General features: G+C 63.4%; 58 protein-coding genes (1 of these 58 running past the window's edge). 36 read left to right on the top strand and 22 right to left on the bottom strand.

What is annotated here, in order from left to right; all coding sequences use genetic code 11:
* From G9463_RS06635 to G9463_RS06655, 5 genes are all read right to left on the bottom strand, one after another.
* Window positions 1-305, bottom strand: a 305-nt coding sequence (locus G9463_RS06635; RefSeq protein ID WP_165896297.1) for a twin-arginine translocation signal domain-containing protein, incomplete at its 3' end; no start/stop codon positions are given.
* A complete protein-coding gene (locus G9463_RS06640) occupies window positions 298-480 on the bottom strand; it encodes a hypothetical protein (protein WP_165896298.1) in 183 nt (60 codons plus the stop codon). The genes G9463_RS06640 and G9463_RS06635, both read right to left, overlap by 8 nt.
* Window positions 477-1,871 (bottom strand): cytochrome bc complex cytochrome b subunit, encoded by a 1,395-nt coding sequence (locus G9463_RS06645; RefSeq protein WP_165896299.1) that lies wholly within the window; start codon window positions 1,869-1,871, stop codon window positions 477-479. The genes G9463_RS06640 and G9463_RS06645 overlap by 4 nt, the downstream gene beginning before the upstream one ends.
* Window positions 1,871-2,527 carry a ubiquinol-cytochrome c reductase iron-sulfur subunit gene (locus G9463_RS06650; RefSeq protein ID WP_165896300.1) on the bottom strand — a complete coding sequence of 219 codons (657 nt, stop codon included), beginning with the start codon at window positions 2,525-2,527 and terminating at the stop codon, window positions 1,871-1,873. The genes G9463_RS06645 and G9463_RS06650 overlap by 1 nt, the downstream gene beginning before the upstream one ends.
* On the bottom strand, window positions 2,524-3,099 hold the full coding sequence (locus tag G9463_RS06655; RefSeq protein WP_011223490.1) for a hypothetical protein: 576 nt from the start codon (window positions 3,097-3,099) through the stop codon (window positions 2,524-2,526). The genes G9463_RS06650 and G9463_RS06655 overlap by 4 nt, the downstream gene beginning before the upstream one ends.
* A gap of 179 nt (window positions 3,100-3,278) precedes the next feature.
* On the opposite strand from G9463_RS06655, the gene G9463_RS06660 reads away from it, so the two are divergent.
* The 7 genes from G9463_RS06660 to G9463_RS06690 all read left to right on the top strand — a co-directional run bounded on the left by G9463_RS06660 (window position 3,279) and on the right by G9463_RS06690 (window position 7,876).
* Complete coding sequence (locus tag G9463_RS06660; protein WP_007190102.1) at window positions 3,279-3,938, top strand: helix-turn-helix domain-containing protein; 660 nt, start codon at window positions 3,279-3,281, stop codon at window positions 3,936-3,938.
* Window positions 3,939-4,023: 85 nt separating this feature from the next.
* Window positions 4,024-4,689 carry an HD domain-containing protein gene (locus G9463_RS06665; RefSeq protein ID WP_165896301.1) on the top strand — a complete coding sequence of 222 codons (666 nt, stop codon included), beginning with the start codon at window positions 4,024-4,026 and terminating at the stop codon, window positions 4,687-4,689.
* Window positions 4,690-4,744: 55 nt separating this feature from the next.
* Window positions 4,745-5,062 carry a DUF5783 family protein gene (locus tag G9463_RS06670; RefSeq protein WP_004960775.1) on the top strand — a complete coding sequence of 106 codons (318 nt, stop codon included), beginning with the start codon at window positions 4,745-4,747 and terminating at the stop codon, window positions 5,060-5,062.
* A gap of 139 nt (window positions 5,063-5,201) precedes the next feature.
* Window positions 5,202-5,714, top strand: coding sequence for a TRAM domain-containing protein (locus G9463_RS06675; RefSeq protein ID WP_165896302.1), 513 nt, complete (start codon window positions 5,202-5,204; stop codon window positions 5,712-5,714).
* 107 nt (window positions 5,715-5,821) lie between these two features.
* Window positions 5,822-6,457: a molybdenum cofactor biosynthesis protein B gene (locus tag G9463_RS06680; protein ID WP_165896303.1), complete on the top strand. Its 636-nt coding sequence runs from the start codon at window positions 5,822-5,824 to the stop codon at window positions 6,455-6,457.
* Between the two features lie 44 nt (window positions 6,458-6,501).
* Entirely contained in the window at window positions 6,502-6,975 is a 474-nt protein-coding gene (gene moaC / locus G9463_RS06685) for a cyclic pyranopterin monophosphate synthase MoaC (protein ID WP_004960783.1), read from the top strand.
* A 73-nt stretch (window positions 6,976-7,048) separates the two neighbouring features.
* The gene (locus G9463_RS06690) at window positions 7,049-7,876 is read left to right on the top strand and encodes a molybdopterin synthase (protein WP_127013067.1); all 828 of its coding nucleotides are present in this window, start codon (window positions 7,049-7,051) and stop codon (window positions 7,874-7,876) included.
* 31 nt (window positions 7,877-7,907) lie between these two features.
* Here the strand turns inward: G9463_RS06690 and G9463_RS06695 are convergent, their stop codons facing one another.
* Together G9463_RS06695 and G9463_RS06700 are read right to left on the bottom strand one after the other, a co-directional pair.
* Window positions 7,908-8,708 (bottom strand): ABC transporter permease, encoded by an 801-nt coding sequence (locus tag G9463_RS06695; protein WP_004960789.1) that lies wholly within the window; start codon window positions 8,706-8,708, stop codon window positions 7,908-7,910.
* Window positions 8,683-9,564, bottom strand: coding sequence for an extracellular solute-binding protein (locus tag G9463_RS06700; protein ID WP_004960792.1), 882 nt, complete (start codon window positions 9,562-9,564; stop codon window positions 8,683-8,685). Before G9463_RS06700 ends, G9463_RS06695 begins: the two co-directional genes overlap by 26 nt.
* A gap of 117 nt (window positions 9,565-9,681) precedes the next feature.
* On the opposite strand from G9463_RS06700, the gene thiC reads away from it, so the two are divergent.
* Both thiC and G9463_RS06710 read left to right on the top strand, forming a co-directional pair.
* Window positions 9,682-11,124 (top strand): phosphomethylpyrimidine synthase ThiC, encoded by a 1,443-nt coding sequence (gene thiC, locus G9463_RS06705; RefSeq protein WP_165896304.1) that lies wholly within the window; start codon window positions 9,682-9,684, stop codon window positions 11,122-11,124.
* A gap of 297 nt (window positions 11,125-11,421) precedes the next feature.
* Window positions 11,422-12,246 (top strand): hypothetical protein, encoded by an 825-nt coding sequence (locus tag G9463_RS06710; protein ID WP_165896305.1) that lies wholly within the window; start codon window positions 11,422-11,424, stop codon window positions 12,244-12,246.
* 19 nt (window positions 12,247-12,265) lie between these two features.
* On the opposite strand, the gene G9463_RS06715 is transcribed toward G9463_RS06710, so the two are convergent.
* Complete coding sequence (locus G9463_RS06715; protein WP_004960806.1) at window positions 12,266-12,835, bottom strand: NUDIX hydrolase; 570 nt, start codon at window positions 12,833-12,835, stop codon at window positions 12,266-12,268.
* Window positions 12,836-13,472: 637 nt separating this feature from the next.
* Between G9463_RS06715 and G9463_RS06720 the strand changes: the two genes are divergently transcribed.
* The 7 genes from G9463_RS06720 (at window position 13,473) to G9463_RS06750 (ending at window position 17,563) form a co-directional block, all read left to right on the top strand.
* Window positions 13,473-13,658, top strand: a complete 186-nt coding sequence (locus tag G9463_RS06720) for a hypothetical protein (protein WP_004515500.1) — start codon at window positions 13,473-13,475, stop codon at window positions 13,656-13,658.
* Window positions 13,659-13,665: 7 nt separating this feature from the next.
* On the top strand, window positions 13,666-14,091 hold the full coding sequence (locus tag G9463_RS06725; protein WP_004960808.1) for an RNA-binding protein: 426 nt from the start codon (window positions 13,666-13,668) through the stop codon (window positions 14,089-14,091).
* Window positions 14,091-14,798: an RNase P subunit p30 family protein gene (locus G9463_RS06730; RefSeq protein WP_165896306.1), complete on the top strand. Its 708-nt coding sequence runs from the start codon at window positions 14,091-14,093 to the stop codon at window positions 14,796-14,798. Before G9463_RS06725 ends, G9463_RS06730 begins: the two co-directional genes overlap by 1 nt.
* A gap of 145 nt (window positions 14,799-14,943) precedes the next feature.
* On the top strand, window positions 14,944-15,366 hold the full coding sequence (locus tag G9463_RS06735) for a DUF2391 domain-containing protein (protein WP_127013072.1): 423 nt from the start codon (window positions 14,944-14,946) through the stop codon (window positions 15,364-15,366).
* Window positions 15,367-15,476: 110 nt separating this feature from the next.
* Window positions 15,477-15,962 carry an Rpp14/Pop5 family protein gene (locus G9463_RS06740; RefSeq protein ID WP_165896307.1) on the top strand — a complete coding sequence of 162 codons (486 nt, stop codon included), beginning with the start codon at window positions 15,477-15,479 and terminating at the stop codon, window positions 15,960-15,962.
* A gap of 2 nt (window positions 15,963-15,964) precedes the next feature.
* Window positions 15,965-16,747, top strand: coding sequence for an archaeal proteasome endopeptidase complex subunit alpha (gene psmA, locus G9463_RS06745; RefSeq protein WP_004960819.1), 783 nt, complete (start codon window positions 15,965-15,967; stop codon window positions 16,745-16,747).
* Between the two features lie 87 nt (window positions 16,748-16,834).
* Window positions 16,835-17,563: a ribosome assembly factor SBDS gene (locus G9463_RS06750; protein WP_004960822.1), complete on the top strand. Its 729-nt coding sequence runs from the start codon at window positions 16,835-16,837 to the stop codon at window positions 17,561-17,563.
* A 15-nt stretch (window positions 17,564-17,578) separates the two neighbouring features.
* Here G9463_RS06750 and G9463_RS06755 read toward each other — a convergent pair whose 3' ends face one another.
* Window positions 17,579-17,926, bottom strand: a complete 348-nt coding sequence (locus G9463_RS06755; protein WP_004960824.1) for an FUN14 domain-containing protein — start codon at window positions 17,924-17,926, stop codon at window positions 17,579-17,581.
* A gap of 204 nt (window positions 17,927-18,130) precedes the next feature.
* On the opposite strand from G9463_RS06755, the gene katG reads away from it, so the two are divergent.
* Together katG and hflX are read left to right on the top strand one after the other, a co-directional pair.
* Entirely contained in the window at window positions 18,131-20,326 is a 2,196-nt protein-coding gene (gene katG, locus G9463_RS06760; protein ID WP_165896308.1) for a catalase/peroxidase HPI, read from the top strand.
* 184 nt (window positions 20,327-20,510) lie between these two features.
* On the top strand, window positions 20,511-21,821 hold the full coding sequence (gene hflX / locus G9463_RS06765; RefSeq protein ID WP_165896309.1) for a GTPase HflX: 1,311 nt from the start codon (window positions 20,511-20,513) through the stop codon (window positions 21,819-21,821).
* Between the two features lie 7 nt (window positions 21,822-21,828).
* Here hflX and G9463_RS06770 read toward each other — a convergent pair whose 3' ends face one another.
* Genes G9463_RS06770 through G9463_RS06780 form a run of 3 tightly spaced genes read right to left on the bottom strand, consistent with a single transcriptional unit; the run spans window position 21,829 to window position 24,555 of the window.
* Complete coding sequence (locus tag G9463_RS06770) at window positions 21,829-23,271, bottom strand: NAD(P)H-hydrate dehydratase (RefSeq protein ID WP_165896310.1); 1,443 nt, start codon at window positions 23,269-23,271, stop codon at window positions 21,829-21,831.
* Between the two features lie 46 nt (window positions 23,272-23,317).
* The gene (locus G9463_RS06775) at window positions 23,318-23,641 is read right to left on the bottom strand and encodes an acylphosphatase (RefSeq protein ID WP_165896311.1); all 324 of its coding nucleotides are present in this window, start codon (window positions 23,639-23,641) and stop codon (window positions 23,318-23,320) included.
* A 5-nt stretch (window positions 23,642-23,646) separates the two neighbouring features.
* Window positions 23,647-24,555: a DNA-3-methyladenine glycosylase gene (locus G9463_RS06780; RefSeq protein WP_004960836.1), complete on the bottom strand. Its 909-nt coding sequence runs from the start codon at window positions 24,553-24,555 to the stop codon at window positions 23,647-23,649.
* Between the two features lie 250 nt (window positions 24,556-24,805).
* On the opposite strand from G9463_RS06780, the gene G9463_RS06785 reads away from it, so the two are divergent.
* A complete protein-coding gene (locus G9463_RS06785) occupies window positions 24,806-25,279 on the top strand; it encodes a DUF555 domain-containing protein (RefSeq protein ID WP_004960839.1) in 474 nt (157 codons plus the stop codon).
* Between the two features lie 136 nt (window positions 25,280-25,415).
* Here the strand turns inward: G9463_RS06785 and G9463_RS06790 are convergent, their stop codons facing one another.
* Window positions 25,416-25,652: a UPF0058 family protein gene (locus G9463_RS06790; RefSeq protein ID WP_004592453.1), complete on the bottom strand. Its 237-nt coding sequence runs from the start codon at window positions 25,650-25,652 to the stop codon at window positions 25,416-25,418.
* Between the two features lie 555 nt (window positions 25,653-26,207).
* Between G9463_RS06790 and G9463_RS06795 the strand changes: the two genes are divergently transcribed.
* The 8 genes from G9463_RS06795 (at window position 26,208) to G9463_RS06830 (ending at window position 34,974) form a co-directional block, all read left to right on the top strand.
* Window positions 26,208-26,846 carry an alpha/beta hydrolase gene (locus tag G9463_RS06795; RefSeq protein WP_007190118.1) on the top strand — a complete coding sequence of 213 codons (639 nt, stop codon included), beginning with the start codon at window positions 26,208-26,210 and terminating at the stop codon, window positions 26,844-26,846.
* A 96-nt stretch (window positions 26,847-26,942) separates the two neighbouring features.
* The gene (locus tag G9463_RS06800; protein WP_193569553.1) at window positions 26,943-28,058 is read left to right on the top strand and encodes a DUF3179 domain-containing protein; all 1,116 of its coding nucleotides are present in this window, start codon (window positions 26,943-26,945) and stop codon (window positions 28,056-28,058) included.
* Window positions 28,048-28,662 (top strand): hypothetical protein, encoded by a 615-nt coding sequence (locus tag G9463_RS06805; protein WP_165896312.1) that lies wholly within the window; start codon window positions 28,048-28,050, stop codon window positions 28,660-28,662. The genes G9463_RS06800 and G9463_RS06805 overlap by 11 nt, the downstream gene beginning before the upstream one ends.
* A gap of 121 nt (window positions 28,663-28,783) precedes the next feature.
* Window positions 28,784-29,968, top strand: coding sequence for a VWA domain-containing protein (locus G9463_RS06810; RefSeq protein WP_007190121.1), 1,185 nt, complete (start codon window positions 28,784-28,786; stop codon window positions 29,966-29,968).
* 56 nt (window positions 29,969-30,024) lie between these two features.
* A complete protein-coding gene (locus G9463_RS06815; protein WP_165896313.1) occupies window positions 30,025-31,263 on the top strand; it encodes an FHA domain-containing serine/threonine-protein kinase in 1,239 nt (412 codons plus the stop codon).
* Window positions 31,260-32,468, top strand: a complete 1,209-nt coding sequence (locus tag G9463_RS06820) for a PP2C family serine/threonine-protein phosphatase (RefSeq protein WP_165896314.1) — start codon at window positions 31,260-31,262, stop codon at window positions 32,466-32,468. Before G9463_RS06815 ends, G9463_RS06820 begins: the two co-directional genes overlap by 4 nt.
* Window positions 32,469-32,528: 60 nt before the next feature.
* The gene (locus G9463_RS06825; RefSeq protein ID WP_165896315.1) at window positions 32,529-33,662 is read left to right on the top strand and encodes a zinc ribbon domain-containing protein; all 1,134 of its coding nucleotides are present in this window, start codon (window positions 32,529-32,531) and stop codon (window positions 33,660-33,662) included.
* Between the two features lie 40 nt (window positions 33,663-33,702).
* Window positions 33,703-34,974, top strand: a complete 1,272-nt coding sequence (locus G9463_RS06830) for a zinc-ribbon domain-containing protein (protein WP_165896316.1) — start codon at window positions 33,703-33,705, stop codon at window positions 34,972-34,974.
* Window positions 34,975-34,979: 5 nt separating this feature from the next.
* Here G9463_RS06830 and G9463_RS06835 read toward each other — a convergent pair whose 3' ends face one another.
* From G9463_RS06835 to G9463_RS06850, 4 genes are read right to left on the bottom strand one after another with little or no spacing between them, the layout of a single operon-like run.
* Window positions 34,980-35,528 (bottom strand): hypothetical protein, encoded by a 549-nt coding sequence (locus G9463_RS06835; RefSeq protein ID WP_004960860.1) that lies wholly within the window; start codon window positions 35,526-35,528, stop codon window positions 34,980-34,982.
* 23 nt (window positions 35,529-35,551) lie between these two features.
* Window positions 35,552-37,240, bottom strand: a complete 1,689-nt coding sequence (locus G9463_RS06840) for a b(o/a)3-type cytochrome-c oxidase subunit 1 (RefSeq protein ID WP_007190126.1) — start codon at window positions 37,238-37,240, stop codon at window positions 35,552-35,554.
* Window positions 37,240-37,812: a cytochrome c oxidase subunit II gene (locus tag G9463_RS06845; RefSeq protein ID WP_004960864.1), complete on the bottom strand. Its 573-nt coding sequence runs from the start codon at window positions 37,810-37,812 to the stop codon at window positions 37,240-37,242. The genes G9463_RS06840 and G9463_RS06845 overlap by 1 nt, the downstream gene beginning before the upstream one ends.
* 4 nt (window positions 37,813-37,816) lie before the next feature.
* Entirely contained in the window at window positions 37,817-39,046 is a 1,230-nt protein-coding gene (locus G9463_RS06850; RefSeq protein ID WP_165896317.1) for a halocyanin domain-containing protein, read from the bottom strand.
* Window positions 39,047-39,213: 167 nt separating this feature from the next.
* Here G9463_RS06850 and G9463_RS06855 point away from each other — a divergent pair, with 167 nt between their 5' ends.
* The 6 genes from G9463_RS06855 (at window position 39,214) to G9463_RS06880 (ending at window position 44,253) form a co-directional block, all read left to right on the top strand.
* Window positions 39,214-39,390 carry a hypothetical protein gene (locus G9463_RS06855; protein ID WP_004960872.1) on the top strand — a complete coding sequence of 59 codons (177 nt, stop codon included), beginning with the start codon at window positions 39,214-39,216 and terminating at the stop codon, window positions 39,388-39,390.
* Between the two features lies 1 nt (window position 39,391).
* Entirely contained in the window at window positions 39,392-40,165 is a 774-nt protein-coding gene (locus G9463_RS06860; protein ID WP_165896318.1) for a sulfite exporter TauE/SafE family protein, read from the top strand.
* Complete coding sequence (locus tag G9463_RS06865) at window positions 40,162-42,543, top strand: heavy metal translocating P-type ATPase (RefSeq protein WP_165896319.1); 2,382 nt, start codon at window positions 40,162-40,164, stop codon at window positions 42,541-42,543. The genes G9463_RS06860 and G9463_RS06865 overlap by 4 nt, the downstream gene beginning before the upstream one ends.
* Before the next feature lie 128 nt (window positions 42,544-42,671).
* A complete protein-coding gene (locus G9463_RS06870) occupies window positions 42,672-42,842 on the top strand; it encodes a hypothetical protein (protein WP_004960881.1) in 171 nt (56 codons plus the stop codon).
* 355 nt (window positions 42,843-43,197) lie between these two features.
* Complete coding sequence (locus G9463_RS06875; RefSeq protein WP_165896320.1) at window positions 43,198-43,509, top strand: hypothetical protein; 312 nt, start codon at window positions 43,198-43,200, stop codon at window positions 43,507-43,509.
* A gap of 279 nt (window positions 43,510-43,788) precedes the next feature.
* Window positions 43,789-44,253, top strand: coding sequence for an SRPBCC family protein (locus tag G9463_RS06880; protein WP_165896321.1), 465 nt, complete (start codon window positions 43,789-43,791; stop codon window positions 44,251-44,253).
* A gap of 5 nt (window positions 44,254-44,258) precedes the next feature.
* Here the strand turns inward: G9463_RS06880 and G9463_RS06885 are convergent, their stop codons facing one another.
* Together G9463_RS06885 and G9463_RS06890 are read right to left on the bottom strand one after the other, a co-directional pair.
* The gene (locus G9463_RS06885) at window positions 44,259-46,016 is read right to left on the bottom strand and encodes a DNA mismatch repair protein (RefSeq protein WP_165896322.1); all 1,758 of its coding nucleotides are present in this window, start codon (window positions 46,014-46,016) and stop codon (window positions 44,259-44,261) included.
* Between the two features lie 35 nt (window positions 46,017-46,051).
* Window positions 46,052-46,660 (bottom strand): zinc ribbon domain-containing protein, encoded by a 609-nt coding sequence (locus tag G9463_RS06890; protein WP_165896323.1) that lies wholly within the window; start codon window positions 46,658-46,660, stop codon window positions 46,052-46,054.
* Window positions 46,661-46,860: 200 nt separating this feature from the next.
* Between G9463_RS06890 and G9463_RS06895 the strand changes: the two genes are divergently transcribed.
* The gene (locus tag G9463_RS06895; protein WP_165896324.1) at window positions 46,861-47,997 is read left to right on the top strand and encodes a PAS domain-containing protein; all 1,137 of its coding nucleotides are present in this window, start codon (window positions 46,861-46,863) and stop codon (window positions 47,995-47,997) included.
* A gap of 152 nt (window positions 47,998-48,149) precedes the next feature.
* On the top strand, window positions 48,150-48,887 hold the full coding sequence (locus G9463_RS06900; RefSeq protein WP_165896337.1) for a sporulation protein: 738 nt from the start codon (window positions 48,150-48,152) through the stop codon (window positions 48,885-48,887).
* Window positions 48,888-48,910: 23 nt separating this feature from the next.
* Here the strand turns inward: G9463_RS06900 and G9463_RS06905 are convergent, their stop codons facing one another.
* Window positions 48,911-51,745, bottom strand: coding sequence for a DEAD/DEAH box helicase (locus G9463_RS06905; protein WP_165896325.1), 2,835 nt, complete (start codon window positions 51,743-51,745; stop codon window positions 48,911-48,913).
* A 176-nt stretch (window positions 51,746-51,921) separates the two neighbouring features.
* Between G9463_RS06905 and G9463_RS24475 the strand changes: the two genes are divergently transcribed.
* Window positions 51,922-52,770, top strand: a complete 849-nt coding sequence (locus G9463_RS24475) for a class 1 fructose-bisphosphatase (protein WP_004960905.1) — start codon at window positions 51,922-51,924, stop codon at window positions 52,768-52,770.
* 19 nt (window positions 52,771-52,789) lie between these two features.
* Here the strand turns inward: G9463_RS24475 and G9463_RS06915 are convergent, their stop codons facing one another.
* Together G9463_RS06915 and G9463_RS06920 are read right to left on the bottom strand one after the other, a co-directional pair.
* Window positions 52,790-53,539 (bottom strand): metallophosphoesterase, encoded by a 750-nt coding sequence (locus tag G9463_RS06915; protein WP_011223459.1) that lies wholly within the window; start codon window positions 53,537-53,539, stop codon window positions 52,790-52,792.
* Window positions 53,540-53,587: 48 nt separating this feature from the next.
* Window positions 53,588-55,157 carry the 3' portion of a hypothetical protein gene (locus G9463_RS06920; RefSeq protein WP_165896326.1) on the bottom strand. Its footprint extends 152 nt past the window's final position, so the window shows 1,570 of its 1,722 coding nt (coding positions 153-1,722); its start codon lies off the right edge, out of view — the gene reads right to left on this strand; it ends in the stop codon at window positions 53,588-53,590.

The following is a 55,157-nucleotide window of genomic DNA, read 5'->3' on the forward strand; positions in this document are numbered from 1 at the left end:
TCCTCGCGCCAGACCTGGCCGTCCTTGACGTAGACGTTCCACGAACAGGAGCCGGTGCAGTTGACGCTGTGGGTCGAGCGGGCGACGGAGTCCCAGTCCCACTCGTCGCGGTACAGGTCCTCCCAGTCCCGATACGGATACGACCCGATGGGGTCGTCGACCGCTTCGAGGCCGTCCATGCCGTCGTCGGCGAAGGACAGCCCCGTCGCGCCAAGCAGCGATGCGGCTCCGAGGCCACGAACGAAGTCGCGGCGACTGATTCCAGCACTGTCCCCCTCGTCGTCGGTCAGGTCGTTTCTACTCATTGGTGATGAACACTGTCGCAGTCGCGCAGGCAGCCCCGACGATAGCCAGTGCGATGCCGGCGAGCGTGCCGCCGCCGACTTCGAGGCCGGCGGCGACCAGCGCGAGGCCGACCAGCTTGCTCGTCGTATCCAGCAGGCGATACTGCCGCTCTGTGAACTCGACGCTCGCAGTCATCCGTCTCCCTCCGGTTCGGTGTTATCTGGTTCATCCCCGACGGAGCCGCCGTCCGCGGCCACGTCGCTCTCCTGTGCCGGCGTGGGCTCGCCGTCGCGCAACAGCAGGTACGTGATGCCGCCGAAGATGGGTGGGACGACCAGCAGCGCGGCCGTCAGGATGGGGTTGACCACGTTCGTCGTCGTTCCGAGCACCTGGTCCGCGAGGATGTTGTTCATCCCCGCAATCGAGGCGATCATGATGAACGCGACGGCGGCCACGCCAACACCGGTCTGCCAGGCCCGGTCCAGCGGGTCCGCGGTGAAGTGGGTCGGTTCCGTCCGATCGATGAATGGCCAGATTGCGACCGCGGCAAACACCAGCCCCGGGAGGACGATGCCGCCGACGAACTCCCCGTTGATGTGGGCCGGGCCGATGTTGAAGCTGATCTGTGGCAGGAGCTTCAGGAAGCCGTACACCCACATCAGGAACCAGTCCGGCATGATGAGCTCTGGCGTGGATGCGGGGTTGTTCGGGCCGTACTCGGCGACGTTGTGGACAGGGAGCAGGCCCGCAAGCGCCGATAGCGTCGCCGCGGTGACGAAGAACACCACCGCGGAGACGGCGGCCTGGTTCGGGAACGCCGGCAGGCCGATGATGATGTCGTCGTCCTCCTCGTCGACGGACTGACGGCCGCCGGTCACGTCGCCGTCCCGCGGGGCCTCGGTGTGTTTCTGCCGGATGAGGATGGCCATGTGGACGGCCAGGCCCACGGCGATGGCCGCCGGTATCACGAGGACGTGCAGGAAGTACAGGCGCGGGATGGTGGCGCTTGAGGGGAACTCACCCCCGAACACCACCTGGCCGAGGAAATCACCTGCCAATGGTATTGATATCGTGAGGTTGTAGCCGATGCTCGTGGCTGTGGCGGCGAACTCGTCGAACGGCAGGGCGTAGCCGGTGTAGGCTGCGCCCATCGAGAGCGCCGCCAGGCCGGTGCCGACGACCCAGTTTGGCTCCCGCGGGTTGCGGTACGCGCCCGTGAAGAACACCCGCAACATGTGCAACCCTATTGAGGCGACAAAGAGGTGAGCCGCCCAGTGGTGGAGCCGGCGGATGAACATCCCGAAGGGCACGTCGTAGGTGATGTGCAACACCGAGACGAACGCTTCGGGCATCTCCTCGCCCTGGAACTTCTGGACGCTGCCGTCGTACTCCACGTCGGAGGTCGAGGGTTCGAAAAAAAACCCGAGGAAGACCCCCGACAGAATCAGGAGGAGGAAACAGAACAGCGCCACCTCCCCCAGCAGGAACGAGTCCTCGGCCGGGAACGCCTTCCCGAGGAACGTCTGGCCGTTCTCCAGATCGAGGCGGGTGTCGAACCAGTCGTAGACGGCTTTGGCGCGGGACATTATCCACCTCCTGGGCCGACTGGCCCCTCGAAGTCACCGGTGGCGACGAGGAATCCGTCGCTGGTCACCGTAATCGGAAGCTGTGGGAGCGGTCGTCCCGGCGGGCCGCCACTGACTGCCGCCCCCTCCAGAACGTTGAATTTCCCGAAGTGACAGGGGCAGACGACGAGGTCGTCCTCCCGGTCCGACACCATACAGCCGGCGTGGGTACACACCTTCGAGAAGGCGGCGTAGCCGTTGACTGTGAACCCCTCCGAGATGTCGCTGCCGTAGTCGGACTCGGCGTAGCGCACCAGCAGTGTGGGCGCGTCCTCGATGCCGGGTCGTGGCTCCGGGAACACAGTCATGTGTTCGCCCTCGGAGAGCCGGCCCTCGGTGATACGCTCGCCTTCGCCGTCGACGAGGTGGATGCCGTCGGAGTACACCGGTCCCTTGTACCCCCGCTCGAACACCTGCGTGGTGCTGGCGAGGGGCGCGGTGAGGCTGGCGACGGCAGTCAGGCCGCCGACGGTCGCGAGGAACTTCGCGAAGTCACGCCGGCGGAGTTCCGCACGGGCGTCCCCGTACAGCGTTGGAGATGTACCGGTGGCCCCGTCACACGAGCAGTCGTCGCCCTGTTCCTCGTCGTCGTCATCGGGTTTCGGATAGTCTATCATTCGTGCCCCCTGATTTCGGCGACTTCGACGTGTGGCATGAACCAGGCGTAGTACGCGACCGTCGAGAGCGCGAGCGAGAGGAACATCCCGGTCGCGTACAGCCCGAAGTACTGGGTGCGGGCGAGCGTGAGGTACTCGCCGGTGAACAGCGCCGCGAAGACGATAGAGAGGACCGTCAGCCCGCTCATGGCGACGAGTCCCTCTATGGCGTCCGAGGCGTCGTGGTACTCGACGACCCAGCGGTGGTCCGTGTTGAGCCACGGCAACGAAACGGTCCCGCCGTCAGTGACAGGCTCGGCCTCGTCGGGCGGCCGGACCGCCCTGTTCATAAACTGGTGGGCGGCCGTCAGCACGCCCACGAGACCGAACAGGGCGACCCAGACGACGACACCGACCTGGCTCGGTGACAGCTTGTTCGGCGTCTCTACTGGGCTTTCGAGCGGCCGGATGTCGCTGACGCTCTCGTCGATAGCGATTTCCTCCGACGGTGGTTCGCCGTGCAAGGCGACGTACCACATCGGCAGCAACACCGCTGTTATCAACAGACCGATGAGTATCGTGTTGCGTCTCATAATCTTGTGTTATCTCGGTTCGCCAGCGATTCGAACGGCTATCTGTGTCGCTGTATTCGGGGTTTATGCCAGCACCCCGATGAACTGCCAGCCCGACATCTTAGGCCCATTATATGGCGGTTTTTTATACGAACATGTTCGCGTGACCTTTCTTATGTGAGCCGAGTCATCTATCGAACATGTCGGGCCGAATACTCGCCGAGGTCGAAGTGTTCGGTCCTCGGTCCTGTCACGTACAGCCCCACGCTGATGAGGAGTGGTCAGTGTCGTCGGTCTCCCGAAGCGTAACGAGTGCCGCTGCTGACCCCGTCATCGAAGAGTTTACCCTCAAAGGTGGTGACGGGCCGCCGTCAGTGCTACAGACCGATGGTCTGAACGTTGACCACGTGTTCGCCTACGAGCAGCGACACGTTTTCCAACTGTCCAGAGCGGCCGGGCAGGGCTGCGTGTGTGAACGTATCGAAGCAGCCGGCTGCGTCGTTCATGAGTTCACGGCGGACACCGAATCCCTCGTCGTCACCTTCCTCGTTAACGATGTTCCGACCCTGCGAGAGATTGTCGCTGACCTCCAGTCGGAAGGCGAGGCCGTCAAACTCCGGCGGCTACTGGAAGACACCCCCACCGAGGCGGACCGGCCGGTCGTGCTTGACCGCGCAAAACTGACTAGCCGCCAGCGCGAGGTGCTGGCTCGGGCCCACGAGATGGGCTATTTCGAACATCCGCGCGATGCGACCGCCGGTGACGTGGCCGACGCGCTGGATATCTCCACTTCGACGTTTACCGAGCACCTCGCTGCGGCCCAGCGAAAACTCCTTGATGACCTGCTTGACTCCTGCTGAGTGGCTCCACTCTGTGTCATGTCAGTGAGGCTGGCACATTCCATAGCAATTATTCCAGCCGGCACGCGAGGTGCCACTGCCGCTAATGACACAGGAACTGGGTCCCCTCGCTCGAACACTGTCGATGCCGTACTACGAAGACTCCCTCCCAGCGCACGACCAGTTTCACGCCAAGCGAGTTCGAGACATCGCGCTTCGGCTCGCGGGCGACTGCAATGGATCGGTCGACCGGGATGTCCTTGCCGCATCAGCGTGGCTCCACGATATCGGTCGGCCCCGGGAGCGGGCCGGTGAAATTGATGACCACGACGACTGGGCCACGGCGGAAGCCGCACAGCTACTCGCGGCCGAAGGCGTGAAACCCGACCGAATCGGCCGTATCAAACACTGCATTCAAGCACATAGTATCCGCACGAGTTCGCCGGAGCCAAGAACGCTGGAGGCGAAACTCCTCTTCGATGCGGACAAGCTGGACGCTGCCGGGGCACGCGGACTCGTCCGACTGGCCTGTATCGTCGGCGAGCGGTCTGGGCGGACGGGTGAGAAATACGCGGTCATCGATGACACGTCAGCTACCGACCTCGGAACGTCGAATTCTCCGGATATCGAACTGCTTCGAGACTGGGCGCAGGAACGATTAGATACGCTGTACACCCAACCCGGCCGGCGTCTCGGTCAGACACGCCGGGAATTCATGGACGAGTTTTTCACGCACTTTGCCGGTGAAATCGGGGTTTCGGGGGAGTGGTAAACGACGTCCACGGAGTCACAGAACCTTTTCCCCTCGCCCCGGCGACACTGCATCTATGACCGAGTTCGACGCCGAGAAGTTCGACGAGAAATACGTCCACTACTTCGAAGAACTCGAAACGGCGTACTCGAACGCGTATCAGGAACTGCACGGGCAGTACGACTCCGAGGTCCTTCGTGGGATCGACCGGCAGATTCTCAGCGAGAGTGAGCCGGTGTACGAGGGCAACGGGACGTTTAGCATCCGGCTTCCCGACGACACTGCAGCGCGTGCGCAGTCGTTGCCGGGCGACGAAGCGACGTTCGACACAGTGCTATCGGCGTTCACTGACGCTATCGAGCGCGAACTCCGTCGGCTGTTCGAATTCGAGTAATCACCCCACGCTGCTCGACGGCTCGCTCGATAGCAGGCGTGCACAGCCTGTTTGCCACTCCTTCTAGCAGCGTCCGGCCCGGCGGATCGAAAACACCAGAATCAATGCAGTTCCGGTGCTAGTCCAACCAATTATACTAATGGCGACCGATTCAGATCTTCACTGTCTCTTTACCGCACCCGTTGAGGAGCAGCACGACTCGTACGTGATCGAGATTCCAAAACAGGAGGTCGAGCTGGGAACGCTGGCCCCCGAGACGCTGTACCGGATCGCACTGTTCCAGTCGGCGGCTGAGGCACCCGCGTCCCAGTCAGAGTCCCACTCCAAGCAAGAGCCGCAGTCTGGTTCCGACTCCAGGCAGGAGCCGAAATCCAGTTCTCAATCCGGACTGCAGTCCGATTCACAGTCCGACGAGCGGAGCAGGGAACCGGAGTTTGGACCGTCGTCCCCGCCCGTTGCCGAGGGTGAGACGCGTGTGGTCGAAATCGAGAACATCGGGGACAAAGGCGACGGCGTCGCGCGCATTGACGGCGGGTACGTCGTCATCGTCTCCAATGCGGATGTCGGGGAGCGCCTCCGCGTCGAGATGGATCAGGTCCGCGAGAACGTGGCCTTCGCGGAGATCGTCGAACGGCTCCCCTACTACGAGTAAGCCACCGGCTCTCTCGGCTGGTTCCTACTTTCGCACTCTGTCCGAGTTGGCCCGACCACTGGCCACGCAACCGAGGGTATATTTCGCCGCCGCCTATCATCTCCGGTATGGGGCACGACCACGACGAAGCGACCGGCCACGACGAGGCAGGTCACAGCCACAGCGAGGATGAACACGGAGAGCAGAGTCACGACCACGGAGAGCACGAACACGACAGTGACCACGACCATAGCCACGAGGAACACACCCATGACGACCATCACGCCCACGACGCCGAAGGGGTTGACATAGGGGTTCTCACAGTTTCTACCTCCAGAACACTCGATGATGACCCGGCGGGGGACATCATCGCCACGGCCTGCGAAGACGCGGGCCACAAAATCGCCGAGCGCCGCCTCGTCGCGGACGAGATGGACGCTATCGAGGACGCTGTCGCTTCCCTGCTAGATGACGGCGTCGACGTGGTTCTGACGACCGGCGGGACTGGGCTCACGCCCGACGACGTGACTGTCGACGCCATCGAACCGCTGTTCGACCGGCCGGTTCCCGGCTTCGGTGAACTGTTCCGCTGGCTCTCCTACGAGGAAGTCGGGCCGATGGCGATGGCCTCGCGCGCGACCGCCGGCGTCGTCGACGACCGTCTAGTGTTCTGCCTCCCCGGCAGTGAGAACGCCGCCCGGACGGGCGCGGAGAAACTCGTCGCGCCAGCCGTGGGCCACCTGCTTGGGCTCGTCCGCCGGTAACGCGGACCCGCACGGTTTTGGGCCGGCGTCGGCTACGGATAGCTATGTCCGAGGAGTTCACGCACGTCGATGAGGAGGGGGACGCACAGATGGTCGATGTGGGCGACAAGGCCGAGAGCCAGCGCCGCGCAGTCGCACGCGGACAGATTCGACTCACCGAGTCCACGCTGGCGGCCATCGACGCCGACGAGGTGGAGAAAGGCGATGTGCTGGCGACAGCCCGTATCGGCGCGATTCAGGCGGTAAAACACACTTGGGAGACGGTGCCAATGTGCCACCAGATCCCCATCACGAACGTCGACATCGAGTTCACCGTTGGCGATGAGGCCGTCGAAATCGTCGTGGCCGTCGAGACGGTCGGCAAGACTGGCTGCGAGATGGAGGCGCTGGAGGGCGTGACGACCGGCCTCAACGTCGTCTGGGATATGGTGAAAGCAAACGAGAAAGACGATGACGGCGAGTATCCCACGACAGCTATCGAAGATATCCGTGTGGTCGAGAAAACTGTCGACCGCTGAGGAAGGGCTACTGACGACAGCCGCGACGCCGCTATGAAAAAGGTCTATCTACGTCGCCCTGCTACTGGCGCGTATGCAAGTCCTCGGTATCGTCGGCCACTCCGACTCGGGGAAGACCACGCTGGTCGAGCGGTTGACACAGCGGCTCTCCGGGACCGGCCGTGTCGCGACGGTGAAACACTGCACCCACGCGCCGGATGTTGACACGGACGGAAAAGACACGGTTCGCCACCGCGACGCTGGAGCGGCCGAGACCGTCGCGCTCACCGACGACGGCGAGTGGTACGCGACGGGGCAGTCGCGGACGCTCGACGAGACGCTGGGCGACCTTTCGCCCGACTACGACTACGTACTCGTAGAGGGGTATTCGGACGCGAACATCCCGAAAGTTGTCCTCGGCGACCGCGAGGCCGCCGACCCCGTCATCCATCGCACGCCCCACGGTGCAGACGCTGACCTTGACGACATCCTCACCGCGGTGGAGGAGCGAGACCCCTACATCACGCTGGAAACACTTGTCGCGGACGTAAAGCGGGACCCGGACGAGGTGTACTCGGGTGCAATAGCGACGTTTACCGGGCGCGTTCGTGCACAGGAGGGGCCGGAGGACCCGCCAACGGAGCTGCTGGAGTTCGAACGCTACGACGAGGTTGCCGCCGAGAAGATGGCCGCGCTCCGGCGGGACCTCGAAGCGCGGGACGGCGTCTACGCGGTCCGCCTGCACCACAAAACCGGTGTGGTCGATGCTGGCGAGGACATCGTTTTCGTCGTCATTCTGGCCGGCCACCGAACTGAGGCGTTCCGCGCCGTTGAAGACGGTATCAACCGGCTGAAAGAGGAGGTGCCGCTGTTCAAGAAGGAAGTCACCGTCGACGAGGAGTTCTGGGCACACGAGCGGTAAGCTGGTGGTGCGACTTTTCCTGCAGTAACCGCTACCGCCACGGCGTCGCCCGCAGTGCATGGACCACCAGCAGCGTCCCGAGCGCGACGCCGAGCAGCACTACTGCCACGGGCAGCGCCGCATCCAGTCCGTCAGAGATGAACGAGGCCCAGATCTGGACAGGGAGCGTCCGCGGATAGTACGCCAGCATCATCGTCGCGCCGAACTCGCCCATCGCGCGGGCGAAGGTCAGTACGAGTCCGGCGAGCAGCCCGGGCTTTGCGAGCGGGACCGTCACCGAACGCATCGTCCCGACCCAGTCGCGTCCGAGCGACCGTGAGGCTTCTTCGAGCCGGTCGTCAATGCCATCGAAGGCGGCCTTGGCAGTGACGACGAAAAACGGCGACGCGACGAACGTCTGGGCGGCGATGACGCCAAGCAGCGACCGTGTCAGCGTCAGGTCGGTAAGACCGCCGAGTCCGTTCGGGCCGACGACGGTCAACAACAACATCCCGCTGACAACCGGTGGGAGGACGAGCGGGAGGACGACGGCACCCATCGCTGCAGTCGCCAGCACGCTGGTGTTTCGCGAGAGCCAGTAGGCAAGCGGGAGGCCAAATACGACAGCGATGGTCGTACTGCCGAGTGCGGCAACGAGAGATGTGACTGCGGCGTTGATGACGTACGTCTCTGTCAGACTCGTCAGCAGCGCCGCCGGGGAGTACGTGATAACGAGCACCAGCACCGGAACGACAAAATACAGGAGTAGCACCGCTCCCAGCGCGGGAACGAGCTCGCGCACGCCGACCGTGTGGCCGGCACTGGTCTCACCGCGTGACAGTGTTCGGGACATCTCCCACTAGTCGAGGATAGGCCTGACGGAGGGTAAATCCGTGTGATGCGAGCCAGTCTCCGGACAGGACTGCCTCGAAGGCTGTACGTGTCGCTTCCTGGGTATTGCGGCGGATAGCCCCGTACTCGATAGGGCTGCCAGTGATTGTCGAGCCGTTCGGCAGCTCGTAGCTGGTGGTCTGATACTGCTCGGCGTATGCGGGGTCGCCAAGATGTATCTCCGGCGGGAACTCCCGGAAGGGGTAGTCCCGTTCGACCGCCATACTCCGGTAGACGAAGGCGGCGTCGACGGCTCCCGTCTCGAACTGCGCGAGCAGTTGTGTCTCGGGGTACGTCTGGTCCGGCGAGAGGATAGCATCTGGTAGGCCGGGTTCGTCGTAGTAGTCCGCCGCGAGGGCCAGCACGAACAGCGTTCGATAGCCAAGCGGGTCAAGCGCCGGGTCAGTACGGCCGAGCGAGACGCTGTCACGTCTGAGCGGCACGTACCACGGCTCTGCGTCCGTGATACGGGTCCCGGCGCTTGTCTCTGGGTTGTACGCAAGTACCATCTCGTTGCTGGCGATCACGGCGTGCCAGGCGGTGTCCATGACCCGGTTGAACAGGGTGGGGTCCGCCAGCGCGACAATAGCCGGGTCGCGCTTCCCGTCAGCGACCAGGCGGGCGGCCTGCACTGAACCGCGGGCTTCGACGGCGATTTCGACGTCTGTCTGGGTCTGGAGCGTCTCGCTGGCTGCCTTCTGTAAACTCCCTGCCACCAGCACGTCTACCCGTTCCTGCCCGAATGCCCCACAGCCAGCGGTTGCGGCGATACCACTCCCCAGTGCCGCAAGTACTGCACGCCGGGTTTGTCGGGCCATTATTCGCTCATTTCTCGTTCGGGTACATCGGTGTTGGGGTTGTTCCCAGTATTGACGGGGTGTCTTTCACGCGTTCGACCATAGTGTTTTATAACTTGGTAGTATAACCTAGTGATTATGACGCAGATGGCAGCAGCGCGGAACGGAACCGTCACCGAGGAGATGGAGCGAGTCGCAGAGCGCGAAGGTGTCGACCCGGCGTTCGTTCGACAGCAAGTCGCTGACGGACAGGCGGTGATTCCCGCGAACGTCGGCCACGACTCGCTGGACCCGATGATTATCGGCCGGGAGTTTGCGACGAAGGTCAACGCAAACATCGGCAACAGCGAGGAGACAAGCGACATCGAGGGCGAACTGGAGAAGCTTCACACCGCTGTCCATTACGGTGCGGACACGGTGATGGACCTCTCGACTGGGCGCAACCTCGACGAGATACGGTCGGCCAACGTCACGCACTCACCAGTGCCGGTCGGGACAGTTCCCATCTACGAGGCGGTCAAGCGCGCCAGCGACCCGAGCGAGATCACCCACGAACTGCTGCTTGACGTTATCGAGAAGCAGGCAAAGCAGGGGGTCGACTACATGACTATCCACGCCGGTGTCCGGATGGAACACCTGCCGCTGACTGACGGCCGTAAAACGGGGATTGTCTCTCGCGGCGGGTCCATCCTCGCCAAGTGGATCGAGGAGAACGGCATGGAGAACCCGCTATACACGAAATTCGAAGCCATCTGCGAGATATTCCGCGAGTACGACGTGACTTTCAGCCTCGGCGATGGCCTCCGGCCGGGCTGTCTCGCCGATGCCGGCGACGACGCACAGTTCGCCGAACTGGACACGCTCGGGGAACTCACGCGGACCGCCTGGAAACACGACGTGCAGGTGATGGTCGAGGGACCGGGGCACGTCCCGATGGATCAGGTCGCTGAGCAAGTCGAACGTCAGCAGGAGGTCTGTGACGGCGCACCGTTCTACGTTCTCGGCCCGCTCGTGACCGACGTTGCGCCGGGCTACGACCACATCACGAGCGCCATCGGTGCGACGGAGGCAGGCCGTGCCGGTGCGGCGATGCTCTGTTACGTCACTCCAAAGGAACACCTGGGCCTCCCGGAAAAATCCGATGTGCGGGACGGACTCGCGGCCTATCGCATCGCGGCTCACGCCGCCGACGTGGCCAACGGCCGCGAGGGGGCACGGGACTGGGACGACGCCCTCTCGGAAGCCCGGTACGACTTCGACTGGCGCGAGCAGTTCGACCTGGCGCTTGACCCCGACCGCGCCCGCGAGTACCACGACCAGACGCTCCCCGGTGACAACTACAAGGAGGCACGTTTTTGCTCGATGTGTGGCGTGGAGTTCTGTTCGATGCGCATCGATCAGGATGCACGGTCTGACGGCGACATGGAATCGATCGAGGCCGACGCTGACGACCGGACTCCCCTCGAAGACTCGTCAGCGGCAGCGGTAAACCGACCGCCGGTCGGTACCCACGACGGGGCCGATATCCCCGGCCCTGACGCCGATATGCCCGCTGATACAGAGGGGAGTGCTGACGATTAGCACGGCGGTAGTTCTTTATAATCGGTGTTCGTTTATTGAAACGATGTCAAAGAAAGTCATCGCCCTCGTCGCGGTCATGGCACTTGCCCTCGTGTACGTCGTCAAGCGGTAACGCTGCGCGAATCGGCTGTATCACCCTCTGAACCTACTGCCGGCCGCCCTGCCTACTGGTCCTCAACGGCGTTGTATTGGGTCGGGTACTATGACGGCCGGCAGTATTCTCTCGGCTTCTGCGCTGTCAGCGGCAGCGCCGTCGCTTTCCGAACCCTTACCCGGCGAACCGCCGTACCAGCGTGTATGTACGGCGTCGTCACCCGTAACGAGGAGGAGACGGAGTGGTCCGAGTTCGACCGGGCGTTCTACGAGGTCAAGGACGTGACCGGCCGCGCTGTCGAACCGATTGCGGGCGCGGTAAACATGGTATCCTGTTTCGGCGACAACGCGGTCGAAAGCGAGGAGGACCTGCTCGCGTTCGACGACGAGGGGACGCCGGCAACGCGGAACCAGCCGTACTTCGACTGGACGTACGTCTGCCCGACCCACGACCGCTACCGCGAGGGCCTGCTCGACATCATCGAGGAGGCCGCCGCCGTCAACGAGGACGTCCGCCTCGATGACGTGGGCTTTCCACGGGACGAGTACTGCCACTGTGACCGCTGCGAGCAGCGCTTCGCCGACAGCGAGTTCGAGGACTGGTCGGCCTGGCGCAGCAACGTCATCACGGAGTTTGTCGCCGAGGCTCGCGAGCGCGTGCCCGGGAAGATGTACCTCACGCTGTATCCAGACCCCTACCCCGGCCACCTCGAGGCCCGCTCGGGCGTCGCGGTTGACGACATCGCCGAGTACGTCGACGAGTTCGTCGTCCCGATCTACGACATGGCGTACTCGACAACCTACTGGCTGGAGATTCTCGCAAAAGGCTGGCAGGACCGACTCTCGACACCCTTTAGCATCGAACTGTATGGCGTCGACGTGGACGTTGACGATCTCTCAAAGGCCGTCGAGGTGGCCGATGAGTACGCCGAAACCGTGCTGTTCGGCTACGACGCGAGTAACGCCCGCGCGACCATCCGCCGGATGAACGCCGACGCCCGCGACGGGCAGTCGTTCGGGCCGGAGTAATCGACCCGACTTCGGCGGCTCACGCTCTGCCGCTGAACCGCTGTCCGCGCCACTGCAGGATCTCTTCGCGGTCGCGCGTATCGGCCGGTAGTTTGTCAAACCACTGGGCCTCGCTGATTTCGTGGTCCGGGTCGTCGACGGCGATGTCGGTCGTCTCTGCTTGCGCCTCGTACACTGGCAGCACGCCCCAGGCCATATTACCGTCGCAGTAAAACTCGACCCGTCCGAGCATCCCCAGTCCCTCGATGGTTGCTTCGATGCCGCTCTCCTCGCCTAATTCCCGCAGTGCGGCCTCTTGGAAGGACTCGCCTCTGTCGAGCTCGCCGCCGGGTAGAACCCACATGTCGACGCCTTCGTGGCGGACGAGCAGGAGTTCACCGCTGGGTCGGTAGGCGAGCGTGTGCGCGCCGTAGGGTGCGCCGTGATCCCGGGCGCCGGTTGCCACATCTCGGAACCGACTCCGCGGGACGTTGCGGTGGCGCGTGAACTCGACGAAATCCGTGTAGCGCTTCCGGAGGTCGTGATACGTCTGTTCGGCCGTCTGACAGGCCTTATCAGAGAGGAACCACAGGTCGTCGACGCTCGTCATCTGTGTCCTATCTGTGTCTGACACCTCGACGAAACAGCCGTCTCGATGGGGGAAAGCGGTGGATTGATCATGTCGATGGTTAGTTTAGAGAGTCCCATAACAGTTGTTGTGACAGATCGGCTGTCGTGGCGAATCTCGGGCGGCTTCGCTATCGAACCCATTGCGTTGCTGACACTGGTGGGGAAGTGTGGATGGGGATACACGCTGGGCTGGCTCATTCGAAACGAAACACGGGAAGGTGTCCGAACAAGGAAAGCCACGCTCCCGTGTAGCAGGAACTCTTTGGTTTTGTGACGACCTGACGTTCGTTCTACCCACTCGATCTATACGCCTTTGCGTTCCGTGGTTGACAGAACGCACGTGACTGTGGAGCTCCCCGGCACTTAATTCTATTTGTCTAAGCAAATATTTAGATAGGTCTAATTAGTGTCGGACCTTCCACAACCGAAGTGATAGAGAACATGGGAACGGTCATCGCTGGCCGGCGCACCGCTCGGTCTACGTTGATCGGGGTTTATCGCTGTCCCGATTGGTCAATACAGGACGTGTCACCGCTCCATTTACTGACCACGTCCACGGTTAGGCCGAGCAAACCCGAATCAGTCCCTTTTTGACGAGCCACCGAGTACCGCCGGGTATGGCATTCGAAGAGGACGACAGCGTTATTCTCCACGACGAGCACAGCGACTACGACGGCGAAGAAGGCACCATCACGCAGGTCGTTGAGACGATGTTCGGCGACGCCAACTACACGGTTTCCTTCGAGGACGGCCAAGAACAGGGCGTCCCCGAGGACAACCTCGAAGCCGCTGAGGACGAGTAGGGCCGCAATGTCGTCGGTTCCGTTCCACTACGTTGACCTCCGGACTTTCTGCTACGCAACAGAGGACGACAAGCGCGTTGAGGACGCGCTCCGGACGTTCCTCCCTGAGGACTACCCTGTCGAGCGCGCACAGAGCGAGGGGCACTACGGCGACCGGATCATCGTCCTTTCGGCTCGCGTCGAAAACGCCGACGACATCCGGCACGTGCTCACGCAAGTAGCGTCAGCGCCGGAGATCGACGCGGTGCGTGCGGAACTTGACGACCGGGTTGACGACAACTGCTCGTTTTTCCTCACGTTCGGCAAACAGGCCGCGTTCGGCGGGAACGTGGAACGCGGCGACGGCATCACGCTCCGGGCAAAAGTCGAGGCCTACCCTGCAAAGCGGGAGAAGGCCGTCGAGAACGCCCGCGAACTCCTAGAGGAGTTGTGATGTACGAGGCCGTCTATGCTCATCCTGACGGCGACAGCACCGTTGCCCGACACGCGCTGACGGCCGCTGATTCAGAGTACGACGGTATCGTCGTCAGGAACCACGGCGACGAACAGGCGGACTACGACGCCGATGCCATCAGCGACGCCTATGGGGTTGATGTCGCGGCCGGCATCGAGGTCCGAGCGGACGACCCCTCACGGGCGAGTGGCTTCGTCGGGAACTACCGAAGTGACCGGACGGTCGTCGTCGTCCACGGCGGCGACCGCCGCATCAATCGGTTCGCGGTCGAGCAACCGACTGTCGACGTGCTCGCCCATCCGATGCGTGGTGACGGTGATTTCAACCACGTGCTGGCGAACGCGGCGGCTGACAACGGCGTCCGCATCGAGTTCGACTTCGGCCCGGTGCTCCGGGCCTCCGGCGGCAGTCGCGTCCGGGCCATCAAGGAACTCCGGAAGCTCCGGGAACTGGTCGAGAACGCTGGCGCGCCCTTCGTCGTCTCGGCGTCGCCGAGCACTCATCTCCAGATTCGGGCACCGCGAGATATCATCGCGGTCGGGGAGACCATCGGCTTCGACGCTGACACCGTCCGCGAGGGCCTGACGGAGTGGGGTCAGATCGTGGAACGCAACCGTGAGCGCCAGAGCGGTGCCGTCATCGAACCCGGCGTCCGGCTGGAAGACGACGCAGACGATGCCGAGTAACTAGCGCTGATACCACTCTCACTGGACGGTATCGGTTCTGTGCAGGATGTAGTGCGTTGCAGCCCAATTCCGCTTTTTTCTACGGCACGTCAGCCGACTGACTTGACCCGAATGCGTTTGCATCCGACCGGAGTACACGAGACGTATGAAAGAACGACAGAAACACAAACTCGCGGACACGGCTCAACAGATCGTCGGCGGATTCCTGTTGTCCGGACCGTTCGTCGTGACCCAAGAGGTGTGGGCGCTCGCGCTGAACATGACCGTCTTCCACAACGTATTCCTCGTCTGTATTGTCGCAGCCATCGGATACGGCGGGCTGTACGGCGCTGACAACAACCGCGACCCCAGACGCGAAGCCGCGGTCGCCGGTGTCCCAGTCAGGTTCATTTCTGTCCTGCTTGTCGCGTTTGGCTCCGTCGGAACGCTCGCAATCGCGGTCACCGCTCCTGACCAGTTCCTGAGTGAGCTTCCCTTGGCTGACCAGATGATCGTCACTTTCCGCGCCATCAGCGTCGGGGCTGTGTTCAGTGTCGTCGGCGCGGTGACGACCGACAGCCTGTTCTGACCCGACGCCGGACCGCTCTACTTCTCGGGGCACTGTGCTGTGTGACTGAGACAGACTACCGCCGACTCCCACACCACACCGCTCATTGTCCTCCGTTCCAACGCTTGTGTATGAAACACCTCCCGAAGCATCTCCGGCCCCGGTGGCGTTATCTTGCCGTCGGCATCGAGACGTGGCCGAACGCCTCCTTTGGCCGCCGGGCGTTCCAGCGCGAGGTGTGGTACGCCGCGCAGAACCTGCTGGGCGACACCGGCAGCGCCGAGACGGATATGACCGTCCTCCAGTTCCACGACTACGACGGCACGGCCGAGGCTATCATCCGGACAAGACGCGGCCAGACAGACCCAGCACGGGCCGCGCTGACCTGTCTGGAGAGCGTCGACGGCGACGAGGTTCGGGTCCGAATCCGGGGGATTAGCGGCACCGTGCGTGCCTGTGAAGAAAAGTATATACGCGGGCCGCCGGAATCCACTGAACAGAGACACGTCGTGTTCGAGAACGCAGACCGGGGCGCTACTGTTCGGCCTCCGCGCTACGATGTCGAAGCGGCCTCCGGCGGTGCGTTCGTCGGCGCGACAGCACTCGATTTCCGATAACTATGCAGGGACAAAACCAACAGCAGGCCTACGACCGCGGGATCACTATCTTCTCGCCGGACGGACGCCTCTACCAGGTCGAGTACGCCCGCGAAGCGGTCAAACGCGGCACAGCAAGCATCGGCGTCAGAACGAGCGACGGCGTCGTTCTGGCCGTGGACAAGCGCATCCGGTCGCCGCTGATGGAGCGCTCCTCGGTCGAGAAGATCCACAAGGCCGACGACCACATCGGTATCGCCTCGGCCGGCCACGTCGCTGACGCCCGACAGCTCATCGACTTCGCCCGCCGACAGGCGCAGGTGAACCAGCTGCGCTACGGCGAGCCGGTCGGCGTCGAGACCCTCACCAAGGAAATCACCGACTACATCCAGCAGTACACCCAGGTCGGCGGCGCGCGCCCCTTCGGCGTCGCGCTCATCATCGGCGGCATCGTCAACGGCGAGCCGCGCCTGTTCGAGACCGACCCCTCCGGGACGCCCTACGAGTGGAAGGCCCTCGCTGTCGGGGCCGACCGCGGCGACATCCGAGACTACCTCGAAGAGCACTACGACGAGGGGATGGACCTTGACGAGGGTGTCGACCTCGCGCTGGCCGCTCTCGCGTCAGTCAACGACGACGAACTTTCGCCGGAAGGCATCGGCGTCGCTACGGTCGACGTCGAAACGGAGACCTTCGGCCAGCTGACCGACGAGGAGAAGGAGGCCCACCTCGCGGAGGCCGACCTGCTTGACACCGGCGAAGACGCGGACGACGAAGCTGAAGACGAAGACGCCACCGAAGAGTAACCCTTCCGACAGCCCTCGCGGGCGACTGGACTTTTTCTGTTCGACCACGCAGTAAGGCCTTTAACTGGCCCACTGCTACCGACGGGTATGATATCGCTTGACGAGGCGGTGACGGCGCGCCTCGAATCCCACGGCCAGCGGTTCGAGGTACTGGTGGATCCGGACGCTGCGCTGGCGATAAAACGTGATGACTTCGACGACGACCTCGAGGACGTTATCGCAGCGGAGGACGTGTTCGAGGACGCCTCGCGGGGGGACCGGCCGCCCGAGAATATGCTCGAAGAGGTGTTTGACACGACTGAGCCGATGGCTATCATCCCCGAAGTCATCAAACGGGGTGAGATCCAGATCACGGCCGACCAGCGCCGCGAGATGCAGGAACAAAAGCACAAACAGCTCATCCAGCGGATCACGCGCAACGCGGTCAACCCGCAGATGGATGATGCGCCACACCCGCCGGAGCGAATCGAATCTGCCCTCGAAGAAACGGATTTCAGAGTTGACCCGATGGAGCCCGTTGAGGCGCAGGTCGACGACGCCCTCGATGCGCTCCGGCCAGTCATCCCAATCCGGTTTGATGAGGTCACTGTTGCCGTGCAGGTCCCTGCGGACTACGCCGGGAGCGCCCAGGCACAGATCCGGCAGTTCGGAGACCTCGAACGCGAGGAATGGCAGTCTGATGGCTCGTGGGTCGGCGTCATGACGTTCCCAGCCGGTCTGCAGAACGACTTCTATGACGTGGTGAACGAACACACAAGCGGCGAGGCGGAAACCCAGATAATCAAAGACGAAGACGACATCAGTACACGCGGCTGACGCCGCGGCGTCGCGTTATCCCTTCTTGAATCCGACGAGGAAGCCGGCCGTGAAACCAGCGCTGACCGGCAGGGCCGAAAGCAGCGACGTGACCCAGGACGGCGGTTGCGTCGCCGCCGCGTTCCCGGCGGTGCCAGTCGCGTTTTGTGCGGCCCCGCCTATCGCGTTCCAGTTCACCTCGAGAATCCCGCGCGTCTCAAGGAACTTGAACAGCGCCAGCTCGATGCCGACGATGACGGCGATGAGCTTTGCGACCTTCTTTGCGGCGAACCCGATGATACCGCCGATAAGGCCGCCGCCACCGAATTCGAGGCCCATCTGCTGGAGGCCCAACCCATCTAGTTGGAGTACGAACTCACCCATACCGCGTACCTGACCGCCTGTTTTTAAATCCTTTGTGCTCCCCCTAGGGCGCTCCTTTTATACACAGCTTCTGCTACAGAGGTCTGACATCGCTGCTCCCCGGACGTCCCACAGAATTCAGGGAGAATGTTTTTCACACGATGCTATTTCTTTACTCATATCCAAAGATTTGTATGCTGCCGACGAATCTTACTTACTGTTAAGATGGCAGAAACACCGAACTCTGATATGAGCGGCGCCACAGGCGGACGGTCGAAGCGACCAAAATCTAACCAGGACTGGTGGCCAAGTAAGCTGAACCTCGAGATTCTCGACCAGAACGCTCGGGATGTCGGCCCGGTGGAGGCTGACTTTGATTATGCGGAGGAGTTCCAGAAACTCGACCTCGAAGCGGTGAAGTCGGACCTTGAAGAGCTGATGACGTCCTCGCAGGACTGGTGGCCGGCCGACTACGGCCACTACGGCCCGCTGTTCATCCGGATGGCCTGGCACAGCGCCGGGACGTACCGAACCGCCGACGGCCGCGGCGGCGCGGCGGGCGGTCGACAGCGTTTTGCACCGATCAACAGCTGGCCTGATAACGCGAACCTCGACAAGGCGCGACGGCTGCTCCTGCCGATCAAGCAGAAGTACGGCCGCAAGATCTCCTGGGCCGACCTGATGATTCTCGCAGGGAACGTCGCCATCGAGTCGATGGGATTCAAAACGTTCGGCTACGCCGGCGGCCGCGAGGACGCCTTCGAGGAAGATAAGGCTGTCAACTGGGGGCCGGAAGACGAGTTCGAGACACAGGAGCGGTTCGACGAGCCGGGCGAGATACAGGAGGGCCTCGGTGCCTCCGTGATGGGCCTCATCTACGTGAATCCGGAAGGACCGGACGGCAACCCGGACCCGGAAGCGTCGGCGAAGAACATCCGGCAGACGTTCGACCGCATGGCGATGAACGACAAGGAGACGGCTGCACTCATCGCTGGCGGACACACGTTCGGGAAAGTCCACGGCGCTGACGACCCCGAAGAGAACCTCGGTCCCGAGCCGGAAGCGGCCCCAATCGAGCAGCAGGGCCTCGGGTGGCAGAACAAGAACGGGAACAGCAAGGGCGGCGAGATGATCACAAGCGGTATCGAAGGGCCGTGGACCCAGTCGCCGACCGAGTGGGACATGGGGTATATCAACAACCTGCTCGACTACGAGTGGGAACCGGAGAAGGGTCCCGGCGGCGCGTGGCAGTGGGCACCCAAGAGCGAAGAGCTGAAAAACAGCGTGCCGGACGCACACGACCCGTCGGAGACGCAGACGCCGATGATGCTCACGACGGACATCGCCCTGAAGCGAGACCCGGACTACCGAGAGGTCATGGAGACCTTCCAGGAGAACCCGATGGAGTTCGGGATGAACTTCGCAAAGGCCTGGTACAAGCTGACCCACCGCGACATGGGGCCGCCCGAGCGGTTCCTTGGTCCGGAGGTTCCTGACGAGGAGATGATCTGGCAGGACCCGCTCCCAGACGCTGACTACAGCCTCATCGGGGACGCCGAAATCGCCGAGCTCAAGGAAGAAATCCTCGACTCGGACCTCTCTATCACCCAGCTCGTCAAGACTGCGTGGGCGTCGGCATCGACCTACCGCGACAGCGACAAGCGCGGCGGCGCTAATGGCGCTCGTCTCCGACTCGAACCCCAGAAAAACTGGGAAGTCAACGAGCCGGAGCAACTGGAGACGGTTCTGGGGACGCTCGAAAACATCCAGACGGAGTTCAACGACTCGCGCTCCGACGGGACGCAGGTCTCGCTTGCTGACCTGATCGTGCTGGGCGGCAACGCGGCCGTCGAGCAGGCGGCAGCGAACGCCGGCTACGACGTCGAGATCCCGTTCGAACCCGGCCGCGTCGATGCGGGACCGGAACACACCGACGCCCCTTCCTTCGACGCTCTCAAGCCGAAGGTCGACGGGGTCCGGAACTACATTCAGGACGACATCACGCGACCGGCGGAGGAAGTGCTGGTCGACAACGCGGACCTGCTGAACCTGACGGCCTCGGAACTGACGGCCCTGATCGGTGGGATGCGCTCGATCGGTGCGAACTATCAGGACACCGACCTCGGCGTCTTCACCGACGAGCCGGAGACGCTGACCAACGACTTCTTCGTGAACCTGCTCGACATGGGCACGAAGTGGGAGCCGGCAGCGGACTCAGAACACCGGTATAAGGGTCTCGACCGCGACACCGGCGAGGTCAAGTGGGAAGCCACACGCATCGACCTCATCTTCGGCTCGAACGACCGGCTCCGGGCCATCTCGGAAGTCTACGGCTCTGCCGACGCGGAAAAGAAGCTCGTCCACGACTTCGTGGATACGTGGAGCAAGGTCATGAAGCTCGACCGCTTCGACCTCGAATAAGCCGGAGCGAACGCCACTGCCGTGGTGGCTGTCTCAGACATCGCGAGACAGAACGGGCAACGGTTAGCAATCGACCGCCGCTACCCGCGGCATCTGCCATTTTACCGCCTTTCTGCCAGCGCACTGGGCGACGCTGTGAGCCGCCCGGGGGGTTAAATAATCGGACGCCGTATTTCCATAACGAGTGACGGCGACACACACCACGAAACGAGCGGTTATCGCGAAGCGCGTCGACAGTGGCACCGCCGACACGACGGAAATCCGGGACCTTGCCCGGGCGGCCGGGTACGACGTTGTCGGCGAAGTGACACAGACCAGAACGGAGGACCCGGCGTACCACCTCGGCGAGGGGAAGGTAACGCGACTGAGCAACGCGGTCGCCCGCGAAGGGGCCGCTGTCGTCATCTTCGACAATCAGCTCGGCCCGTACCAGACGTACAACACCGGGAACGAACTCCCAGAGCGGGTGCGCGTCATCGACCGCTTCCGGCTCATCCTCGAAATCTTCGGCCAGCGAGCCCGGACGCGGAAAGCCCAGCTTCAGGTCGAACTCGCGGAGCTTCGCTACGAACTCCCGCGTGCCGAAGCCAAGGCCAGCCTGGCCAAACGCGACGAGCGGCCGGGGTTCATGGGGCTCGGCGAGTACGACGAGTCCCGCGAAGAGGACATCAAAAAGCAGATCTCCAACATCCGGGACGAACTGGAATCCATCGAGGAGACCGAGCGCCATCGGCGGGAACAGCGCCGGGAATCCGGCTTCGACCTCGTTGCACTTGCCGGCTACACTAACGCCGGAAAGTCGACGCTCCTGCGCCGCCTCGCCGACGACCTCGACGTCGACGAGAACGACGACCTCCACCCCGACCTCGACACGACGGCCGAGAGCGAGGACCGTCTGTTCACAACGCTCGGGACAACCACTCGCCGCGCCGAGGTCGGCAAACGCGAGGTACTGGTCACCGATACGGTAGGGTTCATTCAAGACCTCCCACACTGGCTCGTCGAATCGTTCAAGTCGACGCTGGGGTCGGTGTACCACGCCGACCTCGTCTTGCTCGTCGTCGATGTCTCCGAGTCGGTCGAGGAAATCCGGGAGAAACTGGTGACGAGCCACGACACGCTGTACGAGCGCAACGAAGCCCCCATCGTCACGGTCCTCAACAAGACCGACATGGTCGACGACGAGGAGGTCCGTCGCAAGCGAGACGCGCTCTCGTCGCTAGCCCCGAACCCTGTCGCCGTCAGCGCCGAGCAGGGGCTCAACATCGACGACCTGGCTGAGCGAATCGACCACGAACTGCCGGACTACGAACGGGAGCGGCTCGTGCTCCCGATGACCGACGACACGATGAGTCTCGTCTCGTGGATTCACGACCACGCCAGCGTCGAGACGGTCGATTATGGCGACCAAGTTGTCATCGAGTTCGAAGCGCGGCCGGCCATCATCGAGCAGTCCCGGGCGAAAGCGGGGGACTTGGTCGGTGCGTCGGCCTGACTACGGCCTACGGCTCTGCGTCTCGCTGCCACAGAACGCTCGGTATCTCGTCTAGCAGGTCCGTCGCGACCAGCCCGTAGCCGCGGTCGTCGACGACGCGGTCGCCGACGCTGCCGACAGTGTAGGCGGCAATAGCGGCCGCGTCAAGTGGGTCCTGCACGGAGGCGAGTGCGCCCGTCACGCCCGCGAGCACGTCACCGGTTCCGCCGACTGTCATCCCCGGATTGCCCGTCCGACCGATGCGGGTCCGCTCACCGTTGGAGACGATGTCGTACGGGCCTTTGACAAGCAGTGTCTGGCCGACCTCCGCTGCGAAGGACTCCACGAGGTCCGCTCGCTCCCGCCAGTCTTCGGCTGTCTCCCCACCCATACCGAGCAGTTCGCCTTGGTGGGGCGTGCAGACGAGGTCCGCGTCCGTTTCGATGTCCGGGACCACTGACAGGGCGTCAGCGTCGACGACGGCCGTCCCCGCAAATCCGGACAGCAGGTCCGCGACAGCATCCAGCGTCGCGTCGGCGTTCCCGAGCCCCGGCCCGACAATCAAGGTATCGTGGTCCGCCGCCAGCTCGGCGAGGCGGTCGACGTGGTGCGGCGCGAGGTGGTCCCCGTCGAACGGCCGCATGATGAGGTTCTCGCTGTAGGACTGGATTTCGCGAGCAACGATACCTGGGCAGGCGACCCTGACGAGGTCGGCCCCGCTTCTGAGGGCGGCCTGGGCCGTGAGCGCCGGCGCGCCGGTGTACGGGCCGCCACCGACGACCAGCACCTCGCCGTTGTCGCCCTTGTGGCTCGCTGGGTCCCGTTCGAGGCGGGTGAGGTCGCCCCGCTCGATGAACAACTCCGCAGCGTCGGGGATGCCGATGTCGGCGACGGTAACCGGTACGTCGAGGTCCGGAAGGCCGGGCTTGGTGTCGTGAAACGTGACGACGTGGTCGGCGTCGACGGCGTTGTCGGCCAGCCGCCCCGTTTCGGCGTCAAGGCCGGACGGGACGTCTACAGAGAGGACGGTCGCATCGCTCTCGTTCATCGTTGTGGCAGCCGTCGCCGCTGGTTCCCGGAGGTCGCCGGTGATACCCGTGCCCAGCATCGCGTCGATGACGACACCAGGGGTCCCGAGGTCCAGTGCCGAGGAACCCCTGACCGTCTCTGTCGGATACTCGGCGTGCTGGAGGGCATCCCAGTTCTCTCTGGCAATCGTCGTCGAGATGGCACCCGGGCGGCCCAGCAGCAGGACGCGAAGGTCGTACTCGTCGAGGAAACGGGCGGCGACGAGCGCGTCCCCACCGTTGTTTCCCCGTCCGGCGACGATAGTGACCTGTTCGCCGGGGTCAGCGATGGGACGGACTGCCCGTGCGACGGCGTGGCCGGACGACTCCATCAACTGCTTGCGCGGGACACCGAGCGCGGCAGCGTTCTCATCGACGACACCCATTTCGGAGCCGGTGAGCATATCCGCGGGTTCGCCCGCCAGTGAAGTAACTCTACGGGACGGCGCCTTACCAGCGGACTTCGAAGCCGTCGACACCCTCCGGGTCCTCGTACTCGACTTCGACGTCGGTCACGTTCGCGCGTTCGCTCCCCTCGTGGCAGAACTCGACCATCGCTTCTACGTCGGCGTCGGGGCCTTCGAACACCGCTTCGACGCGGCCATCGTCGAGGTTACGGACCCATCCGTTGACTCCCTGATCCTGTGCGCGCTCCCGCGTGGTCGCTCTGTAATAGACGCCCTGAACACGACCGGAGACGAACACGTGTGCTCGCGTGCGAGCCATATCCGAGGATTTGCCGGCGGCCTTCGTTATACTGTCGCCTTCCGCCACGCGTGTCAGTCCTCGTTGCTGCCCGTTCGGAGGTAATGAAACAGATACGTTTGCGTGTAGCCGGCGTACTCACCACCCAGTGCGCCCCGGATGGCCCGCGACGTGTCGGCGTAGTTCCCCCGCTCACATTCTGGATAATACTCCTCGATTGTCGTCCGGATCCAGGTGTCTAGCGGGACCGCTTCGAGGTAGTCAAGCGAGAACAGCAACACGCAATCTGCGACCTTATCGCCGACGCCGACAAAGCGGGTGAGCGATTCTCTGGCGTCCTCGTAGTCGAGGCCGACGGCTTCTTCGGGGTCGGCCTCGCCGCCTGCGACCATCTCCGCAGTGCGCTGGACGTACGGCGCACGATAGCCCAGCCCGAGGTCCCGGAGTCGTTCTTCTGTCGTTTCGGCCAGCGCCGATGGCGTCGGATAGGCACTGTACGTTCGCCCGCCGAACTCGACCTCCTCGCCGAATGCGTCACGGAGTGCCTGCTGCATACTGTGGATTCTGGCGACACGCATCTGGGCCGAACAAATGAACGAGATGAGGGACCCAAACGGAGGGTCCTGAACCAGTCGCATCCCCCAGAACGTCTCATAGGCCGACTGGACCACGTCGTCGTCCGGTGCTGTCGAGCGAATTGCAGCGAGGTCGTCGTCAAGCCGAAGGAGTCGCCTGAGGTCCGCTTCGGCGTCGACTGTCGATTCCCATTCGAGCATTCCATCTTGCTGTCGGACGCGGATGACCTCCGGTGACCCATCGCGGCGGACTGTTGTCCAGTACCATGCGTTCCCACCAGTTGCCCCATCGCGCTGATACATTTTGCCGTCATCGCGGTCCCAGAGGTAGGACTGCCCGCTCTCGACAGTTGCCTGCAAATCGATACCGCCTGCCAGCGACCCGACATCGATGACGCCCTGTTCCATTGTCTACGTGTACGGACCCGGAGGTAATGGCGTTACGAGTTCCACTCGCACTGGCGTTGCACGTGTACCAGCAGTTCAGGAACTGCAGTTGTCTTACCTGTCACTGGTTTTGTCGTCGTGACGTTTTGGCGTGCTCATGTGTGTCCCGCTCGATTGGGCGCTCCGTCTCTCTGATACCCGATATCCGTCGCGTGTGGTACACTCTGGTTCAGGGCTAACCTTCATTATATTGGGAAACAAACATACTGGCATGAATTGCCGAGTTGTTGTCGAGGCCGCAGTCCCAGTGTACGACGTGGCATCTGCGGACGAGGCAGTTCGTATCGCCATCTCGAAAACGGGGGAGATGCTGAACCCTGACCTCAACTACGTCGAGATCAACATGGGGGATCGGCACTGTCCACACTGCGGTGAGACACTGGAACCTGCGTTTCTCGCAGCTGATGAGAGTCTCGTCGCACTCGAACTGGAGATGACCGTGTTCAACGTCGAACGAGACGAACATGCCGCCCGAATTGCACGCAAGGAGATCGGGCAACGGCTCGAGAATATCCCGCTCGACGTGCTCGAAATCGAGGAGATTCCAGAGGAGTCCGACGAGACGACAGAAGACGAGTCCTCGTCCGCAGAGTCGGAAGCTGACGCCGATGACCCGCCGTCGGACCAATCCGCGGACGAATCGGACGACGTGTTACCCGAGTTCGAGGAATTAATCGACGAGTAGCCAGGCTACCGAGCAGCAAGGGCATATCTAACTATACGCTCGACGTATAGAATTTCTAATATAAGTCTAAGAGCTGTTATACGGTCACTAATGGCATTGCTTGGCGGGAGAACTGCGTAGAAACTACTGAGAACCGTTAGTCCGCGGCGGCAGAAACAGGCTCTTTAGTCTCGTCGGCCATCTCGGAGGCAATACCGTCAGCAATCGCAAAGACAGCGGCTTTGTGGTCTGTTTTCGACTTGTGAATCGATGTCGGCTTGACGCCCAGTTCCTCGTATTCGTCGTGGTCCACTTCTGTCCCGGATTCGGCTTCGTAGTGGTTCTGTACCTGTGCAAGCAGGCCGTGAAGGTGGATGAGCTCCTGCTTTTTCATAGTCAACCCAAGGTAACAACTCGAAGGTTATAGTACTACTCTGATGAAGGTTAACACACGTCTCTGCTAGTACTACGTAATAGTTTATGAATAATTCTCGCCACGAAGTATATTTTGAGTATTTTACACTAAATTTTACCATTTCTCCAAAGTTGTAGGCGTGTGCTAGCAAAGCACGCTTTTCGGCGATGGACCACAACGAGCCGAACACTGCCGTCGCAAACTCACCGCGGGTGTCTGCGACTGGCACTCAGGGTTATGGACTGTCTACGCCTACTATCGGTATGGATTAGGCGGCGCTTCCATCGGACACCGAGATTGGCCGGGTAGGCCTAACTGTTGCTGACTTACTATCGCCCGTCGATTTTGAACTCCGCCTGCGAACCCGTACACGGGACATTTCGACCGATTGACTGATGTGCCAAGTCAAGTGTCTTCGCGCGCTATCTGGGATATGCACACGATACGACGGCTGGCTTCGGCAGGTGGACGAACGGAAGCAGAGACTGACTGTGTGGGCGTGATAGGACCCAGCCGACGACCGGGAGGGGAGCAATGAGCGACCCGCATCAGAGCCAGCAGCTCGTGACTGCGGGAACCGCGCTGTCGGAGGCGAGCGCGGCAGCGGTGCTGGTCCACGGTCGGGGCGCGACGGCTCGGAGCATCGTCCAGATGGGGGCGGAATTCCAGCAGGACGGGCTGGCTCTTCTTGCACCTCAGGCCGCGCGAAACACCTGGTATCCCAACTCGTTCCTCTCGCCGGTCGAGCAGAATGAACCCGGACGGTCATCGGGGCTGCAGGCTATCGAAGACGCCGTCACGAAGGCAGCAGAAGCCGGGATTCCGACTGATCACGTGCTCATCTTGGGCTTTTCACAGGGAGCCTGTCTTGCGAGCGAGTTCGTGGCTCGCAACCCACAGCGCTACGGCGGTCTCGTGGCCCTCAGCGGCGGTCTCATCGGTGAGTCTATCGACGAAAGCGAGTACGAGGGCGACATCGAGGAGACGCCGGTGTTTCTGGGCTGTAGCAATGTCGACCCACACATTCCCGAAGAACGCGTACACGTCACAGCCTCGGTCTTCGAGCGTCTGAACGGGGACGTGGAGGAACGCATCTACGAGGGGATGGGCCACGGCGTGAACGAAGATGAACTGGCGTACGTCTCGTCGCTGACCGCTGGCCTCGTCAATTAGGTGGTCCGGTCACCGGGATCCGCTCGATGAGCGGCCGAACAGGAAGTTACCGGCACCTCACCGCGAGGTTTAGTGGTTGGAAAACTCACACATAACATGAGGATTTCCCGCCGACGATTTCTTGCGACAGTTGGGGCCGGTGTGACGCTCGGCGGCGCAGGCTGTGTTGGGGATGAGGGTGCTACCGCTGGAGGTGGTTCGGAACCCGACTCCAGCACTGGAACCAGCACGGCGTCGATTGCAACTGATCGGAACGACGGCTCAGAACCACCCACAACTGATAGCCGCCTGCATCTGGACTACGAGATCGGGACACTCGAAGAGAATATCGTCAGCGGCGGTGTTCCCAAAGACGGGATTCCAGCCATCGACGACCCGACGTTTGCGGATACGCCCCCGGACGGATTAGCCCCGGACGACCCGGTGTTCGGCGTGGTCCGCAACGGGGAGGCGAAAGCCTACCCGCAGTACATTCTCGTTCACCACGAGATCGTGAACGACACCATCGCCGGCGACCCCGTCGCCGTGACGTACTGTCCGCTGACGGGCACCGCACAGGGGTTCGAGCGTGGTCCAGTGGAGTTCGGCGTCTCAGGGCGGCTTGTGAACTCGAATTTGACGATGTACGACCGGGGCACCGATAGCTGGTGGCCACAGATGCTGGCGACAGCGATTACGGGCCCATTAACTGGCGAGTCGCTGCGGGAGTTCCGGGTCATCTGGACGACATGGAGCCGCTGGTCCAGCGCGTACCCGGAGACACGCATCCTCACCGAAGACACCGGCTTCTCGCGGCGCTACGGTGTCGACCCGTACGGCCAGTACAACGAGAAGCGCGGCTATTATTCGAGCACCCGGACACTGTTTGAACCCCTGCACAGCGACAGTCGCGCTCACCCGAAGGCTGTCGTCATCGGGACCCGGACTGAAACCGGGGGACTCGCGTTCGACAAGGAAACACTGCTGCGTCAGCGCGTGCTGACCGGCCGTATCGACGACACACCGTACGTCGCGGTCGCCGATACCGACCTCGCCAGCGGGTACGTGTACGCGAACCCAGAATCGATGTCAGTTGCAGCGTCGGACGACGGCTACATGATCGACGGGACGGCATATGATGCCGATTCGCTCCCGCTGGACCGCACGCTGTCTTTCGACGCGATGTGGTTCGCCTGGGCCGGCTTCTATCCGGAGAGTGGGTATGTCAACTGACAGCCCAGCCGACGGGGCAGGTGCAGCTGCCAGCGTCCAACGCTTGTTTCGGAACACTGTCGTTGCGGTCAGCGGGGCGCTCAGCCGCCGTGACGGACGGGTGTCTCTGAGTGTGTCCGGACTGGCGTACTTCCTGCTGTATCTCGCTGGCCTCAGACATCTCGGCTTCGGCCCATCCGGATACGAGGTGTCTGTCGTCAGTAACCCGCTTGTCCGTGCGTTCCGGCAGGTTGGCCCGTTCCAGTGGGAACCGATCGCACTGGTGGTCGTCGGCCCGGTCGAACTGCTCGTCGCGCCGCTGAATATGCTTCTCGGGGCAGTTCTGGCAGCGCTGGTCGGACTCAACCTCGCTGTCTCCATCGTCGCGTGGCGCGGCCCAGCAGCCTGCCGTCTCGGCCCGGGTGCAGGGGCTATGTCGGGACTACCAGGACTGCTTTCCGGGTTTGCCTGCTGTGGCCCCACTATCCTGCTCGTTGTCGGTATTCAGGCAAGCGCTGGGCTTCTCTCGCTGTTCCAGTGGCTCCTCCCCCTCACTGTCGTGGCACTACTCGGAACCCTTCTCTGGGTCGGGAGTCGAGTCGAGACGGCGCAACAGGTAGCGTAGATAGTACCTACTACTGGGGGACAAATAGTAGCAACAGGCTACCGGCTCAGATAGTGGGTGGACCTTTTTTCCCTCGATTTGAGGGAAACATATAACTACTCCGTACGACCCATCTACCAGTATGACCGCTACTGTCGTGAGCGAGGTCAACCGACCCTACGTGCCGACGGGCGGGGCGAAACTGACTGCTGAAATCGAAGTCGAGCCCGGACGGCTGGAGGAACCACCCACGCGACAGATTGCCCTCTGTATCGACGCCAGTGGGTCGATGGCCGGTAACGACATCGAGCAGGCACGTGCCGGCGCTGAGTGGGTGTTCGGACTCCTCGACGAGGACGACTACGTCTCGATCATCGCCTTCGACAACGAGGTTACGACAGTACTTGCGCCGACGCGGTGGGGCACTATTTCGCGCGAAACGGCAGTAGACGCGGTCGCTGACATCTCTGCTGGCGGGGGCACTGATATGTACAGCGGCCTGCTGGAAGCGAAGGCGTCCCTGCAGGATTTACCGACCGACGACAACACGGCCCGGCGGGTCCTGCTCCTCTCTGACGGGAAGGACAACTCCCACGACCCGGAAGCGTTCGGGACGCTAGCTCGCGAAATCGACACTGAGGGTATCAGAATCAAGGCGGCCGGCATCGGGAGCGACTACCGCGAGGAGACAATCCGGACGCTCGGGACCGTCGCCCGCGGCGAATGGACACATCTGGATGCTGCCGGTGACATCGAGTCGTTTTTCGGCGACGCAGTCGAGGAGGCCGGGACCGTTGTCGCTCCCGACGCTCGTCTCGAACTCGACGTGGCTGACGGTGTTGAGGTGAGCGAGGTGTACCGCTCACTCCCACAGACGCAGTCCGTGAACCCCGACTGGGAGGACAACACGGCCGTCGTGCCGCTGCCCGACCTGCTTGACCGGGAGACCCAGCGGGTCGTGCTAAAGATACACGCTCCGGCTAACGACCCGCAAGACGCTGTGTCCCTGGCGGATGTCACACTGCACGCCGGCGGCGAGACGACGCGGGAATCAATCACCGTCGACTACACCGACGACGAGTCGAAACTGGCCGAACACAACGAACAGGTCGATGTGGACCACCGGCAGACCGTTATCAAGACGGAACTCGGCAAGGGCAACGTCGCCGAAGCCCAGACACAACTAGAGCGGATGACGCGCATCCACGGCGAGGACACCGAGGCCGTCCAGACAGCAGAGCGAGAGACGCGTATCGTGATGGAAGGCGGGCGCAAGGAGCAAAACAGGGCGACGAAAATTGTCACTGACGAGGGCATCCAGAAGTGACTGTCCCAATCTGCGGTGTCGGCAGGGCCGCTACTGGCCGGAGAAACGGGTAATTCATGATCTGGGAACCTGAGAGCGGTGATGTCATCGCCGGCCAGTACAAACTCGAGGAGTTCCTCGGCAAAGGGGGGTTCGCAAAGGCGTTCCGTGCGACGGACATCGACAGCGGCGAATCGGTCGCCGTCAAATACCCCAACTACACCGAATCCCAGAACGACCCCGACATCATCGAGGAGTATTTTAAAAAGGAGGTCGGCTCGCTGGAACGTATCCGCCGGGCCGGCGGCCACGAGAACGTGATGGACTACTACGACCAGGTCACAGAGCGTGACGTTCCATTTCTGGTCGTCCAGCTAATTGTCGACGGGATCGAACTCGACGAAGTCATCGACCAGCACGGTCCAATCGACGACAGCGAACAGGTCCGACAGATCGGCATCGACCTCTGTGACGCGATGGGCTTTCTTCACGAAAATGAGATCGTCTACCGAGACCTGAAACCCGAGAACGTGATGCTCACGCCCGATATCACGCCCACGCTGATCGACTTCAATACGGCGACGGGGTTCGATGCGACGGAGGACCCGTCCTCCGGGAACACCGGGACAACGATTCTGGGGCCGTTCAAGCCCCGGGAAGTCGCTGAAGCCAGCCGAACCGACGTTCGGCAGGGCCCCTGGTCGGACGTGTACTCGATCGGAAAAATCCTCCTGTTCCTGCTCAAAGGGAGCGTTCCGAAAAAGGACGGCGTGAACCCGCAGGCGTTTGGGGCCGACTGCGACGATTATCTGGCTGAAATTGTCGAGCGGGCCACGCAGTCACACTACCGCGACCGATACCGGAACGCGACCGTTCTCAAAGAGGTCCTCGAACGACGAGATCCAACGCCGCCCGCGACGGCGTCGGTGACGTACATTCAGGCGAACAGGCAGTTCACCGTCGAACCGGGCGACACTATTGGGCGACAGGGCGCAAGCGGCCCCCCGGCATCGATAACAATCGAAGACCCACAGGGAGAGTACATCTCCTCGGTGCAGGTACAGTTCGATATCGAGGACGGCGAGTGGTCTCTCCACGACCGGAGTCTCAACGGGACGTTCGTCCAGAAAGGGGCTGGTTGGCAGCGGGTCCTCTCTGAACCCGGACGTAACCGCCTGCGCTCTGAGGGCGAGGACCCGACCGACAGACACGGTGATGTGCCCCCCGAGTCAGTGACACTGACTGACGGCGATCTGGTGTCGCTGGTTCATCCGACCTACGGGGTCACGTTCGAGTTCCATCCGGAGGAGTCATGAGATACAGCACGAACTACGACATCGGCGACAGGAAGCGAGGACAGGGCATCAACGAGGACAGCGTCTCGCTGACGGTGTTCGAGGAGGGCCATCGGGACGGCTACCGCGGGCAAGACAGACCCCAGTCGCAGGACCCAGCCACAGCAGACGACAGCGAGACGGCGGATGCGACAGACGAGACAACCGGTACTGAGACGGCGGCGTATACGGCTGCCGACACGGACGGTGCTGACATTGACGACGCGGATACGTCCGAAACCGATGGCAGCGGACAACCGATGAACCGCTCGGCCGGCGTGTTCGTTGTCGCTGACGGGGCCGGCGGGCACGACGCCGGCGACATCGCGTCGTACATCACGACGACTATCGTGGCCGAACACCTTGCTCCTGTGGCGATCCGAACGGCCCGGAGCTATCCCGGTGACTTCGATGTCGATGTGGCCCGTGATGTCCTGCCGGACCCGCCCGGTGAACGGGAACTCGAAACTGCCGTGGCGGAGGCGATTACGGCGGCCCATCGCGAGATTATCAGGTACGCAAACGAGACCGGGACACAGTCCTACACGACGGTTGTCGCGGGGATCTACGCCGACGGCAAACTCCATTACGGCTGGGTCGGTGATAGCCGAGCCTACGTCGTCAACAGTGCCCGTGAGACGATTTCGCCGTTGACCAGAGACCACGCCGTAGTTCAGGAGTGGGTTGACAGCGACGAAATCGACCCTGTGGAGGCGCACGTCCACCCCAACGGGAACGAAATCACACGCGCGCTGGGCGGGTCCGGCTACGAGGACCCTGACGAGGCGACTGTCGGGGTGGACACGCGAACGGTCCGGCTGTACGAAGAAGACACGGTGCTGGCGACCAGCGACGGACTCATCGATGCACAGACCGATGCGCCGGAACTGTACGAAGAGTACGTCGATTCGGACCACGCCGAGTCGGTGGCCGAGCGTATCCGCGACGAGGTCGTCACCGACGAGGAAATCCGTGACGTGGTCCTTGGTGCATCGTCCCTCGATGCGGCGAGTCGAGAGTTCGTATCACTGGCAAACGACCGCGGCGGGAAAGACAACATCTCCGTGCTCCTGCTTGCTGACAGTGCGCTCCCGAAAACACCGGAAAGCGGTGGGATGCCAGTTCGAGATATCGATCCGGACCTCGATATTTCCGAACGTGACACAGTGATTATGACAGACGAATAGAGAGAAAGTTTCGTGGGACAAGTATTTTATTTCTCGACTTTGTAGGACCTAACGAAATCCATGCCTGAATCCGACCGCACGGTAAAATGCCCCATATGCGACGAGGACTTTGATCCGACAGTCGCGGGCGGATGGTGCACAAACCCGGACTGTGGTGAGTGGAAACACACCGACGAAAGCGCTGCTGATTTTGAGACTGACGATGGGGTGCCGGACGACGCTGACCTGATACCGGAAGGCACGGACGAGGCGGACCCGATGGATGGCCGGTCGGTGGCGGCTAGCGACGAAGCCGACACCCCGGGTGGGAACACTGTCGACGATGATAGCGACGACGAAGCATCGGCGGATGCGGCCTCGGACACTGGGGCACCCGAGGCCGAAGACGAGACGGGGGGGACGACGGAGACGCCGACGGAACACGAAATGGAAGCCGACACTGAGGCCGAGCCGAACACCGAGAGAGAACACAACGAGGCCGACGACACGCCGGATCAGCCAAGCAGTGACTCCGATGGGGACGACGAGATATCCGACGAAACTCAGGAGGCAGATGACGATTCGGCAACGATTACCTGTCCGGACTGTGACCGCGAACTCGACGCCGACGCGAATTTCTGTGTCGCTTGCGGTGCCGACGTACAGGACATTACACCGGGGGACGACGGGTCGCTTGACGCGTGCCCGTCCTGTGACACCGCTGTCGACGACGACGCCAGTTTCTGTGTCAACTGTGGGGAGGATTTAGACGCACATCGTGGCGGGCGTGACACGTCGACGGCTGATTCGACAGCAGGGTCGGCAACTACCGCTGAGACAGAGAGTGAGTCAGCAGCTACGGGTAACGCCGTCGACACACTCGCGTCACAGTCCACCGATGACGCAACCGTACCGGACAAACTCGTCCTCTCGGTCGAGGGTCGAGACATCACTGTTGAGGACGGGGACCGCATCGGCCGGGAGATCCGGGCAGCGCTACTGGACGCCGGGCGACCGGAAGACGAAGCGGTTCGAATCCACCGCGAACACGTCCGGTTCGACCGCCAGTCGGAAGGATACTATCTGGTCGACCTCGGGGACAACCCGACGCGGCTGAACGAGACCCAGTTGCAGAAAGGCGACCGGGAACCGATCCAACCGGGCGATGAACTCGAACTGTCAGGTGTTGTGACGATGACGATTCGGGCGGCGTGACCACCCACAATTAAGCGGTCGGTCGGAAAATATCAGGCTGATGGAGCGTGGTCGACTGGGGTTGGAACTCCGCGAGTCCGCTGCACTACTGCGAACTGAAACCTGGCTGTTTGTGGGTGTCGGTCTGGCATGGCTCGTCTACGGTGGCTGGGTGCTCGCGACGGGGCTGCTGTTGGCGCAGTTCTCGGGACTCGAACAAACTGTTCTTGTGACACTTGCTGGCCGAACTGTTTCGCTACGCACTGTGCTTGCTGGCGGTCTCTGGCTCGTCGGTCCGTCACTGGCGACCGTCGTCCTCATTAACCGACGGCTCCGGAACAGGCACGGCAACCTTGCCGACGCGTATCGGCTGGACCACCCGAGTGTGTTGCTCGCTATCCCCGGCAGTGTGCTCCTTAGCTGCCTGCTGGTAAGTCTCATTCTCGGTCAGCGACGCCCGCTCACGGTGATTGCACTGTTCGGAACAGTGCATCTGGTCGTCCGGACCGTCGCGTACGGCCACCGTGTGTACACACTTTCGGTCCCCACATTCCTGTCGCTGCTGGTGTTTGTAAGCGCAGTCTCGCTTAGTACTGGGTGGCTGGTCCAGACGGTCACCGCACCAGGCGTATTGTCGGCGCTGTCCCCGTGGCTGACCCAGACTGGCATCAGTCCCGTGGTTGAAACAGCGCTCCAACTGACGGGTGTCCAGCCAGCACAGGCCACACCCCTGTTGGTTGCCGTCCCGGGTGTGCTGGTGAGTGCGTACCTCTTCTTCCAACTGCTCGCCGGGACCTTCGTCAGAATTCGCGCGCCGCTTTCGAACCCGCAGCGCCGTCCGGACCAGCGGTTCCCGATTATGCCACCGGTCAGGACGGCGGAAAGCGGCACCGAGCGTCCAACTGCCGAGCGGACTGTCAACGCTGAATCAGACTCTCGGGAACAGACTGGGGACAGGGCTGACACCGCAGATACTGGTAGCGACGAAGAGTCACCGGGACACACCGGGACCCGAGTGTTTTCGCCCGACGAGGTCCCGGCGGCGGAACCGCCCGCTCACGAATCGGCACCGGACAACGCGCAGTCATCGGATAGCGGGGAAGAACCGGAAACGGCGGGTGACGACAGCGGGACAGACACTGATTCGGAGACAGCGGGGCCCGACGATACGAATAAGGCTGCTTCAGCAACCGACGAAGCGTGGATGGATGATACGTCCGTCTTCACGCCGGGCGGCCGGGACGCCGGGCAGTCGTACTGTAGCGAGTGCGGCGAGTCGCTGCCGCCCGACGCGGACACCTGTCCGTCCTGTGGCGACCCTGTCGACGGGTGAGGCGGTCAGCGGTTCGAAACGGGGATGTCGCCGAGCGCGACAGTGTACTGTGTCGACTGTACTGATTCCCCGTCCGGGTACACGAACACCGTTACAGCGACGGTGCCCGGGCGCTCACCGGGCGGGAGGAGCCACGACTTGGTCACGTCGTCAGTGTCCCCCACTGGTAGCTGTCCAGTGCTCGCGGTGTCCGCAACTGTCTCTCCGCTGCGGGTGGTAACGCTGTCGAGACGAACCGCTGTGGGGTCTGACCCGGTGTTTGTCACGTTCACTGTGAGCGTGAACCGCCACCCCTCGTCAGCGGTGACGACAGACGCCGCATCGATGCGGGCTGAGACGTTGGCGGATTCCAGAATCGGGTCACCAACGCTGGCACCGGATTCGGCCGCTGTCGGCGTTTCAGGGACCGCCTCACCCCCAGTGTCTCCCATCAGGTGATGCCCCATCATACTCCCGAAGGTAACGACCTCAATGAGGATCGGCAAGCCGATTCCGACGATGATGAGGAGTCGTAACAGCGTCTTCTGCTCCGGACCGTCGACGTCTTCGAACATGATGAGAGAGTAATGAAGTGGTGTTAGACCGGGATTGGCGGGCTACCGGGCGCGAACAGTCCGTCAGCAACCATGCTGGCGAGTGGCGGCCCGTAGGCAATCACGATGAGCAGCAGGGCAATCGCCGTCCAGAGCTTGTAGTTGTCCAGAATGCGTGGGCTGTGGTCCGCGCCGGACAGCGGTTCTGGAATGTGGCCGTTGACCGATAGCGTCCCGCCACGGCGAGCGAGCAGGGTGTCGGCCATGACGATGAGGAACATCGCTGCGCCGACGAACAGGAGGAAGCCGCCGATGGCGATCTGAAGGCGCATTTCGCCGACCGTTCCGGCGACGCCCTCGAACGCGAACTCGTCGTACGTTGGTTCGGCAGTCCGTCGCGGGATGCCCGCGAGGCCAGCGCGGTGCATCGCGTTCGACATCACTGCCATGCCCACGAACCAGACGTACGGCTGAAGCGAAGCGAGGCCCCGCAGCTGGAGTTTCTTCCCCGTAATCTGTGGGACCAGCCAGTAGCTGATAGCCATTGCCGTCAGCGCGAACGCCGTCCCGACGGTGAGGTGGAAGTGGCCGGGCACCCAGATGGTGTTGTGGATGAGGTAGTTGATGTTCATCCCGGCGTTTATCATACCGGAGAAGCCGCCTGCTGCGAACATCAGGCCGGCGAGCATACAGCCGGCAAAGGCAGGCTTGCCCCACGGCAGATTCCGAAGCCAGGAGAGGTAGCCCTTTGCACCCCGCTGGCGAGCCCCGTGTTCAACAGAGGCGACCACGGTAAACGCGGTCAACAGCGAGGGCAACAGCAGGAACATCGTATTTGTCATCGCGATGAACTTGTACCCCGATGGAATCCCGGGGTCGGTGTACTGGTGGTGGAAGCCGACCGGGGTCGAGAGCAGCAGGAAGGCGACGAAGACCACGCGGGCCAGCGGGTCACTGAACAGTCGCCCGCCAGCCAGCTTCGGCAGAATCGTGTACCAGACGAGGTACGCCGGCATGAGCCAGAAGTACACGACCGGGTGGCCGAAGTACCAGAACAGCGTCCGCGTCAGCAGTGGGTCGATGTTCTGGATCAGTCCGAGCGACCACGGAATGAGGAAAGCAACGACCTCGACGGCGACGCCGATGGTGGAGACGTACCACATCAGCATCGTCGTTACGACCATGAACGTCTGCAGCGGGATTCGCTCACCCGGGTTCTCAGACCGCCACTCCCACAGCGCCTTGAAGTACGCGAGGCCGGCGACCCACGAGCCGACGATAATGAGCGCGGCACCGATGTAGAACGCCGGGTGAGCCTTCATCGGGGCGTAGAAGGTAAACAGCACATCCGCTTTGAGGTCGTGACCCAGAATCGACGGCGCACCGACGAGACCGCCGATGATGGACACGGCCGCAAGCACTGTTCCCGTGAGCATTATCCAGAAGGCCGACCAGGCGATGCGGTGTGGCAACTCGCGTTCGAGGCTGTTAGCGACAGCCCACGTGAACAGCCCCGCGATGAAGAACGTGGTGAACACGAGCGCCAGCAAGACACCGTGGCCCGTCAGGATCGTGTAATAGTCCGCCGAACTGATGAACCCGCGGAACACGCCAGTGCGGTGAAGCGACTGGATGATGCCAAACAGCGCACCGATTCCAAGGGCGGCGAATGCCACAATGAACTCGCTACGGACGAGCTTCGACGTTTTCGGATAGGAGTCGACGAACACCATTACTGATCCGCCTCCTCCTGAGCCTGTGCATCATCCGCAGACTGGTCAATGTTCTCTTGTTGCATATCGTATTCCTCTGGCGGGACCACTTCGACGGAGCCACCCATCGTGTGATGGGCCGCCCCGCAGTATTCGTGGCAGATAAGCCCGTAGGTACCGGGTTCGTTGAACCGGGCCGAGACCTCAGAGACCTGTCCCGGGATGACCATCGTGTTGATGTTGGTTTCGACCACGGAGAAGCCGTGCACCACGTCTGCACTGGTCACCCTGAACGTTACGTTGGCACCTGCTGGCACCTGAACCGGATTGTCACCGCTTCCTGGAACGAACTGGAACTGCCGGGCGACGACGTACACGGTGTACTTATCTTCGCCCGTCTGAACGACACCGGGGTCGTCGAACTGAGTCCCAGTGTTACCGTTCTGTACCGCTTCCGCACTTATTTGTCCGCCCGAATCGTCGACCATTCCGACACCAACGCCGACCGAGCCGTACGCGATGGTCGCAATGAACCCGACGATGAGCAGTAGCGCTGCACCGAGCCAGACTTTTTCGAATCTATGGACCTGCATGCTATCACCCGATTATTGAGACACGGCCAAGGAACTCGACAAAGTACATGAACACCCACAGCAGGCCGATCAACACGAAGTAGAAGGCGACCAGCGCCGCTGTTCCCTTCGGGTCGTACTCGTCGTGGCCCAGCTCAACGGCCGGTTCAGTCTCTGCAGCCTCTTCAACCGGCTCCGGGCCGGTCGCCCGACGCAGCTCGCCACTGTCTCCCGTCTGTGGCGGCCGCCCGTTCTGGCGGCGTCGCATCGCAACGGCAAACAGCAGCGGCGAGAAGAACGCCAGCAGGACCGAGCCTGAGAGAAGCCACTGCGGGCCGGAGAGTTCGATACCGCCACCCTCCTGTCCGCTTTCGCCCCCACTGCCGCCACCGCTACCATCGAGCGGGCCACCGACAACGACAGCGCCCTTCATCCCGAGCGATTCGTGGGGTGTACAGACGTACTTGTACACGCCCATCTCTTCGAAGGTATGGCTGTATGTGGTCCCGGATTCGCTGACCGGGTCACCGGACTCAAGCGGGCCGTCACCGTCCGAGACGACGTTGTGACCGCCGCCTTCACCGGTCCAGGTCCACGTCACTTCGGTGCCGGGTGTCACCCGAACCGCTGGCGGGTCGAAGGCGAACGCGCCGTTGTTGCCCTGTGCGCCGACCGATATTTCGACGCTATCGGCGTCGGTCCTGTCGACAGTCGTTCCGTCGTAGTTCGAAACATCGTCGAACCAGCCGCCGTAATCCGGGTTTTCGGGTGGGCCTTGCTGCTGTTGTCCGCCGGAGCCGCCGTCACCGGAGCCACCGGGCCGAACGACGACGGCACCCTTCATCCCGAGCGTTTCGTGAGGGACACAGACGTATTTGAACATTCCCTCCGACTCGAAGGTGTGGCTGTAGGTCGTTCCGGCCTCGCTGACCGGGCTCCCGGAATCAAGTGGCCCGTCGCCGTCCGAGACGACGTTGTGACCGCCGCCTTCACCGTTCCATTCCCAGACAACCTCTGTGCCTGGGCTGACCATCACCGCGGGCGGGTCGAAGGCGAACGCGCCGTTGTTGCCCTGCGCGCCGACGGTGATTGTCACGGTGTCCTGGCCTCGCTTGTCGGCGGTCCCGTCGTAGTTCGAAACGTCGTCGAACCAGCCGCCGTAGTCCGGTTCCTCCTGTGCTGTCGCCGTGCCGGTCGCGGCTAGCGCCGCTGTCCCGGCTGCGGCACCGACGAACTGTCGCCGACTCAGCGCCATTGTCGCACCCCCACCGCGTCGTGCGAATCTGGCAGCTGGCTGCTTCTAGCTTCGTGCCGTACCATATCTGGGAGAATAGCAGATTACCTAAAAAAACCCCAGATGGTGTTTTCAGTCGTCAGGAACGACCCATTTCTTTTTATATCCCCTCTAACGTACGGCCAGATATGTCTGCGTCAAGCCCTCGGCTCGTAACGTTGCTGGCGCTGCTCGGACTCGCGCCGGTCGCGTACTATATGCAGGGAACCGGCCGCACCATCGTCGCGCTTTCGCTGATCAGCGTCGTCATCATTGCCGGTAGTCTGTTCCTGATGACAAAACCGACAGAGTCGAGTCCCGCCTGATATGCAGTTCGGGACGGCGGGGCTGAGTTCCGGTGAGACAGCCGGCCTCGCGGCGTTCGTCGGGCTTGGGCTCGTCGGGAGCGTCCATTGTCTCGGGATGTGCGGACCGTTAGTCACCACCTACGCCGATAGACTTGACGACGGCGGGCCAGTATCAAGCCACGAAATACGCCAGCACGCGCTGTTCAACGCCGGACGGACGCTGAGCTACGCGCTCGTCGGGACAGTGCTTGGCGCTGTCGGAAGTGTGCTGTACGACGCCGCCGGCCTTGCGCGCCTCGGGACCGCTGTCCGGGGGGCCGTCGGGGTGTTCGTCGGCCTCGCTATCATCACCGTGGGGCTGGGGTATCTCTCCCGTGGCCGCGCCGTCGATGTGGCCCGGTCGCTACCGCTGGTCGGGGACCTGTTCCAGCGACTCTCCGCGTCGCTCGTCGCCAGAGTCGACCGGTGGGTCGACGGCCCGGGGATGGTCGCACTGGGCGCGATGCACGGCTTGCTCCCCTGTCCGCTGCTCTACCCGGCGTTCCTCTACGCGTTTGCGACCGGCTCTGCGTTCACCGGCGGGCTCTCGCTGGCCGCGCTTGGCCTCGGGACGTTTCCGCTGGTGTTCGCCTACGGGACCGCCTTTGGCACGCTGTCGCCGGGCCACCGCGCGACGTTGCACCGGGCACTTGGTATTGTCTTCATCGCGCTCGCGCTCGTCCCGCTGTCGAACGGACTGGCGGCGTTTGGTATTGCTATCCCGAAACCACCCCTGCCGATGCCCTGGACATGACTCACTGCACGCTCTGTGACCTGCCGGTCGATGCGCCAGTCACCGACGACGCGGTCGAGGGGACGTTCTGCTGTCGCGGCTGTCTGGAAGTCGCACGGACGCTCGACGACCCGGCGACGGAGACCCGCGACGCCGCCGACACTGGCCCCGACCCGGACGACGCCGACGGCGAGACGGCTTTCGTTTCCGTCGACGGGATGCACTGTGCGACCTGCGAGACGTTCCTCGAAGCGCGGGCCACAGACCACGACGGGGTTGCCGCCGCGGCCGCCAGCTACCCGACGGGGACGATGAAACTCACCTACGACGCTGATGCGCTCTCGGAGTCGGACCTCACCGAGGTAGTGGCCGGCACCGGCTACGACGCCAGCCTGCAGGCCACGGAAACCGACGACGAGTACGAACTAGAGGGGCGTCTCATCGTCGGCGGCTTCTTCGGCATGATGACGATGCTGTGGTACATCCTCTTCCTCTACCCGGCCTACCTCGGTGTCGACCCGTCGCTGTTGCTGTTCGACCCGGCGGGGCAGGCGGGGGACTATCTGCTGTGGAACATGGCCGTGATGACCGGCGTCGTGGTCGGCTACACCGGGTGGCCGCTGCTCCGCGGAGCCTACGTCAGCCTCCGGGCTGGCCGTCCGAACATGGACCTGCTGGTGGCGATGGCCGCCGTGACTGCCTTCTTATACAGCGTCGTCGCCGTCATCTTGGGACATACAGAGGTGTACTTCGACGTGGCGACGGTCATCGTCATGGCCGTCTCGGTCGGCGACTACTATCAGGACCGGGTCCGGCGACGCGCGCTGGACCGGCTCACGGAGTTCACCACACAGCGGGCCGATAGCGCCCGGCGACGCACCGACGGTGGTCACGAGGAGGTCGACGTGGGGGCGCTGTCGGCCGGCGATGAAGTCGTCGTCCGCTCCGGCGAGCGAATTCCCGTTGACGGGTCTGTACTTGAGGGGACTGCTGCTGTCGACGAGTCACTCGTCACCGGCGAGTCGCTGGCTGTCCGGAAGACGGACGGCGACGAGGTCATCGGGGGGTCGCTGGTCACGCAGGGCGGCGTCGTCGTGCGGGTCGGGCCAGACGCCGAGAGCACCGTCGACCGGCTGACGAACCTCTTGTGGGAGGTCCAGAGCACGCGCGGCGGCGTTCAGCGGCTGGTCGACCGAATCGCCGCCGTCTTCGTCCCGCTGGTGGTCGTTCTCGCTGTGCTCGCCACCGGCGGGCATCTCGTCACTGGCGCAACGCTGACCGACGCGATGCTGACCGGGCTGGCGGTGCTCGTGGTCTCCTGTCCCTGTGCGCTGGGGCTGGCGACGCCGCTTGCGACCGCGGCCGGAATCCGTCGGGCGCTCGACGGCGGGACTGTCGTCACCGGCGACGCGGTGTTCGAGACCGCGACCGACGCGGACGTGGTCGCCTTCGACAAGACGGGCACACTGACGACCGGCGAGATGGAACTGCTGGAGCGGGCCGACGAGGGGGCGATGGCTCGGGCGGCTGCAGTCGAGCAGTTCGCGGAGCATCCCGTCGCCGAGGCTGTGACGGACGCCGTGCCGGTCCCGGACGCGGATATCTCCGGGTTCGAACAACACCCGGGGCAGGGCGTCAGTGCGACGGTTGACGGGGACCACGTTGTCGTTGGGACGCAAGCACTGTTCGACGACCTCGGGTTCGACGTGCCCGCCAACCTCCGGAGCCGGTGTGAACGCGCGACCGAGAACGGGCGTGTCCCGGCGCTCGTCGGCTGGGACGGCGAAGCGCGAGACGTACTTGTTGCGGGCGACAGGCTCCGCTCGCACTGGGAGTCAGTTGTCTCGGCGCTTGCTCGCGACCGCGACGTGGTTGTCATTACTGGCGACCGGCCCGAAGCCGCCACTCCGTTCGAGCGCCACGACGGCATCGACGAGGTGTTCGCTGGGGTGCCGCCCGAGGCGAAAGCCGAAGTCGTCGAGCGACTACAGTCCCGCGGAACCGTCGCGATGGTCGGCGACGGGAGCAACGACGCCCCGGCGCTGGCTGCCGCCGACGTTGGTATCGCTATGGCGTCGGGCACGTCACTGGCCGCCGATGCGGCAGACGCGGTCGTAACGACGGACGACCTGCGAGCCGTCCCTGACGTGTTCTCGGTGACAGCCGCAACCCGGACGCGGGTCCGCCAGAACCTCGCGTGGGCGTTTTGTTACAACGCCGTGGCGCTCCCGCTCGCGCTGCTTGGCGTCCTGAATCCGCTGTTTGCGGCCCTGGCGATGACGGCCAGCAGTCTGCTCGTCGTGGGGAACTCCACGCGGACGCTGGCGGGCACGGTCTCACACGGCGAGGCGAGTGCCGATGGACCGACTCCGCCACAGCAACCAGCAGCGGCCGACTGACACCGGCTGTCGATTGCTGTCTTGCCAGCGACCGCCGAATGTTTGTTATTTGGTATCATGTCTGAAACAGATTTAATATATCACCAGTTCTAGTCACATATACGTCGCTTTCACCGACGTGGTGACCCATGACCTACGCAATTCCCGTTCCCGCGCCAACGTCGTTCGCTCGCTGGCTGTACAGCGGGCGGTCGGCCATCGAACGTAGCCTCGACGCTACGGTCGAGTATGCATCCCTTATCGGGGAACGGGTCGCCGCGGACACCCGCTCGGTGAAGATTCCGCCCGTGGCACCATAGACTGGTTCGCCGCCGTGGGACCGGCGTCCCACTCACGGACGCCGCACTGCGGTGGGGATTCGATTTGGCTCACTGTCGAGCGGCGGGGCTCTACCCCCCGCTTGGCCGCTCCGTCTGAGAGGCCTGCACCGCCCAGTGTGGTCTGTCGGCGTGTCGCCACTCGGCCCTGAGCCTGCACTGTATCGTGTCGCTCTCTCGCTGTCCAGCCCTCGGGTTCCCCATCGTCCTGGTGTGGGAATCCCCTACCGGCCGCTCCGCGCCGGACGTACGCGCCCGCCACCCGCGCAGTCCCCGACCGACGCGACTCGATTGGTGAGTGCCCTTTCGGCCCGGTTCGACTCCGGCCGTCGGCGTTATGTCGCTGCAGGCGACTCCCCCGACCGAGGTATCGGCCGACGTATCACTGCGCGTTCCGCGTGGCGGGTCCGAGACCCTCGAAGCCGGTGTCGCCGGCGTCCTTGCGGCCGTCGACGGCGTCGAAGACGTGGCTGTCGACCGCGTGACAAGCGTGCGTCCCACTTGGACCGACATCCGGGTCGACGCCGATGTGTCGCTGACACTGCGGGTCGACGACGAACGGAACACTGCCGACGGCCGCACCGAACTCCTGCAAGCGGGGTTCGGCGTGATGGCAGTCAACTGCGTCGACGTGACCAGTGACGCGTAAGCGCAGTCCTCCACTCTCTCCCGTCTTCCCGAATATCCCAACCGGACCCGGGCTCTCGCCCGGCGCAGGTTCGAGTCCTGCCGGGAAGTCCACACGTATGCACAACCTCTACCTCGCCACTGTCATCGACAGGCGGCGACGCGACTCGAAGAGCAGAGCACAGTCACGCCGCACCCGGCGGCTGTAGCCGCCGGGACCGGTCGCAGTCGTCCGTATCCGGACTAGTCTGCTGGCCTGTGTGGCCGAGCCTGTAAGATACTGGAGCGCGAACTGCCACATATGACGGTCCACACCTCCGACGACCGCTGGCTCGATGCGCCAGTCGAGACAGTGTTCGCGTTCATGGACGAACCGTCGAATCAGGCGGCCGTCACGCCAAGTTTGTCCCGCGCCGAGCGCATCGAGCGGCTGCCGAACAGTGGGAATCGCGCCGCCTACGAGTACGAGATGTTCGGGGTCACGTTCACCGGTGAGGTCCGCGCGACGACCTATGAACCGCCCGAACGAATCGTCTACGACATGGACGGCGACCTGACGGGGCGGATCGACTGGCGGTTCGAACCGGAGCGCGGTGGCACGCGACTCACGTATACGGCCGACTACGATGTTCCGGGGCCGCTCCCGGAGTTCCTCCTCGCACCGCTCATCCGCTGGTACAACCGTCGAGAAGTTCGGCAGTTGCTTGACAACGTCGCCGAGGCAGTCGAAGCGGAGGAGGGGGCTGTCGCCAGTTCGCTGTCGTAACCGCGCTACTCGTCGGTCCAGAGCGCGTCCGAAAGCGTCCGCTGGACCGCTTCCTCACCGACGGCTGTGGCAAGCGTCTCGAACCCGCTGCGCTCAACCGGGTCGCTCGCGTTCGCGACCAGTCGGGAGACGATGAACTCCGGCGTGGATTTCCCGACGGTCCCAAAGCGAGGTTGATAATCGACCTGCAGGTCGAGGTCCTGATTCAGCCCTTCGGCGAAGATGCCGTCGACACGGGCCTCGATGGGCAGCGGTTCGAGGTCGTCCGCGAGGTGGGTGACGAACACGCCCAAGGCGTCGCGGTCGACAGTCAGCGTCACGAGTCCGTGGAGGAGGTCGGCGGCGGAGCCGGGTTCGGTGATGGCCTCGAACTCGTCGACGAGCATCAGCGTCCGGTCGCTCTCGGTCAGCGGCGGCACAACCGAGCGCAGCGTCGATTCGAGAACGCCGGCGTTGAACGACGCGTGCCGACGGTGGAACACGACCGTGTCGACGATGCCGACCTCGGCGGCCTCAGCGGGAACCGGAAGCCCCATCTGGGCCAGCAGTTGCACTTGACACAGCGTCTCCAGCAGGGTCGTCTTCCCGCCGGAGTTCGCGCCGGTCAGGACAGCCACCCGGTCGCCGCTGGGCGGCTGGTTCGCCCGGTCCAACTCTAGCGTGTGGTCGCCGATAGCGTAGGTGACCGGCTGGACACTCTCTACGTCCGCGATGGTGAGGTTCCGTGCTCGCTTCACCGCGATAGTTTTGCGGTCCTCGACAAAGCTGGGCCTTGTCAGGTCGAACGCGATGGCAAAGCGGGCGAGCGAGACAGAAAAGGCGATGTCGTCCACCGCCTTGACTGCGGCGTCGATGTCTTCACGGGCGTCCGCGAGGTCGTCTTCCAGCCGGTCGGCAACGGCTTCCTCTCGCTTCTGTACGTCGCTTCGTAGCGTGTTCCGAAGGTCTCGGAGCGCCACGTCGACGAAATCCCGCGCGTCGGTCGCCTCACGGGGCATCGCATCCCGGACGCGGGCGGCGTCGATGCCCGTCTCGCTCGTGACATGACGGACGAGCGCGTCTTGGAACTCGTCGGGTCGCCGTGCGCCTTCTTGCACGGCTTCGACGACTTCCATCGATGCCGCTGCAAGGTCCTCTATCTGTCCGAGCTGGTCGCGCAGGCGGTCGAGTTCTTTATCGGCCCCTTCGCCGACGGACTCGCCGTCGCCCGCGAGCCCGGCGAGCGCCGCCCGTCCGGCCGTCAGCGACTCGCCGTCGAGGGCCGCTAGCGGTTCGAACACGCCGCTTTCAATGCCGGTGTCCCGGAGGGCGAGCGCCACGTCGACCGCGGCCAGTTCACCCCCGCCGGCGTCGTACTCTTCGAACGCGTCGAGAACGGCCCGCTGGTCCGACTCGGAGAGGTCAGCCCAGGTGTCCCGCGCTTCGAGCACGTCGTCCAGCCGCTCGGCCATCGCCTCGCGGGTCGGCAGCGGCGTCAGCACCCGGATGCTGTCCGCCGCGTCCGCCGTGACCGCGTACTCCTCGGCGAGGTCGAGCAGTTCCTTGTACACGTCGCGGGTGTCTCTGGTGGCGAGCAGGTCCATCGACTCGGCCCCGGTCGCCCGCCGGAGGATGCGCGTCGCTCGCCCCCGGGAGAGGCCAGCCGTAGTTAGCGCTCGTGTATCCGCCGACTCGATGGCCTCGATGGCCCGCTCGACGCCTAGCTCCTCGGTGAGCAGTTCGGACGTCTTCGGGCCGATGCCCCAGTACTCCTCCAGTCGCATGCACGGGTGGAGAACGGCGGCCCGCTTATGCGTTTTCAGTTGTCGGGCTCGTCGTCGTCGATACCGAAGCGCTCGTGCAGTGGCCCCGGTTCCCCGCGGGCCTGCCGGTCAGCCCGCCGAGCGGCACGGCGTGCGATGAGCGCCCCCAGTGCTGCCGGAATCGCCAGACCGAGCGATACAAGCGCGGTCTGTTCCGAGACCACCGACGGCCCATCTGACAGGAGGACTTCGTAGCCGACCACAAGCACAACCACGGCCACGCCGGCGACGACGAGGTATAGCCCGCGGGCAAGCACCTCACTGGGATTGCGGAGTCGTGAGAGATATCCGGCCGGGCCAAGCCAGCCGGCCAGCAGGACGCCGACGGCCACGGGAAGCGAGAGGTCGCCGACGAGGATGACGACGGCGTACAGCACGAGCGGCGCAATGGCGATACCGAGGGAGAGGCCAGTGAGCGCGACCGCCCACGTTGGCGTCCCGGAATCCATCGACTCCAGCGTCTCGGTCAGGCGCTCGTCGAGCATTTCGGCCTGTTCGTCAGTGAGTAGCGACGCGTTACAGTGTGGACAGGCCATTGCCGTGGGCTTCAGTGGCTCGCCACACTCCGGGCAGGCGGGGTCCGACGCGTCACGCCACTCGGTCATATTCTCCTTTACACACCGAGCGGTTTGAGTGACCCGGATAGTGTCATATTAGCAGAATACAGATGTGGGGAGCGCTAATACTCCATCACAGTGTAGCACGACCCATGCAGTCAAATCGCTGTCTCTGCCGTGGGTTTCCGGCTGAAGATTGTATTCTAAATGATAGAAAGAAATAATCCAGTACAAGCCCACCGTGACATATGGGGGGCGTTGATATTCTACACGTTGACGACGACAAGGGGCTTGCTAGCCTGACTGCCGACCTACTTGAACGCAAGGACAGTCGGTTCAACGTGGAGACTGCCACAAGCGCGACAGAAGGGCTACAGCTGCTCAGCGACCTCTCCCCTGACTGCATTGTCTCTGACTTTGAGATGCCCGGGATAGACGGACTTGAGTTTTTAGAGGCCGTCCGGGCGGAACACGCTAAGCTCCCATTCATCCTGTTTACTGGCCGAGGAAGCGAAGAAATCGCAAGCGATGCGATCTCTGCCGGCGCAACTGACTACTTACAGAAACAATCCGGGACTGAGCAGTACGAGCTACTGGCCAACCGCATTAACAACGCTGTCACCCGCAATCGCTCAGAACAACAGCTACGCGAGACCAAAGAGGAGTATGCTGCCGTTTTCGAGAACGCGCGGAACGGGCTCTTGCTTGTTGATGTCGAACAAGACGGGTTTCGCTTCCGGCGGTGTAATTCACGGGTGCTTGAGTTTACCGGACTTGCAGAGTCGGAACTTATCGGGAAGACCCCACAGGAGGCACTCGGATACGAGAATTCCAGAGCGGTCGCCGGCGCGTATCGGAAATGTGTCGCCATGCGTGAGACAATTACATATACGGTGACACTTACTCATCCAGTCGGCGACGTTGTTCATGAAGTCAATACCACGCCGATCATCAGAGACGGCGAGGTTGAGCAGCTTGTCGTCGCGTTTACCGATATCACCGAACGACACGCCCGTGAGCAGAAGTTACGCGAAGAACGGGCCGTCATTCAACAGGCGCTTGATGCGCTCGATGAGCCGCTGTTCGTCACCGATATAGATGGCCGCCTCAAGCACTGTAACCATCGTGCACTCGAGCTTACCGGGAACACCGAAGAGACAGCCGTCGGAACGCCGATAACTGCCCTGTTTCCCGACGAAGAGCGGGAGACGATTGCTGACGCGGTTGACGATGCGCTCCGCACTGGCCGAACGACTATCACGGCCAGCCTCTGCCTCGACAGCGGTCAGCAACAGCGGTATGAGTTCCGCGCTCACTCCTTGACTGATCTGGACAACAACACTGCAGGGCTTGTCATACTTGGTCAGGATGTTTCTGATACCTGATCGAGTGTCTCTCTGTTGCAGATGCCGGTCACTGTGGCCGGCCCTGTGTGCTGACCGGCCGCCATACGCAGACGTGTCCGCCGACAGACTATTTATTCGCCCTGCAACTCCCTGAGCCTTATACCATATGACGGCTGAATTGAACAATGCCAATGAAAGACGTGCTCTCCAGAATCGGCATCGGGTCTGCTACGGTAGACACGGTTTTGCCCACAGATTCCGTCAGAGCCGGTGAATCTGTCCGGGCCGAAGTCCATGTTGAGGGCGGATCGACAGACCAGAACATCGATGCGGTCTACTTCGCGCTGGAAACTGAATACAAGTCCGACGAGGGGTACAAGGACGCCATCATCGACCAGTGGCAGCTCACGGAGCCGTTCACTATCGAAGCGGGCGAGAAACGACGTTTCGAGACTACTATCGATATTCCCCGGGAGACGCCGGTGACCACGCGCTCGACGGCCGTTGAAATCGAGACTGGCCTCGACATCTCGATGGCGGTCGACCCCGGCGACGAGGATTACATCGAAGTCGAACCGACACACCGCACGCAGGCGGTGTTCGACGCGCTCGATTCGCTCGGTTTCTCGCTCCATGCCTCGGCCTGTGAGGCGACAGCCGGGAGCCTGTTCACTACTTCGGTGAACTTCGCTCAGGAGTTCGAGTTCCGGCCCCAGCGCGGCGAGTTCGCCGGCGCGGTCGACGAGGTCGAGATCGTCCCGGTGTTCGACGACGACCGGCTCACGGTGTACCTAGAAGTCGACCGCAATGCCGGGCTGCTCTCGGAGATGACCGATGCCGACGAGCGACACACGAAACTCACCGTCGACGCGCCCGACGCTGACGCTATCGAGCCGCGACTCGCGGACGCGATTCGGGAACTGAGTTAGTCCGCTGGCGTACTGTACCGCCCTCAACCCCAGAACGACTGCGTCCGTGCGTACTCCCGCTCTTGTCGGAGGATGTCCCGGTAGAATTCGTCTTCGTCCTCCCGCAAGCGGTTGATGATTCGGGCGGCGTTGTGGGGCCCGACCCCGCGGGCGGCCAGCGCGACCACGGCTTGTTTCCCGTGGCTCTGGACCAGCGAGGCCGAGCGGTAGGCTCGTTCGGTCATCTTCTCCTGCTCCTCGTCCTTGTCGTCGGTCCGGACGGCCGAGACGACTTCCTCGGCCCACGGATTCAGCGCGGCGATTCGGGTCGAGCCACACTGCGGACACGACGGCTGATCCCGCACGCGCTTGACTTGCTGTTTGCGGTCCCACTTCTTGCAGTGCAGACACGCGAGGATGACGCGGTCACTCTGGATGCGCTCCTTGACGGTTTTGATGACGCTCGTGTCGGCGTTCTCCGGTGAGAGGAGTTCCCGCCCGGAGGAACTACCGCCAGTCCCGATTGGCGTGTGTTCGCCCACTGTTTCGAGCGCCACGTCGCCGTTCTGGATATCTCGGAGAAGGTCGGCTGTCGCTTCGATAGCGAGGTCCTCGTGGCGAACCTCGCGCAGGGCTTCGTCGTACATCGGCGTGTCCTCAAGCGCTGCCAGCAGGCGGTCACGGCCGAAGTCAGTCGACCCCCGGCCCCGCCAGCGCTTGAGCGAGCCGAACTTCGTCGCCACCTGCGCGAGCTTGAACTTCAGCGCGTCGGCGTTTTTCAGGCTGAGTTCGATGAGCGCTGGGAGGTGGTCAGGATCGGTGTCCTCAATGACTTCGATGACATCGCCGGCGGTGATCCGGCGCGGGACCTCCAGCGTAATCCGGTACGGGTCGACATCCATCGCGACCGACGACCCTGCCCGTTGACCGAGCAGCGCCGAGAGGACCCGGCCCAGCGTTTCGTTGATTTTGTGCCCGTAGCAAGCGTTGACGATGACCTCCCGGCCGTGGAACTCCACCAGAATAGTCGTGTCGTCCGGAATCGGCCCTTCGTGTTCTTCCACCTGCGAGAGCCCGTCGACGACGGTTTCGGGGCCGGCGGCATAGCGAGTCGCCACGTCTCTGGCGACGGCCTCGGTGTCCGCGCCGTCCTGGAGTTGCCGACCAGCCACACGACGGAGTTCGCCGACTTCCGCGGCGACGGCTCTCGGAACCGGAATCTCCTGCCCCACCCACGACGGGACCTCACCGGCGGGGTCTTCGATGGGTGAGACGGTCACGACTTCCTCTTCCTCGTCGATATTCGTGATGCGCCACATCTCCCCGCGCTGGACGAACACCTCGCCGGGCGTGGCGAAGTTGACGACGAACTTCTCATCGAGGGTCCCGACCTGCTGGCCTGAGGCCACGTCCTCCACGTCGTATGTGGCCTCGTCGGGAATCATCGAGAGGTTCTGGTAGAAGTACTGCCAGGTCCCGCGGCGCTTCTCTAACGTGTCCCGGTCCTCGTCGAGCCAGATGACGTTGTTCGCCGCGAGTTCCTCGACGACCTGCTTGAACTGGGCCTCGTCGAGGTCCCGGAACGGGTACGCGCGGGTCAGTATCTCGTAGGCCCGCATCGCCCGAATTTCGCCGGCATCCATCACCAGTCCGGCGATCTGGTTGGCAACTGTGTCGAGGCTCCCGTCGTGGATTTCGGCGGGCTCGACATCGCCGGCTTCGGCCTGTCTCGCAATCGCCAGCGCCTCCAGCGTGTCGTCGGTGTCAGTCGTAACGACCGTGCCCGAGGAAACGAGGTCCCGGCGGTGGCCGGCGCGGCCGACCCGCTGGACGAGGCGGGACACCTGCCGGGGGCTGCCGTACTGGACGACGTGGTCGACGTGGCCCACGTCGATACCCAGTTCCATCGAGGAGGTACACAACAGGGCATCGAGGTCGCCGGCTTTGAAGCGGTCCTCCACGTCGATCCGGGCCTCTTTCGACAGCGAGCCGTGGTGGACGCCGAGGTCGGTTCCCAGCTCTTTGAACCGCGAGCCCAGTGCCTCCGCTGTCTGTCGGGTGTTGACAAACAGCAGGACAGATTCGTTTTCGTCGATGAGGTCCGCGATGAACCGGACGTGGCTAGCCGTTCCCGCGTCAGTGACGAGGGAGCTCGACAGTTCCTCGTCCCGGTCAGTAATCTGGGGCCGAACCACTTCGATATCTAGCCGGCTGCCGATGTCCACTTCCACGATGGCGCAGGTTCGGCCGCCAGTGAGAAACCGGCCGACTTCGTGTGGGTCGCCGACGGTCGCCGAGAGGCCGATTCGCTGGAACCGCCCGGACAGTTCCCGGAGCCGTTCGAGTCCGATAGTCAACTGTGCGCCGCGCTTGGCCGCGGCGAGTTCGTGGACCTCGTCGATAACGATATGCTCGATATCCTCTAGCGCTGTCCGGAGCTTCGACCCGGTGAGCATCGCCTGTAGCGTTTCCGGCGTAGTCACCAGCACGTCCGGCGGGTCGTTTGCCTGCTTCTGGCGCTGGTAGTCAGTCGTGTCGCCGTGGCGAACGTCCACTTCGAGGCCGAGCGTTTCGCCCCACCAGTCGAGGCGCTGGCGCATGTCGCGGTTCAGCGCCCGGAGCGGCGTGATGTACAGCGCGCCGATGCCAAAGCGGTCCTCGGATTCGGCCAGCGCGTCGAAGACCGGCAACATCGCCGTTTCAGTTTTTCCGGTTCCGGTCGGGGCGACGACTAGCGCGTCTCGCCCGTCAGCCAGAGTTGGAATCGCCTTTCGCTGTGGGTCGGTCGGCGTCGTGAAGCCGCGCTCGGAGAGCGCACTGCGGACGGCCGGCCCGAGCGCAGTGAAGGCGTCATCGCCGCGAGCGACCCCGTCAGTCATCGCCCCTCTCTAGCGACTACACCGGGTTAAACACGTTGTGTCACATTCTCTCGTTCCCCATCGGTAACCAGAGCACTGCGGGCGTTGCGGTGGAGAACGGGTACAGCCTTATGTCGTTGCCCTGGGATATGTGGAATCATGACCGACGCCTGTGCAACTGCGGCCGGTGATGGCCTGTGAACACGCTTGATGAGATCGAACGGGCGGTAAAGGACACGGCCCACTACGTTAGCGGGAACCTGGCGAACTACGCCAACAGAGCCGCTGGCGAGAACCCGAGTGGGGAGCAACAGGTCGGTGGCGACGTGTGGGCCGATGACCTGTTTTTCGACGCACTCGCGTACATCGACGGCATCGGCGCGTACGCGAGCGAGGAACGTAGCGACGTGGTCGACTGTGGCGAGGGCTACAGCATCGCCATCGACCCGCTCGATGGCTCCTCGAACCTCGCCTCGAACAACTCCGTGGGGACGATAATCGGGGTCTACGACGCTGAACTGCCCGCGGCGGGCCGGGAAATGGTCGCATCGCTGATGGTGCTGTACGGCCCATACACGACGCTGACAATCGCCCGGTCCGACCGCGATGTCGTTCAGGAGCACCTCCTCCGGGATGGGCACAGCGAGCGCTGGGGCCAGTTCGAACTGCCAGCAGAGGCGACTGTTGTCGGGTTAGCGGGCAAGACTGGCGAGCGAAGCGACGCGTTCAACGACATCGCCCAGTCCTTCGAGCGGGACCTGAAGCTCCGCTACGGCGGCGCGACCGTCGCCGACCTGGCACAGGTGCTCGAATACGGCGGGCTGTTCGGGTATCCGGTGACGTCGGGGTATCCAAACGGCAAGCTCCGGGTCCACTTCGAATCAGCGCCGCTCGCGTACCTCGTCGAGGCTGCCGGTGGGGCCTCTAGCGACGGCTCGCAGTCGTTGCTCGACGTTGAACCGGACGGTATCCACGACCGGACGCCGACGTTCCTCGGGAACACAGAACTGGTCGACGAACTCGAAGCGGCGCTCTCGGAAACATAGGCGGGTACAGAACGCTGGCTCAGACCTGTCGGTAGGCCCCTAACCGCGTGCCATCAAGCAGGAACGCCTCGGTATCCGCCATGCCCTCGGGCAGGAACGGGGCGAGGAACTCCTGGCCGTCGACGTTGACCCACGTCCCGCCGGAGCGGTCGTTAAACGCCGGAAAGACGACGATGTCCGGCGCGTTCTCGACTGGTTGGTCGAACTGTTCGGCAAAGGGCTCAGTCACCAGCGAGCCGCGGAGCCAGGCCCGCTCCTTCTGGGCCCCACCGACGCTGTCTTCGAGTCGGACGACGGGATGTTCGTGGCCGACACAGACGACGTCGGCTTCGAGCACGTCCGGCGCGGGCCAGGTGTGGCCGTGGGCGAACCCGACCGAACCGAGACGGGTTCCATGTCCCGGTGTTACCTCAACATCGGCGTCGAGGTCAGACAAGACTGGCTCCAGACCGCCGTCGTGATTCCCTTTCACCAGTGTCACGGGCACGTCAAGGGCGTCGAACAGCGTTTCGAGCTCCGCTCGCTCGTCTGCGAACGGGTCGCCGATGGCGTGGCCCAGGTCGCCGATGACGACCAGCCGGTCGGCCCGGGCGCGTCTCAGGCATGTCAGCAACCGCTCCCGGCGGGCCTCGGCGGCCGACTGGAGTTCGACCCCCTCGTACCTCAGTCCTGCTTCGATGCCGGCGTGATAATCGGCCACCGCCAGCAGTCGCTCTCCGTCGGTGTCGACTGTGGCCGCTGGAACGCCGGGAAGCGGTTCGACACGCATCTGCGCTCGGTTGGGTCGCAGGGGAGAAAAGGACCGCGGCTCGGTGCGTCAGATGGGTGTGAGCTTGCCGTCCTCGGGCTCGTAGCAGCGTCCGCCCATCAACGCGTCTTGGATGGCGTCCTCGACGGCATCGGCGTCCGCGCCGTGGCGGCTCACGACCGTCGAGCGGAGTTCCTCGCGGTCGGCCCCACTGCCGTCGTCGAGGTCATCCATGACCGCCATGACGGCGTCTTCGAGGTCCACGTCCTCGGTAGGCGCGTCCTCGCTCGCCGACTCGTCTGGTGTGGTCTCGTCGGCTGCGGCGTCGGTCGCTGTTTCGGGCGTCTCGGCGGGTGCGTCGCTTGTGGCCGCGTCAGCGGTCGGCTCGGGGGACTCATCGCCGGCCGGTGCACCGGGCGAACCGGGTGCGGGCTCGGCGTCGGCGGCGTCTGCGGGCGCGCCCTCCTGGGCCGCGTCGGCCAGTTCTTCGTGGTCCGGCGTCTCGATGTCGGCCTCGCCGGGCTCATCCACTTCTGTCCCGCTCTGGAAGTCAGTGCCGTACTCCTGTTCGATTTCCTCGCGTTCGTCCTCGTCCAGTTCGAACTCGGTGTCGAAGTCGCCGAGGTCACCGCCGTCGTCGGGTTCGGACGACGACTCCGGTTCGTCCTGTCCCATCGCGTCGGCGTCGGTCACCGGATCACTCGACACCGGTGGTTCGTCCACGGGCTCGCTCTGTTCAGGCGTCGAGGACACGTCCTCACCCACGGACTCACCCGGCGTGGTTTCGTCGGCTGCGGCGTCGGTCGCTGTCTCGGGCGTCTCGACGGGTGCGTCACTCGTGGCCGCGCCGGCGTCTGGCTCTGTCGACTCGTCGCCGGCCGGTGCGCCGGGCGAACCGGGCGCGGGTTCGGCGTCGGCAGCGTCTGCGGGCGCACCTTTTTCCGCCGCGTCGGCCACCTCTTCGTCTGTCGTCGGCTCAGTAGCGCCGGAGTCGGTTGCCGTCGCGTCTCCCTCTGCGTCCTCAGTCGCCGTCTCCGGGGTGGAAACGTCAGTATCGAGGTCGAGAGAGGCAAGGAGCGGAATCGGGTCGTCGGTCCCGTCGTCTGGTGACAACGACAGCCCTTGCGCCTCGTCCGTGTCGCCGGCGACGACGCGAGCGGCGTCGAGCGCCGTCGTCCGGAGCGCGTCGAGGTAGTCGCCGGTCGTGCCGTAGTGGTCCAGCGCGAGCGTGATGCCGGCCGCGGCGCTCTCGTCGATGCCCCGGTCGAGTAACGCAAGGCGGAGTTCGTCGCCGGCTAAACCGGCCTGTTTCGCGCTGGCCATCTGTCCGATGCGCGAGACGGTCTGCTCGGCGGCCTGAACGACCCAGCGGTCCCGCGTATCCGCGTCAACCTCGCTGATGCTCTCGGGTCGCACCGAAGTGAACACCCGGTCGCTGTCGTCGGGCTGGAAGGTGCGAGCCTTGCCCGTGACGGCGACGAACATCGGCGGGTCAGCGGCCTCGAGGAAGGCCAGCTCGTCGGGCTGATACTGACCAGCGTAGATGACGAACGGGCCGGTCGGGTCCACGACGCGAGCGCGCAACACGTCGTCGTTGACCTGTTCGAGTTCGGTGAGAACGCCAACGAGGAACAGCCGG

The sequence above is a fragment of the Haloarcula sp. JP-Z28 genome, from assembly GCF_011440255.1.
Taxonomy (GTDB): Archaea; Halobacteriota; Halobacteria; order Halobacteriales; family Haloarculaceae; genus Haloarcula; species Haloarcula marismortui.

Excerpts from the sequence above, each read along its gene's own strand:
- G9463_RS06650 (WP_165896300.1), bottom strand. The coding sequence starts at position 2,527 with ATGATAGACTATCCGAAACCCGATGACGACGACGAGGAACAGGGCGAC.
- G9463_RS06780 (WP_004960836.1), bottom strand. The coding sequence starts at position 24,555 with ATGGAACAGGGCGTCATCGATGTCGGGTCGCTGGCAGGCGGTATCGAT.
- G9463_RS06740 (WP_165896307.1), top strand. The coding sequence starts at position 15,477 with ATGAAACACCTCCCGAAGCATCTCCGGCCCCGGTGGCGTTATCTTGCC.
- G9463_RS06645 (WP_165896299.1), bottom strand. The coding sequence starts at position 1,871 with ATGTCCCGCGCCAAAGCCGTCTACGACTGGTTCGACACCCGCCTCGAT.
- G9463_RS06695 (WP_004960789.1), bottom strand. The coding sequence starts at position 8,708 with ATGTCCCGAACACTGTCACGCGGTGAGACCAGTGCCGGCCACACGGTC.
- G9463_RS06870 (WP_004960881.1), top strand. The coding sequence starts at position 42,672 with ATGACCTACGCAATTCCCGTTCCCGCGCCAACGTCGTTCGCTCGCTGG.
- G9463_RS06690 (WP_127013067.1), top strand. The coding sequence starts at position 7,049 with ATGCAAGTCCTCGGTATCGTCGGCCACTCCGACTCGGGGAAGACCACG.
- G9463_RS06770 (WP_165896310.1), bottom strand. The coding sequence starts at position 23,271 with ATGCTCACCGGCTCCGAAATGGGTGTCGTCGATGAGAACGCTGCCGCG.
- G9463_RS06670 (WP_004960775.1), top strand. The coding sequence starts at position 4,745 with ATGACCGAGTTCGACGCCGAGAAGTTCGACGAGAAATACGTCCACTAC.
- moaC (WP_004960783.1), top strand. The coding sequence starts at position 6,502 with ATGTCCGAGGAGTTCACGCACGTCGATGAGGAGGGGGACGCACAGATG.
- G9463_RS06710 (WP_165896305.1), top strand. The coding sequence starts at position 11,422 with ATGTACGGCGTCGTCACCCGTAACGAGGAGGAGACGGAGTGGTCCGAG.
- G9463_RS06865 (WP_165896319.1), top strand. The coding sequence starts at position 40,162 with ATGACTCACTGCACGCTCTGTGACCTGCCGGTCGATGCGCCAGTCACC.
- G9463_RS06655 (WP_011223490.1), bottom strand. The coding sequence starts at position 3,099 with ATGAGACGCAACACGATACTCATCGGTCTGTTGATAACAGCGGTGTTG.
- G9463_RS06725 (WP_004960808.1), top strand. The coding sequence starts at position 13,666 with ATGTCGTCGGTTCCGTTCCACTACGTTGACCTCCGGACTTTCTGCTAC.
- G9463_RS06890 (WP_165896323.1), bottom strand. The coding sequence starts at position 46,660 with ATGACCGAGTGGCGTGACGCGTCGGACCCCGCCTGCCCGGAGTGTGGC.
- G9463_RS06810 (WP_007190121.1), top strand. The coding sequence starts at position 28,784 with ATGACCGCTACTGTCGTGAGCGAGGTCAACCGACCCTACGTGCCGACG.
- G9463_RS06885 (WP_165896322.1), bottom strand. The coding sequence starts at position 46,016 with ATGCGACTGGAGGAGTACTGGGGCATCGGCCCGAAGACGTCCGAACTG.
- psmA (WP_004960819.1), top strand. The coding sequence starts at position 15,965 with ATGCAGGGACAAAACCAACAGCAGGCCTACGACCGCGGGATCACTATC.
- G9463_RS06835 (WP_004960860.1), bottom strand. The coding sequence starts at position 35,528 with ATGTTCGAAGACGTCGACGGTCCGGAGCAGAAGACGCTGTTACGACTC.
- G9463_RS06660 (WP_007190102.1), top strand. The coding sequence starts at position 3,279 with ATGTCGGGCCGAATACTCGCCGAGGTCGAAGTGTTCGGTCCTCGGTCC.
- G9463_RS06845 (WP_004960864.1), bottom strand. The coding sequence starts at position 37,812 with ATGCAGGTCCATAGATTCGAAAAAGTCTGGCTCGGTGCAGCGCTACTG.
- G9463_RS06795 (WP_007190118.1), top strand. The coding sequence starts at position 26,208 with ATGAGCGACCCGCATCAGAGCCAGCAGCTCGTGACTGCGGGAACCGCG.
- G9463_RS06895 (WP_165896324.1), top strand. The coding sequence starts at position 46,861 with ATGGGGGGCGTTGATATTCTACACGTTGACGACGACAAGGGGCTTGCT.
- G9463_RS06675 (WP_165896302.1), top strand. The coding sequence starts at position 5,202 with ATGGCGACCGATTCAGATCTTCACTGTCTCTTTACCGCACCCGTTGAG.
- G9463_RS06720 (WP_004515500.1), top strand. The coding sequence starts at position 13,473 with ATGGCATTCGAAGAGGACGACAGCGTTATTCTCCACGACGAGCACAGC.
- G9463_RS06640 (WP_165896298.1), bottom strand. The coding sequence starts at position 480 with ATGACTGCGAGCGTCGAGTTCACAGAGCGGCAGTATCGCCTGCTGGAT.
- G9463_RS06850 (WP_165896317.1), bottom strand. The coding sequence starts at position 39,046 with ATGGCGCTGAGTCGGCGACAGTTCGTCGGTGCCGCAGCCGGGACAGCG.
- G9463_RS06790 (WP_004592453.1), bottom strand. The coding sequence starts at position 25,652 with ATGAAAAAGCAGGAGCTCATCCACCTTCACGGCCTGCTTGCACAGGTA.
- G9463_RS06825 (WP_165896315.1), top strand. The coding sequence starts at position 32,529 with ATGCCTGAATCCGACCGCACGGTAAAATGCCCCATATGCGACGAGGAC.
- G9463_RS06900 (WP_165896337.1), top strand. The coding sequence starts at position 48,150 with ATGAAAGACGTGCTCTCCAGAATCGGCATCGGGTCTGCTACGGTAGAC.
- G9463_RS06715 (WP_004960806.1), bottom strand. The coding sequence starts at position 12,835 with ATGACGAGCGTCGACGACCTGTGGTTCCTCTCTGATAAGGCCTGTCAG.
- G9463_RS06665 (WP_165896301.1), top strand. The coding sequence starts at position 4,024 with ATGACACAGGAACTGGGTCCCCTCGCTCGAACACTGTCGATGCCGTAC.
- G9463_RS06805 (WP_165896312.1), top strand. The coding sequence starts at position 28,048 with ATGTCAACTGACAGCCCAGCCGACGGGGCAGGTGCAGCTGCCAGCGTC.
- G9463_RS06680 (WP_165896303.1), top strand. The coding sequence starts at position 5,822 with ATGGGGCACGACCACGACGAAGCGACCGGCCACGACGAGGCAGGTCAC.
- G9463_RS06905 (WP_165896325.1), bottom strand. The coding sequence starts at position 51,745 with ATGACTGACGGGGTCGCTCGCGGCGATGACGCCTTCACTGCGCTCGGG.
- G9463_RS06785 (WP_004960839.1), top strand. The coding sequence starts at position 24,806 with ATGAATTGCCGAGTTGTTGTCGAGGCCGCAGTCCCAGTGTACGACGTG.
- G9463_RS06855 (WP_004960872.1), top strand. The coding sequence starts at position 39,214 with ATGTCTGCGTCAAGCCCTCGGCTCGTAACGTTGCTGGCGCTGCTCGGA.
- G9463_RS06875 (WP_165896320.1), top strand. The coding sequence starts at position 43,198 with ATGTCGCTGCAGGCGACTCCCCCGACCGAGGTATCGGCCGACGTATCA.
- G9463_RS06730 (WP_165896306.1), top strand. The coding sequence starts at position 14,091 with ATGTACGAGGCCGTCTATGCTCATCCTGACGGCGACAGCACCGTTGCC.
- katG (WP_165896308.1), top strand. The coding sequence starts at position 18,131 with ATGGCAGAAACACCGAACTCTGATATGAGCGGCGCCACAGGCGGACGG.
- G9463_RS06800 (WP_193569553.1), top strand. The coding sequence starts at position 26,943 with ATGAGGATTTCCCGCCGACGATTTCTTGCGACAGTTGGGGCCGGTGTG.
- G9463_RS06815 (WP_165896313.1), top strand. The coding sequence starts at position 30,025 with ATGATCTGGGAACCTGAGAGCGGTGATGTCATCGCCGGCCAGTACAAA.
- G9463_RS06755 (WP_004960824.1), bottom strand. The coding sequence starts at position 17,926 with ATGGGTGAGTTCGTACTCCAACTAGATGGGTTGGGCCTCCAGCAGATG.
- G9463_RS06750 (WP_004960822.1), top strand. The coding sequence starts at position 16,835 with ATGATATCGCTTGACGAGGCGGTGACGGCGCGCCTCGAATCCCACGGC.
- G9463_RS06820 (WP_165896314.1), top strand. The coding sequence starts at position 31,260 with ATGAGATACAGCACGAACTACGACATCGGCGACAGGAAGCGAGGACAG.
- G9463_RS06700 (WP_004960792.1), bottom strand. The coding sequence starts at position 9,564 with ATGGCCCGACAAACCCGGCGTGCAGTACTTGCGGCACTGGGGAGTGGT.
- thiC (WP_165896304.1), top strand. The coding sequence starts at position 9,682 with ATGACGCAGATGGCAGCAGCGCGGAACGGAACCGTCACCGAGGAGATG.
- G9463_RS06830 (WP_165896316.1), top strand. The coding sequence starts at position 33,703 with ATGGAGCGTGGTCGACTGGGGTTGGAACTCCGCGAGTCCGCTGCACTA.
- G9463_RS06880 (WP_165896321.1), top strand. The coding sequence starts at position 43,789 with ATGACGGTCCACACCTCCGACGACCGCTGGCTCGATGCGCCAGTCGAG.
- G9463_RS06840 (WP_007190126.1), bottom strand. The coding sequence starts at position 37,240 with ATGGTGTTCGTCGACTCCTATCCGAAAACGTCGAAGCTCGTCCGTAGC.
- G9463_RS06860 (WP_165896318.1), top strand. The coding sequence starts at position 39,392 with ATGCAGTTCGGGACGGCGGGGCTGAGTTCCGGTGAGACAGCCGGCCTC.
- G9463_RS06735 (WP_127013072.1), top strand. The coding sequence starts at position 14,944 with ATGAAAGAACGACAGAAACACAAACTCGCGGACACGGCTCAACAGATC.
- G9463_RS06915 (WP_011223459.1), bottom strand. The coding sequence starts at position 53,539 with ATGCGTGTCGAACCGCTTCCCGGCGTTCCAGCGGCCACAGTCGACACC.